This is a genomic window from Arthrobacter yangruifuii (genome assembly GCF_009192775.1).
Classification (GTDB): Bacteria; Actinomycetota; Actinomycetes; order Actinomycetales; family Micrococcaceae; genus Arthrobacter_B; species Arthrobacter_B yangruifuii.
Window position 1 is genome coordinate 1,017,695 of the sequence record NZ_VTFX01000001.1, and the last position, 55,827, is coordinate 1,073,521.

Here is a 55,827-nt window from a genome sequence, read left to right on the forward strand (position 1 = left end):
GGATACCCTCACCGGCATCCTGGCCGAGACGCCGTTCCACCCTGACCTCGCCGCCCTGCCGCTCGACGAACTCGAGAAGCAGCTCAGCCAGCTGGCCGGGGACCGGGAAACGCTGGAAACGCTGCCGGAACGGACCCTGCTGCTCGATGAAATGCGGGGACAGGGCCTGGGCGAACTGCTGGATGACCTGAGCGCACGCGAAGTCCAGCCCGGCAACGTCGGCTACGAACTGGAACTTGCCTGGTGGCAGTCCGCCCTCGAAGCCATGATCAGCGGTGATGACTACCTGGCCATGTCCGACGGCAACAGCCTGCGCCGCCTCGAAGCCGAGTACCGCCTCGCGGACAACGCCCACATTGCCTCGGGTGCCGCGCGGCTGCGCTGGAGCCTGGCCTCACGGTGGCGCTCCGGCGTCCAGACGTCACGCGGCGCTGCCGAGGATCTGCGTGAGCTGATCAAGGAAGGCGAGCTGTCCCTGGAAAGCCTGGGCCAGCAGTCCGAGGAACTCGTTTCCTCGCTGCTGCCGGTGTGGGCAGCCAGCCCCCTGGTGCTGTCGATGGTCCTGCCGGAACACCGACGCTTCGACACAGTGATCCTGCTTGACGCTGAATCCACCAGCCTGCAGTCCGCCGTTCCTGCGCTGGCCCGCGCTTCGCAGGTCATTGCCTTCGGCGACAACTGCCTGGGCGGACCGCGGCCCTTCACCATCGGCGTCGAACCCGCCGCCGCTTCCCAGCACGTGGATCTGGTCAGCGCCTTCGACGCCCTGGAACGCGTGCTGCCCTCCCGCGCCCTCTCCACCGTGTACCGGGGCACCGATAAGGCGCTGCTGCGCCAGCTCAGCGAGTCCTTCTACGGCGGCCGCCTCACCATGGTCCCGAGCGCCGATGAAGTCACCACCGGCCTCCGGTCACTGTCCGTGGAATACCTGCCCGACGGAACCGGCATGCCCAGCGCCGAGCACGAAGGCGTGGAAAGCGTCGCAGCGGAGGTCAACCGCGTGGTTGACCTGGTCTTCGAACACATCCGGCGCCGCCCGCACCAGTCACTCGGTGTCATTACCGCCAGCCCGCGCCACGCCGTGCGGGTGGCCGAGGCAATCCGGGTGCAGATGGCCAACTTCCCCTGGGCAGCCGATTTCTTCACGGCGAAATCCGAGTCCTTCCGGGTTGTTCCGGTGGACCGGGCCGTCGGCATGGTCCGGGACTGCGTGATCTTCTCCCTGGGCTTCGGCCGGACCCCGCACGGCCGCGCGCTGCACAACTTCGGGCCGCTGTCGGCGCCGGACGGACGGAAGAAGTTCGTCACCGCCATGACCCGGGCCCGCTATAAACAGCATGTGCTGACCTGCTTCCAGCCCGCGGACCTGGACCGGACACGGCTGGGCTACGGCGCCCTGGACTTCTACGAGCTCATCAAACGTGAGCTGGAACCCCAAAGCGCCCGTGAAAAGGCTGCGGCCGCCGGGGGCATCATGGACGAAGATCCGCTGGTCGCTGACCTGGTGGGCCGCCTGCGTGAGCGCGGTGCCAAGGTCTGGGACCACTACGACAATGCCATCGACATTGTTGCCGCAGCACCCCATACCGCCGGGCCCACCGGCACTCCGGCTCCGCTGGCCATTGAATCCGACGGCACCGAACGGTACCGGGCCATGTCCGTCCGCGAACGGAGCAGGCTTTGGCCCCAGCTGCTTGAACGCCGCGGCTGGCGGTACATGCCGTTGTGGACCATTGAGGTCTTCAGCGACCCCTCCGCCTGTGCGGACCTGGTGAGCCGGTACCTCGAGCTGCCGGATCCGCCCGTGGGCCAGAAGCCCGTGCCCCGCACGGCGGACGCGGCGGAAATCGGCGGAGACCACGCCGTGGACGAGACCGTCCCGGCAACGGCGGCTCCGCATGGAAGCAGCGGGATGGGTGACCGGAGGTCGGGACCTGCCCCGCGCAGCACTGCAGGAGAGTAATCGATGACAGAGGAACCGGTCACCGGAAAGGCCGCGGCGGAAAATGCCGCCGCGGCCCCGGGAGTCGGGAAGGCTGCGGGGGAGAACCCCGGGGCGGAGAACCCCGGAGCGGAGAACCCCGCGGCAGCGGGGGAGGACAGGTCCCCTGATCCCGAATCCGCGGGTAAGGCGCCGGGCCGCCGGAGGCGTGGACACCGCCGGGCGGTTTCGCCGGGGACGGGTGCTGCCGGCCTGTTGCCCGTGACCGCCAAGGAGGACGATCCCCGCGTGTGGGGTGACGCCGTCGAAGACAACGATTCCTGGCTGCGGGAGCAGCGCCCCCCGCACTGGGGATGATCTGCAGGACAGGCTGCACGGCAGCGGCGCCTCAGCCGTCCGTCAGGACAAGATAGACGACGCCGGCCCCGGAGGCAGCCGTGAGCCGGGCGGCGTTGTCCGGGTCCGCGGCTACCACTACCAGCCCCTCGCCGGCGCCTGTGTCCGGCCACCCGACCGCTGTCTCGGAGCCGGAGACCCACAGCACCGGCACCGAGACCGCCAGGACATCCGCACCGCCTCCGTCCGGCGCATTTCCGGCCTCGGTGCCGGTCCACGGTCCTTCGGTGCCCGCAACAACGCTGACCAGCTGACCCGGGCCGAGCAGGTCCAGGACGGACGGGTCCGCCGGGCGCAGCGGAACGGCCACGGAACCGGGCGGAGAACCGATCAGGAGCCCGGCGCCGGCGAGGGAGACTTCCGTTACGGGACTGCCCCGGAGCAGCGGGGTGGCGAGGCGCCGGCCCACCAGGGCTTCCGGATCATCGCGGGCGCCCGGCGGAACTGCCTCGGCGGGCAGGCGTGCCGTCTCCAGGCTTGCGGCAGTCAGCACCGTGCCGGCAGGCAGATCCCGGGCGGCGCGGACCACAACGGAGCGCTCTGCGGCCACGGGAACCAGGGCTTCGACTGCTGACCCTGCAGCAGCGCAGCAGGCCAGAGCCGCCAGCAGGCGGCGGTGGCGCACAATAAAGCGCCGGACCCTCGCAGCGGGGTCGGCGGAACCGGAAGAACGGTGGAGACGGGCGGCGGAGGACAGCCGCCGGGCGGTAAAGCGGCGAAATGGCATGCCGCCACGCTAAGTGCGGATGCTGCGCGGCAGCGGCCCGGTCTCAGGAAACGGTCTCGGCGTCAGCCGTGCGCCGGCGAAAGTGCCGATGTGGAGGCAGAGTCGCCCGCCCGTGAAGCAGCTCCGGCAGCGGACCTTAGGGCTTGGTGCTGCCCGTACCGGCAGCGGCGGCGGGAGCGGAGGTCCCGGACGCAGCGGGTGCCGCAGAGGAGGTGGAGTCGGACTTGGAAGGAGCCGCCGGGACGGTGGAGGTGGCGTCGCGGGAGTCGGTGCGGTAGAAACCGGAGCCCTTGAAGACGACTCCGACGCTGTTGAACTTCTTCCGCAGCCGGCCGCCGCATTCGGGGCAGACCGTCAGGGAATCTTCACTGAAGGACTGCTGGATATCGAACGAATGGGAGCAGTCCTTGCAGGCGTAGGCATACGTGGGCACTCTGATGATCCTCCTTGGCACTCTCAAGCCTTGAGTGCTAAGTATACATCGGCTCCGACGGCACCTGCCGCCAATGGGAGGGAGTGAGCACTGCGTCCACCGGCGCATCCAGGGGAGTGGTTTCGAAGCTTCCCGCCGGAACGAACTCGTGCTCAAAGACCACCGCGGCAGCGGGGACGGGGTTGCCGTCCGCCCGCAGGCGGGCCAGGAACCGGTCATAGTATCCGCCGCCCTTGCCCATCCGCCCGCCGTGGGAATCCGCCACCAGGGCCGGAACAAAAACGAGGCCGAGTTCCTGCAGCTCGGCTGCGGCGTAGCGTTGTCCGGCCGGTTCCAGAAGGGACCCGTGCAGTCCCGGCAGCAGCTCGGTTTCGGGGGTCCAGTCACACCAGGACAACTGGCGCTCTGGTTCGCACACCGGCACCACCACGCGGTAGCCGGCCCTGCACAGGCCCTCCAGCAGCGCACCCGTGCCCGGCTCGGTCCCCACCGAAAGGTATCCGGCCACGGTTGCGCCCGGAGCCACAAGGTCATGGACCTTCCCGAGCCCTATCCGGGCAAGGCCCTGCGCGGCCTCCGTTCTTTCGGTATCCGTCATTTCCCGGCGCAGCCGCAGGAAATCTTTTCGGGCCTGGTCCTTATTTAGTGCGCGCATAGGCCCATTGTCCCTATAACGATGCTTATTTGGTGCAATCTAAGGCCTCTTAGGTACGCTTACGACTATGACGACGTCACACCCCTCAATTACCAAAGCCGTAATCCCCGCCGCCGGTCTGGGTACGCGCTTCCTCCCCGCCACCAAAGCCATGCCGAAGGAAATGCTCCCGGTGGTGGATAAGCCCGCGATCCAGTATGTGGTCGAAGAGGCCGTTAATGCGGGTATGCCGGATATTCTCATGATCACCGGCCGGAACAAGCGCTCCCTTGAAGACCACTTCGACCGGGTTCCCTTCATCGAGAAGACTCTGGAAGACAAGGGCGACCTGGAAAAACTCGCATTGGTGCGGGCCGCTTCCGAGCTCGGCGAAATCCACTACCTCCGCCAGGGCGATCCCAAGGGCCTGGGCCACGCAGTGCTCCGCGCGAAGCTGCACATCGGCGACGAACCCTTTGCCGTCCTTCTTGGGGATGACCTCATTGATGCCCGTGACGACCTGCTGGAAAAGATGGTTGAGGTCCAGGCAAAGACCGGCGGTTCCGTGATTGCCCTGATCGAGGTCGATCCGGAGCAGATCAGCGCCTACGGCTGCGCCGACATCTCCGTCGTTGAAGGCGAAGACTACGTCAAGGTGAACAAGCTCGTGGAGAAGCCTGACGTTGACGAAGCGCCGTCCAACCTTGCTGTGATCGGCCGCTATGTCCTCCACCCGTCGGTCTTCGGCGTCCTCGAGGAAACGGGTCCGGGCCGTGGCGGGGAAATCCAGCTGACGGACGCGCTGCAGACACTGGCCGCGGGCGAGGGCGAGGGCTCCGGCGTCTACGGCGTGGTCTTCCGCGGCCGCCGCTACGACACCGGCGACAAGCTGAGCTACCTCAAGGCCGTTGTTTCGCTCGCATCCGAGCGCGAAGACCTCGGCCCGGCACTGCGGGACTGGCTGAAGGATTTCACCGGCACGCTCGAGAACTAACTGCCGATGCCTGAATCGGTGGCATGGCCGGTGGTCCTGGAAAGCGACGACGTCATCCTCCGGCCAATCCGGCACCGGGACCGGCGGGAATGGACGGAAGTCCGTTCCCGCAACGCCGGCTGGGTGGGGCCCTGGGAGGCCAGCAACCCGGTCCCCGGGGGCCTGCCGCCGACCTACGGAGACATGGTGCGCAGCCTCAACCGGCAGGCCCGGCAGGACTCGGCCCTGCCGTTCCTCATCACGGAGCGGCAGGATCCGGCCCGGCAGCCGGCGATCGTGGGACAGCTGACCGTTTCCACGATCGTCTGGGGGTCTGCCCGGATGGCGACCCTGGGCTACTGGGTGGATCGGGACCGAGCCGGCCGCGGGATTGTCCCGACGGCGGTGGCGCTGGTCACTGATCACTGCTTCCAGACCTTGGGGCTGCACCGGATGGAAATCAACATCCGGCCGGAGAACGGCCCCAGCCTCAGGGTGGTGGAGAAGCTCGGATTCCGGGATGAAGGGATGCGGGAGCGCTACCTGCACATCGACGGCGAATGGGCTGACCACCGCAGCTTTGCGCTCACGGCCGAGGAAGTCCCGGACGGCCTGCTGAACCGCTGGAAGTCCCGGCGTGAACGTTAGCCGCCGAATTTCCCACCGGACACGCCGACACACCGGGCCCAATGCGGGTACCCGCGGCCCGAAGCTTCTACCGTCGTAGATGTGGACTTCCCTCTTAACAGCTCGCTGAACAGCTCACTTGTGCTGGCACTTGCCGTTGCACTGTGGCTGGTGTGGGTAGGTCCGTTCTTCCTCCGACGCCCAACCGCTTCCGCGGCACCGACCACGGCCGCCACTACCATCCGCCCGCCCGTCTCACCGGATAAGGGGTCCCAGGGGATCATCATGAACAACATCGGCACTACACCCAGCGGGGGCGGATCCTTGCACGTCCACGGGCAGCCGGCCGCGCGCCCGGCCCAGCCCTTCCGGATCCGCACCGACCGCACGGTCCTCGCAGCTGCGGGCCTTGCCGGCGTGCTGACTGTTGTCGTCGGTACGCTCCTTGCCGCCTTCACCTCCGTGTCCTGGTTCGTTCCCGCCGTCGGCCTTGCAATCCTGGCCGGGGCGGTTGCGGCGCTCCGCGCGCTGACCGTGCGCGAGCGCAGGCGCCGGGTGGACCACGCGTTCCGCGCCGCCATGGGACCCGACTTCCGTGACGTGGAGGAGCCGTCCGTACCTCAGCTGCCGGAGGAGACCCCCGCCGCTGAAACGGAGGACGCCGAGCCGCAGCCCGAGACCGTCCTGTTTGACCTGGAGTCCGCACCCGCACCGGACGAAGCCGTCGCCGCTGCAGGTGCAGTCCCGGCTCGGCCCACCCCCGGTCCGCCGCCCACGGCCAGGAAATCCGCTCCCGCCGCCGCACACGTCCCGCTCCGGCCCGGCACGACGCCGTGGCAGCCGGTGGAACTGCCCAAGCCGGTGTACGTTGATTCGCCCAAGGCGGAGCGTCCGGCCCCCGAGCCGATCATCCTGCCCGAAACCCCGCGGTCCGTGGCCAAGACTCCGCTGCGCCCCTCTACCGCGCCGGCATCGGTACAGCGGCCGCGTCCGGAAAGCGGCAAGATCAACCTCGACGACGTCCTGCAGCGCCGGCGCGCCTAGGCGCGCAGCGCCTGCCGTGGCAGCCGGTCCCGACCGCCGCCCTGTGCCGGCCGCGGAGGCACTTTCCATCCTCGGCAGCGCCGGGATGCGCGGCCCCCTGCAGGCCCTGCTCCGGCCGCGGGGGCTGAGGCTGGAGCGCTGGGAACACCTGCGCAGCCACCACCGGCCGGGAGGGGCTGTCTCGGCCCTTTACCGGGTTCGGTGCCGCCGGACCCCGGACAGGTCCGCCCAGGCGGACCTGACCCTGTACCTCGGGGCGACCACCGACGACGGTCTTGCCTCCGCAGATCCGGGGACGGCCGCCGCACGGATCGCCGGCCTGGAACTGCAGTTATGGGTCCACCCCTTCGACCCGGCACTCCGGTCCCTGCCGTGGGCCACGGATGCCGCGGCCGTGGCCAGGGATGTCTTTGCCGCAGCCGGGCCGGTGCAGCTCTCGCTCATGGCCTACCGTCCGCTTCGCCGGGCGGTGCTCCGTGCCGGACACCCCGGGCAGGCGGTGTACCTGAAGCTTCTCCCGCCCGGACTGCTGCCCGGCCTGCGCCGCCGCCACCGGCTGCTGGCGGACAGCAGCGTGCCGGCCCCGCATCTCCTTCCGGATCCTCCCGCCGCTGCCGGCGGAGTCGCTGTCCTCAGCGCGCTTCCCGGCACCTCCCTGTTCCGGCTGCTGGCCGACGACGGCGCTTCCGCGGTGAAGCCGGAGGTCCTGCTGGCGCTGCTGGACGCGCTGCCGTCCGCTGCGCTGGAACTGCCGCTGCGCCGGTCCTGGGCGGACCGGGCTGAAGACTATGCCGCAGCGGCTGCTGCCGCCTTGCCGGGGCAGGCCCTGCGGATCGCGGACCTGGCCCGCGGGATCCGGGAGGCAGCGGAATCCGCTCCCGCCGGACCGCTGGTGCCGGTCCACGGCGACTTCCATGAGGGAAACCTGCTGCTCAGCGGCGGAACGGTCAGCGGGCTGCTGGATGTCGACGCGCTGGGTCCCGGACGGAGGGTGGATGACCTGGCCTGCCTGCTGGGACATCTGGCCGTCCTCGCCGCCGCCAACCCGGCCCGCCCCCAGCTGGGCCGTGCCTTCGCCGAATACGGCAGGGCCTTCGGAGCCGCCGTGGACCCGGCAGCGCTGAACGCCCGTGCCGCCGGCGTCGTGCTTACCCTTGTGTCCGGTGCACGCGCCGGCCATGGGGGAAGTCGAACCCGGAATGCCCTGCTCCGGCTGGAAACGGCGGAGCGGCTGCTTCGCGCCGCCGGGAACTAGCTGCGCACCCCGCAGAATCAGGCGGGCGGCGGGACCAGTTTTTCCAGCAGCGTTTCGGTGCGGTACGGGATGTGCTCATGCAGGACCAGGGCCGTCTCCGTCCGGATCACGCCCTTGATACGCAGCACAGAGCGCAGCGTCTGCTGCAGCTGCTGGGTGTCCGTGGCGGTAAGCCGGCACCAGACATCGCCGCGACCGGATATCTCGTGGACCTCAAGTACCTGGGGGAGTGTCCGCAGTCCGGAAATAACGCCGTCCAGTTCCCGGTGGTTCACCTCGATGGTGACAAAGGCCTGCACATCGTAGCCAATCCGGGCCAGGTCAACGTCACGGCCGCTGTTGCGGATGACGCCGGTGCGGATCAGATGGCGGACATGGCTCTGGGCAGTGTTGCGGGCAATGCCGAGCCGTTCGCTCAGCTCGCTGATCTGTACCCGGGGGTCCCGGACCAGTTCCAGCAGCAGCCTGCGGTCCAATGGGTCCAGATTGGCCATCTAGCGCATCTCCTGTCAGTAACCGCAGACGTTATTGAGCGAAACGATCAGAAGAACCGTTTAATGTGCCTTCACTGCTCGTCCACACTTCATCCTATAGGGGCATTAGCTACAAATAGGATGGATGTGCCCCGTGACAGTGCTTAGTGAGCTGCGTATGCAGCCCGCCGCCGCCCGCACCAGGCGGAAGGAGTGGGACGCGGCCATCCGGCCCCGGCTGATCCTGACGATTGCCGTGATGGGCACGCTGTTGATCGGTGCCAACCTCGCCACTCCGCTGTACCCGCTGCTGGGGGAGTCGCTGGGTCTGTCCTACTTCGGCGTGACGCTGGCGTTCGCCTCCTATGTGCTGGTCCTGGTCGCAGGGCTGCTGCTGGTGGGGCACTGGTCCGACTACATCGGCCGCCGGGCTGCCATGGTGGTGGCCGGCGTCGTCTCCCTCGCGGGCGGACTGATCTTCGGCACCGCCACCGGGGTGGGGGCCCTGATGCTTGGCCGCGCCCTCCAGGGTGCCTCGGTAGCCCTGGCAACCGGCGCCAGCTCGGCCGCCCTGCGCGAACTGCTGCCGCACCGGCCCGAATGGGCCACCCGGTTCACCCTGCTTGTTTCCGCCGGCGGTGTCGCGGCGGGTCCGGTGATCGGCGGGCTCCTGTCCCTGCTGCCGTTCCCCACCATGACGCCGTTCCTCATCCATTCGGCAGTCCTGGCGGCACTTCTGATTCCCCTGTGCATGCTGAAGGCCCGTCCGGCCATCTCCCTTCCCGAAGGCGGTGCGCTGGCCATGCTGCGCCCGCGCAAACCGGCCGTCTCGCACCGTGCCCGTACCCAGTTCTGGATTGCCTCCACCACGGGGTTCCTGAGCTTCGCGGCCTTCGGGTTCTGCCTCTCGCTGGCACCCACCTACTTTTCCTCGATCGCGGGCACCACGTGGCGGCCCGCCATCGGGCTGCTGGCCGCCCTCGCCCTGGGAGCCTCGGCTGTCAGCCAGCTCACCGGCATCCGCGGCCGCTACACCGCACCCGTCGGACTGGCGGCCATGGGCACGGGCATTGCCCTGATCCCGGCGGCCGGCGCCACCGGAAGCCTCCTGCTTTTGACCGTTGCCTGCCTGCTGGCCGGGTTCGGCCAGGGCATGGCCTTCCGCGTGGTGTTCAACGAGGTCGCCGCAGCGGTGGAGGCGGCCGAGCATGCCCGGATCATCAGCACGGTCTACGTCATCACCTACCTCGGCAGCGCCATCCCGGTGCTCGGTCTCGGAGCAGCCGGCGGCATCTGGGGACTGGAAATTTCCGTGGCCTGGTTCTCCGGGCTCATCACTGCCGCCTGCCTCACCCTGGCCGTCCTCAGCCTGCGGCGGAACCGGCGCCGGATCACCGCCGGCTAGGTTCGTGCCGTGCCCGCGGGAACGTAGGGTGGACAAATGCATTCAATCCCTGGATCTACCCACGACGGCGGCGCGGACGTCATCGGCCTCGACATCGGCGGAACCAAGACCCACGGCATCCGGCTGCACCGCGGCGCGGCGGTCTCCGAAACCGTTTCCGGCAGCGCGAACGTGCAGAACGTTTCGGTGGAGGCGGCACGTCAATCCCTGGCCGAGGTATTCGCCGCGCTCGGGTCGGAGGGGATCGGCCGCGTCATCGCCGGTTCCGGGGGAGTGGACACCAGGCAGGACGCGGATGCGCTGCGCGCCCTGATCGCCGAACACGTCCCCGGTGCCGCCGTCGACGTCATCCACGACACCCGGTTGATCCTCGCCGCCGGTGAAGCGTCCGAGGGCATTGCCGTCATTGCCGGCACCGGTTCCGTGGCCTGGGGCATCACCGGCTCCGGCCGGCAGGCCCGCTCCGGCGGCTGGGGCTACCTGCTCGGCGACGAGGGCAGCGGCTACTGGCTGGGACGGGAAGCCGTCCGGCACACGCTGCGCCGAAGCAACCTGGAACTCGTTCCAGATTCGCTCAGCACTGCCCTGCTGCGCGAGTGCGGCGCCGAAACCCCGGAGTCCTTGATCGGCCTGTTCCACGGGCCCACCGACCGGCGGTACTGGGCCGGCAAGGCCGGACTGGTTTTCGAGGCCGCGCAGGAAGGAAACCCGGCCGCCACGGCAATCGTCGCCGAGGCCGCCGGGCATCTGGCCGGACTCATCCTGGATGTGGCGGGCCTGCTGGAGATCCCCGGACCGGTGGTCATCGGCGGGGGACTGGGCATGCACCAGCCGATGCTGCAGGACCTGCTGCGGGACACCTTATCCGCTGCGGGGCTGAGGGACATCCGCTTCCTCGCCACGGATCCGGTGTTCGGCGTGGCATACCTGCTGGCCGCCGGGTCTGCGGGCTCCGGGTTCGCCGGCAGCGGCTCCACAGGCTCCGGCTCCGCGGGCAGCGGCAATGTCCGCTGAATTCGACGTCCGGGTGGGGGCGTATGCCGTGATCATCCAGGACGACAGGCTGCTCCTGGCGCATTGGAACCAGCACGGCAACTCCCGCTGGACCCTCCCTGGCGGCGGGCTGGAGACCGGCGAGGATGCCCCGGCCGCCGCGGTGCGGGAAGTGCAGGAGGAAACCGGGTACAACGCCCGCCTCGAGGAGCTGCTCGGAGTGGACAGCATCTTCATTCCCCCTGAGCGGCGCATGCAGGGCGAACCCCGGATGCTGCACGCCCTGCGGATCATCTACCGGGCCACCCTCACCGGCGGATCCCTGCGGCATGAGCACGGCGGAAGTACGGATGAAGCCGCCTGGGTGCCGCTGCAGGAAGTGCGCGCCCTGGAGCGGACCGAGTTGGTGGATACCGGGCTGCGCCTCCTCGAAGCCTCCGCTCAGCGCGGCACAGGTCAGCGCAGCCCGGGTCAGCCCGGCCGCGGTCAGCCCGGCTCCGCCCCGCCGGCCGCGTCCGGCCGCCCGCTGCCCTGAGACCCGCTCCCGCCCCATTTCCCTCCCTCTCCGGACCATCTTGACGCTGGACTAGCGCCGCACCCGTGAAATACCGTGAGCTTCACGGCACGTCGCGAGCTGCCCGGCACACACCGGAACCCCCACGGAAGGCATGCATCAATGACTCCGCCGCCAGAACCCGCTGAACTCTCCGACTCCACGAAGTCTCCGGCCGGCCTCGCCGCCGGCCGCCCGATGGTGCGGTTCCGGTCCGTGACCAAGACCTACGGCGATGCTGCCCCGGCGGTCCGGGACCTGAACCTGGACATCGGGGCCGGGTCCATCACCGTCTTCGTCGGTCCGTCAGGATGCGGGAAAACCACCTCGCTGCGCATGATCAACCGGATGGTGGAACCGACGTCGGGCACCATTGAAGTCGACGGCCGGGACATTTCCACCGTCAAGGCCGCACAGCTGCGGCGCTCCATGGGCTACGTGATGCAGTCCTCAGGTCTGCTGCCGCACCGCACCGTGCTGGATAACGTGGCGACGGTCCCGCGGCTGAACGGCACGCCGCGGCGCGAGGCACGGCGCCGGGCCGCGGAGCTGCTCGACGTCGTCGGCCTGGCCTCCGCCCTGGGGGAGCGGTACCCGGCGCAGCTGTCGGGGGGACAGCAGCAGCGCGTCGGGGTTGCCCGCGCACTCGCCGCGGACCCGCCGGTGCTGCTGATGGATGAACCCTTCAGCGCGGTGGATCCCGTGGTCCGGGCCGAGCTGCAGGAAGAACTGCTGCGGCTGCAGAAGGAACTGGCCAAGACCATCGTGTTCGTCACCCACGACATCGACGAAGCGACCATCCTGGGGGACAAGGTGGCCGTCTTCGCCACGGGCGGACGGCTCGCCCAGTACGCCGCCCCCGAGGAGATCCTCCGCGCCCCGGTCGATGAGTTCGTCGCCGGGTTCGTGGGGAGGGACCGCGGTTTCCGGCACCTGTCCTTCCAGGACGGCACCGCCGTCCCCCTGCATCCGGTGCAGCTCATCGCTGCGGACCGGCTGCCGGACCCGGCGGCAACGGTCGACGGCGGCTGGGCCCTGTGCGTGGATTCCGACGGCGCACCGCTGGGGTGGGTACCGGCGGACCGCCGCGCGGAGATCACCGGAACCGCTGACCTGGTTCCGGGAGGTTCCCTCTATCCGCAGGGAACCAGCCTGCGCCGCGCCCTGGATGCCGCGTTGTCCTCGCCGGCCGGGCTCGGTGTGGCCGTGGACGCGGACGGACGGGCGGCCGGCGTCGTCAAAGCCGGGGAAATCCTGGCACTGATCGAGGCTGCCCGGCTGCAGCGGGCCGGGAGCTGACATGGAATGGTTCCTGGCCCATACCGATGATGTTTTCCGCCTCAGCGGGCTGCATCTCTATCAGTCGGTACTGCCCCTTCTCATCGGCGTGCTGATTGCCCTGCCGCTCGCGCAGCTGGTGCGCGGCCGCCGGAAAATCCGGGGTTTCGTCCTGTCCGCGGGCTCCCTGCTGTACACCATTCCCTCCCTTGCCCTGTTCGTCACCCTGCCGGCCATCCTGGGAACCCGCATTCTGGACGTCGCCAACATCATCGTGGCCCTGACCATCTATGCCGTGGCGCTGATGCTGCGGGTGGGCATTGACGCGTTCGATTCGGTGGACGACAGCGTCCGCCAGGCTGCGACGGCCATGGGCTACCGGCCGCTGCGCCGGTTCCTGACGGTGGACCTGCCGCTGTCTATCCCGGTGCTGATTGCCGGGCTGCGCGTGGTCTCGGTCAGCAACATTTCCATGGTCAGTGTCGGCGCCCTGATCGGCGTCGAAAACCTGGGGTTCTTCTTCAGTGACGGGCTTCGGCGCTTTTTCCTGACGGAAATTGTGGTGGGAATCCTCGCCACCCTCGTCCTGGCCTTCCTGATGGACATGCTCCTGGTGCTGCTGCAGCGGCTGCTCACGCCCTGGACCCGGGCAGGTGCCGTGCGGCGCGGCCGCGGCAGCCGCGGCGCGGACGGAGCAGGGCCGGCAGCGGCCGTCCGCCGGGCACCGCTGGCGTCCGCTCCCGACGCCGCGTTGAAGGGGGCCTAGGCATGGTGACCATCCCGCGCACGGACTACACCAGCACCAATGCCCTCGGGCAGGGCAGGGAATGGCTGATGGATCCGGCCAACTGGAGCGGACCGGCAGGCATTCCGGTGCGGACGTTCGAGCACCTGCAGTACACCGGGCTGGCCCTGCTCATCGCCGCCGTCATCGCCGTGCCGCTGGGCCTGTTCATTGGGCACACCGGCCGCGGGCAGGTTGCGGTGGTGGCGGTCTCCGGGCTGCTGCGGGCCCTGCCCACCCTGGGCATGCTCACCCTGTTCGTCCTGCTGGCCGGGCTGGGGCTGATGCCGCCCATCTGGGCCCTGGTACTGCTGGCCGTTCCCCCGCTGCTGGCGGGCACCTATGCCGGAGTCTCGTCCGTGGACCGCAGCGTGGTGGACGCTGCCCGCAGCCTGGGCATGAGCGAGACGCAGATACTGTTCCGCGTGGAGGTCCCCAACGGCATGCGTGTCCTGCTGGGCGGGCTGCGCGGTGCGGCCCTGCAGGTAGTGGCGACGGCGGCCGTGGTGGCCACGATCAACCTGGGCGGACTGGGCCGCTACCTGATCGACGGCCTGGCGGTGGGGGACTACGGCCGGGTCTTCGGAGGAGCGGTAATCATTGCCCTCGTGGCGCTCGCCGTGGACGCCGTGATTGCGTTGGGATCACGCTTTCTGATCCCGTCAGGACTCGGCCGCCTTGACGCGGCCGGCAAATCGACCGGCAGCGGAGTGCCCGCCGCCGGCGCACAAGGAGGAAACAAATGATCCAGTACCCGCGCCCCAACGGACGGCGGAAGGCCCTGGCGGTCCTGGCCGGTTCCCTGGCCCTTGCCCTGGCCGGCTGCAGCGGAGGAGGGGATCCGCTGGAAAATGAGAGCACCCCGGCAGCTTCGGGCAGCAGCACCGGTCAGGCCCTGGTGGTGGGTTCCGCCGATTTCCCGGAAAGCAGCACCATCGCCGAAATCTACGCCGGTGCGCTCAACGCGGCCGGTATCGAGGCGGAAACCCGGCTGGGCATCGGGTCCCGTGAGGTGTACATCCCGGCACTGCAGGACGGCTCGATAGACCTGATTCCGGAGTACACCGGGGCCCTGCTGGTGCACATTGACCCGGAAACGAACCTGGTGGATCCGGGGGAGATTGTGGATTCCCTCAGCGAAAACCTGCCGGAGAACCTGGTGGTGCTCAAGCCCTCCGACGCCGAGGACAAGGACGCCATGGTGGTCACCTCCGCCACGGCCGAGAAGTACCAACTGGAGAGCATTGAGGACCTGGCGAAGGTCTGCGGTGAACTGACCCTCGGCGCCCCGGCGGAATTCGCCGAGCGCACGCAGGGCACGGACGGGCTGAAGGACAAGTACGGGTGCGAGTTCAAGGAGTTCACCGCCATTGGCGACGCCGGCGGTCCGCTGACCGTTGACGCACTGCTCAAGGACGACATCCAGGTGGCCGACATCTTCACCACTACCCCGGCGATCGAGGAAAACGGCCTCGTGGTCCTCGAGGACCCGAAGCAGAACTGGCCCGCGCAGCAGGTCATTCCGCTGATCGCGGACGACCGGGTGAATGACCAGGCCCGTGAGGTGCTGGACGAGGTATCCGCCCAGCTGACCACGGAGGACCTTATTGCCCTGAACCAGGCCGTCAGCGGCGACCAGAAGCTGGATCCGGCCGAGGCTGCCTCCGACTGGCTGAAGGAAAAGGGCCTGGCCTGATCTGAGCCTTCAGGCGGCGGCGCCCCGGCGGTGAAACATGAGCTGAGGGCGCGCCGCCCTGTGGCATCCTAAAGAAATGGCAGAATTCAAGCAGTCGCACAAACTCCACAACGTCCTGTATGACATCCGTGGACCGTTGCTCGACCACGCGCAGCGGATGGAAGCAGCCGGGCACCGGATCCTCAAGCTGAACATCGGCAATCCCGCGCCCTTCGGCTTTGAAGCGCCGGAGGCCATCCTGGTGGACATGATGCGGCATCTGCCCAAGGCCCAGGGCTACAGCGATTCCCGCGGCATTTTCTCCGCGCGGACCGCCGTGGTGCAGTACTACCAGGGCCGCGGGATAAACAACATCGACGTCGATGACGTGTACCTGGGCAACGGGGTCAGTGAACTGATCACCCTCTCCCTGCAGGCCCTGCTCAACAACGGTGACGAGATCCTCGTCCCCGCCCCGGACTATCCGCTGTGGACTGCTTCGGTTTCGCTGGCGGGCGGCACGGCGGTGCACTATCTGTGCGACGAGTCCGAGCACTGGTGGCCGGACGTGGAGGACCTCGCCTCGAAGATCACCGACCGGACCAAGGGCATTGTCCTGATCAACCCGAACAACCCCACCGGTGCGGTCTACCCGGAGCACGTGGTGAAGGCCATCGTGGACCTGGCACGCAAGCACGGCCTGATCATTTTCTCCGATGAGATTTACGAAAAAATCCTGTACGACGACGCCGTGCACGTGAACTCGGCGTCCCTCACGGGCGACGACGTCCTCTGCCTGACCTTCAGCGGCCTGTCCAAGGCCTACCGGATCGCCGGCTACCGCAGCGGGTGGATGGCGATTTCCGGGCCGAAGCGCGATGCCGCGGACTACATCGAGGGCATCAACCTGCTGGCCAACATGCGCCTGTGCGCGAATGTGCCAGCCCAGCACGCCATCCAGACCGCCCTGGGCGGCTACCAGAGCATCAATGACCTCATCCTGCCCGGCGGCCGCCTGCGGGCGCAGCGGGACAAGGCACACCAGATGCTCAACGACATTCCCGGCGTCAGCTGTGAACTGGCGCAGGGGGCCCTCTACCTGTTCCCGCGCCTGGACCCTGAGGTCTACCCGATCAAGGACGACGAACAATTTGCCCTGGACCTGCTCAAGCAGCAGAAGATCCTGATCTCGGTGGGCACGGCGTTCAATTGGGTGCGCCCGGACCACTTCCGAATGGTGACCCTGCCCAACGTGGAGGACATCGAGGACGCCATGACGCGGCTGGCCGAGTTCCTGGGCAGCTACAAGCCGTAGCGGGCGGGGCAGGGGACAGCCCGCCGCCCCCTTAGACACCTCGCTCGTTCCTCGCTCGGCGATGCGGGGCTCACGGGCTGTCCCAGCCCCGCCCCGCCTTACTCGCCGGTGGCGGAGCTGCGGGCAGCGTCCAGGCGCTGGCGGGCACCTTCCAGCCAGGATTCGCAGCGGGTGGCCAGCTGCTCGCCGCGCTCCCAGAGCGCCAGGGATTCCTCGAGGCTGGCGCCGCCGGTCTCGAGCCGGCCCACCACGGACAGGAGTTCGTCGCGGGCCTGCTCGTAGCTCATGGCCTCGATGTCTGCGGGTACAGCGGGTGTTGCGGGTGTTTCGCTCATGGTGTTGTCCTCTTCGGGTTTCCAGGTTGGTGGGTGTATGAGCCGGCGGGAGCCGGTTAGTGGATGCCTTCGGTGGCGGTGAGTTCGCCGGCGGCCACCCGGATCCGCAGCTGCGCTGCGGCCGGGACCGTGCCGGCGTCGCGCACTACGGAGCCGTCCTGCAGCTGGACGACGGCGTAGCCGCGGTCAAGGGTGTTCTGCGGCGAGAGCGCCCGGACCTGGGCACGCAGGTGCCCGATCCGGTCCGTATCCCGCCGAACCTCCGCCGTGACGGCGGACAGGGCCCGGGACCGCAGGCGGGAAATCTCTTCCCGGCGGCGGTCCACCATGGACTGCGGTGCGGCCAGGGCGGGACGGGAGCGGACGTGGTTCAGCCGGTCCGTTTCCCGTGCCAGCACCGTGCCGAGGACGCGCCGCAGCTGGGCCCGTGCCTGCCGGATTCGGGCGAGTTCCTCGCCGACGTCGGGCACCACGCGCTTTGCAGCGTCGGTGGGCGTGGAGGCACGCAGGTCCGCCACCTCGTCCAGCAGGGGCCGGTCCGCTTCGTGGCCGATGGCGCTGACCACCGGAGTCCGGGCCGCCGATACCGCGCGGACCAGGTCCTCGTGGCTGAAGGCCAGCAGGTCCTCCAGCGAACCGCCGCCGCGGGCAATGATGATCACGTCCACTGCGGGCAGGGCATCGAGTTCCGCCAGGGCCCGGGTCACCTCGGTCACGGCGTTCACGCCCTGGACCGCCACTTCCCGGACTTCGAACTCGACGGCTGGCCAGCGGAGGGCGGCATTGCGCATCACGTCCTTCATGGCGTCGGAGTTCCGGCCGGTGATCAGCCCGATCCTGCCCGGCAGCAGCGGCAGCGGCAGCTTGCGGTCTTCACGGAAGAGACCTTCGGCGGCCAGGGCATGGCGCAGCCGCTCGATCCGGGCGAGCAGATCACCCAGTCCCACCGGCCGGATGTCGCGGGTCTGCATGGACAGCCGCCCGGTCTTGACCCAGAAATCGGGTTTCACCAGGGCCACCACCCGGGCTCCGCGTTCCAGCGGCAGCTCCAGCCGGTTCATGACCGCGCTCCACGCCGTCAGCGAGAGCGAGACCTCGGCATCGACGTCGCGCAGGGTGATGTACGAGGCATTCGCGCGGCGGTTCAACTCGATCACCTGGCCTTCCACCCACGTGGCCGGCGCCCGGTCGATGTAGCTCTTCAGGTTCTTCGAAAGCAGGGCCAGCGGCCAGGGGTTTTCCGGGGACGTCTGCGCGGCCGTGGCGGGCAGGGTGGACTGCTCCGGGGTATTCTCGGGACTCAACGGTCCGCTGTCGTCTTGCATCAGGATGCTCCCGCGGTGGATTGGAACTGGCTTCCGGGCCGGTGGAGGAACCGGCCCAGGCTTAATGTCTATCAGGTGCTTCCCCCGCTCCGGGTGCGCCGCCGTCCCCGGGGGCGGCGGAACCCAAGGACAAGGAACCTTCTTTTATGCGCACCATCGCTTCATTCGTCTGCGGCCTGCTGGCCGTCCTGCTCGCCTCGGCCGCCTTCTGCGGGGCCTGGCTGACGACGAACGTGGTGTCGGAAAGCGGATTTGCCGCACTGGGGGAGCCGCTGGCTGAGGACGAGGCGTTCCAGCGCGAACTCGCGTCGGCCCTGTCCGCGCAGGTCACGGACTCGGTGGACGTACCCGCACCGCTGGCCGGTGTGGTGGGCCCGCTGATCACCTCGGCGGTGGAGCAGGTCCAGTCGCTGCCGCAGTACCCGCAGGCGTGGAATGACACGCTGCACCGTTCCTATGCGCTCACCTTCTCCGACACAGCGGACAGCAGCGGCACCCCGCTCACGCTCGACGTCGGGCCCCTGGTGGATCTGGTCACCGGGAAGGTGGGCGGCGACCTGTCCGTGGAGCTGCCGGCGGCCGGGCAGGTGCCCGTGGAAATCGGAAGCGCCGGGCACGCCGAGCTGGTGCGGAACGCCGAGCGGGCCGCCGAGGCGTGGCCCATGGCCGCGGTCGCTGCCGCCGTCGCCGCCCTGCTGGCCCTGCTTGCCGCCCGACGCCGGTCCACCACCTTCGCCCTGCTGGGTCTGGGCACGGCACTTGCCGGGGGAGTGCTGTGGCTGGCCGCCGGGATGCTGCCGGGCCAGGTGTCCGCCCAGCAGCTCGGCAGCCCGGTGGCCTCGGCGTTTGCGGAGGCGTTTGCGGGGCAGGCTGCGGCTAGCCTGCAGACCTGGACCATCGGCCTGATGCTGGGCGGGGCCGCGGCGTGCGTGGCCGGACTGCTGGCACGGGTCCTGCGCGGGTCCCGGCGGTAGGTGTGCTGTGAGCGTACGCACGGCCTTTGGGGACGGGAACGCGCACCCCACCCGATAGCATGGGTGCATGACCAGCACAGTTATCTCCGTGCCTATGCCCACCGTGCCCCGGCGGCGCCGCACCCCCGAGGAAGTGGCCGCTGCCGCTCCCGTTTTCGGCCCGCGGCGCGTGATGCTCGCGGCCCCGCGGGGCTACTGCGCCGGAGTGGACCGGGCGGTCATCGCCGTCGAAAAGGCACTGGAAGCCTACGGCCCGCCGGTCTACGTCCGGAAGCAGATTGTCCACAACCTGCATGTGGTGACCACCCTGGAGGAAAAGGGTGCCATCTTCGTGGACGAAACCGACGAGGTCCCCGAAGGCGCCCGGCTGATCTTCTCCGCCCACGGTGTCTCACCGGCCGTGGTGCAGTCCGCCAAGGACCGCAACCTGCAGACCATCGATGCCACCTGCCCGCTGGTCACCAAGGTGCACCGCGAAGCGGTCCGCTTCGCCCGTGACGATTTCGACATCCTGTTGATTGGACATGCCGGCCACGAAGAGGTCGAAGGCACCTACGGCGAAGCGCCGGAGCACATGCAGATTGTCAACGGACCCGAGGACGTGGACAAGGTCACCGTCCGGAACCCGGACAAGGTGATCTGGCTGTCCCAGACCACCCTGAGCGTGGATGAAGCCATGCACACCGTGAATCTGCTGCGTGAACGCTTCCCCTCCCTGCAGGATCCGCCCAGCGACGACATTTGCTACGCCACCTCCAACCGGCAGGCAGCCATCAAGAAGATTGCCCCGGAAGCGGACCTGGTGCTGGTGGTCGGTTCGGCCAACTCCTCCAACTCCGTCCGGCTCGTGGAGGTGGCGCTGGAATACGGCGCCAAGGCCTCCTACCGGGTGGACTTCGCCAACGAGGTGGATGAAAGCTGGTTCGAAGGTGTGGCCACGGTGGGCGTGACCTCCGGCGCCTCCGTTCCGGAGAACCTGGTCCAGGATGTGCTGCACCTGCTCGCGGAGTACGGCTACGGTGACGTCGAAGAGGTGGTGACGGCTGAAGAGGACATTATCTTCAGCCTGCCCAAGGAAATCCGGGCCACGCTGAAGGCCATGGGGGACTCCTCCCGCGGCCTCGGCGGCCGCCGCCGTGCCGACGAGTCCTAGCGCCCGGTATCATTTAGTACCGTGGCTCTTACTATTGGCATCGTCGGCCTGCCCAACGTCGGCAAATCAACCCTGTTCAATGCGCTGACCCGCAACAACGTGCTGGCGGCGAACTATCCGTTCGCCACCATCGAACCGAACGTCGGCGTCGTGTCCCTTCCGGACCCCCGCCTAGCCAAGCTGGCCGAAATCCACGGTTCGGCGCGCATCCTCCCGGCAACCGTGTCCTTCGTGGACATTGCCGGCATCGTGAAGGGTGCCTCCGAAGGCGAAGGCCTGGGCAACCAGTTCCTCGCCAACATCCGCGAAGCCGAAGCCATTGCCCAGGTTATCCGCGTGTTCGATGACCCCGACGTCATCCACGTGGACGGCAAGGTGGACCCGCGCTCGGACATGGAAACCATCAACACCGAGCTGATCCTTGCTGATCTGCAGACGCTGGAAAAGGCGATCCCGCGGGTGGAGAAGGAAGTCAAGATCAAGAAGCGCGACGCCGCGCAGCTGGCCGCCATGCAGGCCGCGCAGGCCGTGCTGGAACGCGGCGACACCATCTTCTCCTCGGTAGAGAAGGACAAGCTGGACATGGAGCACCTGCGGGAGCTCAGCCTGCTCACCGCCAAGCCGTTCATCTACGTGTTCAACGTGGACGACGCCGTGCTGGGCAACCCGGAGCGACAGGCCGAATTGCGCGAACTCGTGGCACCGGCGGACGCCATCTTCCTGGACGCCAAGCTCGAAGCCGACCTGGTGGAGCTGGACGAAGATGAAGCCCGCGAGATGCTGGAGATGAGCGGCCAGGAGGAATCCGGGCTGGACAAACTGGCACGCGTCGGCTTCCACACGCTAGGCCTGCAGACCTACCTGACCGCCGGTCCCAAGGAAACCCGCGCCTGGACCATCCGCAAGGGCGACACCGCCCCGCAGGCTGCCGGCGTCATCCACTCCGACTTCCAGCGTGGCTTCATCAAGGCTGAAGTGGTTTCCTTCGATGACCTGATGGAAGCCGGTTCCATGGCTGAAGCCAAGTCCCGCGGCAAGGTCCGGATCGAAGGCAAGGACTATGTCATGGCCGACGGCGACGTGGTCGAGTTTAGGTTTAATGTATAGATTCTTCGTCTGATTCAATAGAAATGCCGCCCTCACCGGAAACATTGAGGGCGGCATTTCTTGTTTACGGATCGAGGGTTGTATCGTCACCAGCCTTCGCGGATCTCGTGCGGTACCGCCCGCGAGCCTTTGAAGAGGAATAGCCAACACGGGTCACGACTTAGTTCGCCTCCGGAGGCCCCGATCCCAGCGGACATTTCCGATCGGGGCCTGTAGCTTTGAGCGAACCATTTACTGAAGGCAGGTCGAATGCGATGCTTGGCACCAACGGCTGTTCTCCGTCCGGCCGACAAATCAAGGAGTCACTATGTGGGGAATGGGGCTTAGACGGCGGGCTGTTTGGCCAAAGGAAATGACCATCCGGATTGATGACCACGCGCAGAACCTGAAGATGCTTCTCTTTATCCGACAGGCATGGATGATCGCCCAGGACATCGAAATTCCGGAACTCAGCCCTGTGCCTGCGACGGGTGCATCGAAGATCCCGGCGTCAGCAAGCCGTGAGGTATGGGATGAACGCTGGAAGCAGCAATGGGACCGCAGCTGGGACTGGTTCAACGTAAGCACAGTTCAAAACGAACCGATCTCACAGGAAGAGATGCAAAAACTCTCGAGCCCTGGTCAGGTACTCCACCCGATTGTGCCACCGTTCTGGCCCGTCGAATACGGCGAGGACGGGGTAGATCTGGTGGCCTTCAATACGTGGGATAAAGAGACAACGCCGAACTTTCCTTCCCGGTCCGAACAAGATAGCCTTCCGGCGCTGGTTAAGGCATGGCAAGACGGGCTCACGACGATCATCGTACTGCCCTATTTGGGGTACTTTGCGCAGCGTCTCAACGGCAGTCATCTTGCCATCTCAGCTGAAACCAGGAACGACCCGAAACTCTACACTGCGGCACTCCAAACAAGTCGCTGATACCAAGAAGCGCCCAGATGGCAAAGGACGGCGGCGCCGCTGGCAGGGGCCGGTGCCCCGCGCCGGCGGCAGGACCTCCGGCGCGGGAGCGGGGTTCCGTCAGCGGCCCATGCTGCCGCCGCCGGGGACATTCCTCAGATCAACCGGGACGTAGCGCTCGGCCTCCCCTACCTCGAAGGTAATCTGACTGCGAATGTTAGGGGTTGTTTGGCTACGGAACGTGGTGGGGTTTAGGTTTAATGTATAGGTTTTTCGTCTGAAACAATAAGAAATGCCGCCCTCGCCGGAAACGCTGAGGGCGGCATTTTTTGTAACCGGGGTCGATAGGTTTACGCTGACCTATCCGGGCAGAACTCCTTGGTCCAGAAGTGCGTTGGCCATCCGGTAGTCCCATGATCGCCCAGGCTGTGTCTTTCAGGGATTCTGTTCTCTTGTCCAAAGATCACCGAGTATGCCCCGTTGGGGCCGGCTGAGCTGCAGAAGGCCTTACTGGAAGGAATGAACAGTGCCCGCCTTTAGGACATATATGAGGATGTTTACGGCAGCTGCTGTGCTCCTAGTGGGAATGACCGGATGCGCTGAGAAGGGATCAAACACGACGATGTCGGAGAAGAACACCCCGGAAGAGGCAATCAGCGCCAGGGAAGGGCGGGACCGGGTGGTTGAACTCGTTTTCAATACCGCCGAACAGCTCGACGTCACCGGGTGGTGGCCCCGCAACGGCGCAGCGTGGGCGCAGGAGTGCACCCCCGAAAGCAGCCATGGACTGGGGGACGCCACGTCCGCTTATAGTTACGACCGCTGGGCGCCCCAGGGCACTGACCATATCGAGGACGCGAAACGCGTCTCCGAGTATTGGGAGTCCCTTGGCATGACCGTACGCACCATAAACCCGACAAAAGACCCGGTCGTGTTTGCCGAGGGTGGTCCCGTCCTCCGGGCTGAATTCGATACTGATGCACCTGAACAGTCGTACAGTATTAGCGCTATCGCCCCCTGCTCGCCGGGCGACGCTTACACACTGAATGAGGAGGACAGTGCAGAGCGGGATCAAGGCAAAGTCCTCCCGGGAGACGAAGGCCTCGTGCTTCAGGAAGAGCCCCCGCAGTAGCTCCAGGAAGGAATCCCAGCTGGCGCCCCGCCCGCAGGTTCCGGTGGGACCGGCTGGTCTTCTAGAGCCCTTAATCGAAGGAATGAATTGTCCGCCGCTAAGCCACATATAAGGATCCTCACGGCAGCGGCTTCCGCGCTCATGATGGGAATGACAATAACGGCCTGCGCCGAGAAGGAACCCAGTCCGGCAATCAGTGCCAGGGAAGGGCGGGACCGGGTGGTGGAACTCGTTTTCAATACCGCCGAACAGCTCGATATCACCGGGTGGTGGCCCCGCAACGGGTCAGCGGCAGCGCAGGAGTGCATGCACCCCCGAAAGCAGCCATGGACGGGAGGATGCCACCGCCAGTTACAGCTATGACCGTTGGGCGCCTCAGGGAACCAACCATATTGGGGATGCCAAACGCGTCGCCGAGTATTGGGAGTCCCTGGGCATGACCGTTCGCACGGTAAATCCGACAACGCACCCGACTGTTTTCGCCGAGGGTGGTCCCGTCCTCCGGGCTGAATTCGATACTTATGCATCGGACGAGTCGTACAGTATCGGGGCTACTGCTCCCTGCTCGCCGGGCGACGCGTTTACATTGAATGTGGAGGACAGCGCAGATCGGGATCAGGGCAAAGTACTCCCCGGAGACGAAGGCCTGGTCCTTCAAGACCCTCCGCAGTAACTCCACGAAGCAATCCCGGCCGAACTCCGGCACAGGGCGCCGACCGTGAGCCCGGGAGCTCTGATTGGGTGTGTTCCTTATAGGTATCTTCAGAAGCAGCGCTCCCTTCTGGACTCGGCTGCAGCCAAGCTGCACTATTTCAGGGCGTCCCGACTTCTGGTGGTGCTCGCCGTTCAGGGGGAGCTGATAGAGACATAGGGCCCCATCGGCAGGGGGCTGACCAAAGGCCTCGACTGCGAAGCCGACAAACGACGGTTAGCTCAAACGTTGCTCTGCTACGGAATGTGCCCGAATTGACATTTGATGTTTAGGTTTATTGCCTGAATCAATGAGAATAAGTGGCGTCGACAGGTCTTGCGAAGGGGCTATTCCAGCGGACTCCGTGGTCCGGAAGTGCGTTGGATGGTCGTAAGTCGTGTTTGCCTTCTGGCCACCCTGGCAAACAAGGGTCGAGGAACGGCCATAGTCGGCCCTCGCGCCGTGTCACAGGATTCTCTGGCCGGTGGAGCATTCTAAAAACGCATGGGATCGACATAGATGTAGTTGGGACCAGCGGTGAGAATTGAGGATTGCCGGGAACGCATCGCGGTTTTCGCTTTTGCGAGCGTCCCCTCCGAGACCAAATTGCCGTACAGCGGGCAGTTCGGCAGGGACGGAATTGCCCTGCCCATCGCGATGCTTGCCGTGTTCGTGGTCCTCGTGGGTCTGAGCAAGGGCGCCCGTGCGAGGGTGCTTGCCTGCAGCCTTACGAAGTGCGGCTCCACAGCAGATACGCCTGTGCCACCTGGGCCTGCACCCTGGGCGCTGCTTCACGGATCGGCGGGATCTGCGGCCGGGTGATCGTCGCTACCGCAACGATGACCTCCAGTGCGGTGAGGTCCTGCCGGACCGCCCCCTGGGTTTTCAGTGCAGCCAGCACCTGATCCAACGCCTCGACGGCCGGGCGTTGCACCTGTGCCAGGGGAGTGGCGTCCAAATCGCGGGCGGCACCTGCCTGCAGCGCGAGGCCATCGGTCAGCGCACCCAGCTCCATGGACATGAGGTGCGATAAGAGCTGCTCCCATGACGCTGCAGCGTTCGTTTCCAGCCCGGCGCGGGCCTCGTCTGCCGCTTCCAGGATGCCCTCGACAGTGTCCTGAACTACGGCTCGGACCAGTTCATCGCGGGAGGGGAAATTGCGGTACAGGGTGGCAATGCCGACTCCGCTCGCCGCGGCTACTGTCTCCAGCGCAACATCGCCGCCCCGCTGGGCGAATAGGTGCCTCGCATGGGCGATGATCGCTTCTCTCCGCCGTGCAGCGTCTGCCCTCATCCCAGTTCCTTTCAAGTTGACTCCCAGTCTAAACCGGAGGAATATCATCCGGTAGATACGGAGGAAAGTCCTCCACATAAATGTTTGAAGGATCCATGACAGTTCAAGCGCCGGTCTCCGGCTCCCATCGAAAGCACGCAGCCATCTGGGCGGGCCTGACCGTAGGACTCTCGGTCATTCTGCTTGCACTCCTGATGCTCTTCATTTCACCCTCGCTCCATTCCGGACCACGGGACCTTGGCCTGGGCGTCGTCGGATCGCAGGAGAAGGCCGAATCAGTCTCGGAAACCCTGGAGTCCCAGTCACCGGGCGCGTTTGTTGTCCAGGGCTATGAAAGTGCTGACGACCTGGAGCAGGGAATCCGGGACCGGGAAATCGTCGGCGGCTTTGACTTCTCACATCCGGAGGACATGCAGGTGTACGTAGCGAGCGCCGGTTCAACCGCGGTGTCCGGGACCGTCAGCAATGTGGGCGCCACGATGGCGGGCAGCATGGGGCAGACAGCCGAGGTTGTGGACGTGGTTCCGCTTCCCTCCGGCGACCCGACGGGCGTGGGCATCGGAGGCCTGGCGTTCCCCCTCGTCTTCGGCGGCATTGTTCCGGCTGTAGCGTTCCGCTCCATGCTGCCCGGGAAACGTTGGTGGATCCTGGCCGGCCTCACCGGATTTTCAGTGGCCGGAGGGTTCGTCGTCGCCGCAGTTCTGAAGTACGTGTTCGGCAGCATTGAGGGTCCCCTGGTCCCGGTTGCGGCAAGTGTTGCGTTGGGTATTGCGGCACTGGCCCTGCCCCTGGCAGGTCTCAACGAGTGTTTCGGTACGAAGGGCTTCACAATCGCCGCCATGTCCATGATGTTTGTGGGCAACCCCTTCGCGGGCATCTCGACCAGCGCACAGTGGCTTCCCGCCGGAGTGGCCATGATCGGCCAGCTCCTTCCTCCCGGTGCCGCCGGCACCCTCGTCCGCGCCGTGGCCTATTTCGACGGCGCCGGCGGAGGCGCTGCGGCCCTGACCCTTAGCGCTTGGGTTCTGGCGGGGATCGTGCTGTGGTTTGGCGGCCCGCGCATCGCGGCCGCCAAGGCCGGGAAAGCGGCGGCACTCCCGGCGGACTAAGTGGAAACAGTCAGCGTCCGTCTTCTGACAAGAGCGGACCAGGAGCAATGACCAGGGGTGAAACCAACTGTGATTACTTCGAGCCGGCGGCGACTCGAAGTGTGCCGGCCCGGGGCGTGTTGCTCAACGTTGCCTGTTTGCTTTTCCATAGCATGAGCCCATGGACAAGGTGGTGTGGTGGGAAGTCGAGACGAGCGATCCGGAGCTCTTTCAGCGGTTTCATGCGGCGCTGTCGGGCTGGTCTTTTGAGCCTGCCTTCGCGGACACGGAGCTGGGTGCGGACTACTGGATCATCACGGCGGGCGATCGCGGAATCGGCGGGCTTCAGCGGGCCGACCCGTCGGCATCTCCTCCGTCTGCAGGACCACGATTGTATGTGGCTGTCGATGATCTTGAGGCGGCGCTCGGCCGTGTTGTAGCGCTCGGCGGCCTGGTGGAGCGGTCCCGGGTTGCCTTGGGCGGCGACGACCGGTGGTTCGGCATTTTCCGAGATCCAACCGGGGTGTCCTTCGGCCTGTGGACCGGGCACGCAGGGCGGCCGTGAGAAGGCTGAGCACCGACACTGCATACCGGGTGCCTGGTGCTGCGGACCTTCCCGAATTCAGTCCGCAGCCCATTGCTCCCGGGACCCTGCCACTTAGAATCGTCCTATGGGCCGCCTGACTTTCGGTATCAACGTCATGCTGGATGGTTGTGTCGACCACCGGGAGGGTATTGCCGACGACGAGACACACGCCCACTTCACCCGCCTCATGGACGAGTGCGGCGCAATGCTGTGGGGCCGCACCACCTACGAAATGATGGAGAGCTACTGGCCGCTGGTTGCCCGTGGAGAGGTCGAGGCGCCGCCCGCGATGCGCGAGTGGGCTCTCAAACTGGAAACCAAACCCAAGTACGTCGTATCGACAACCCGCAGCGACTTTCCGTGGACCGGCAGCCACCACGTCGTCGGCGACCTGCGCACCGCCGTGCAGGAACTCAAGGACCGGACGCCCGACGGAGTGCTCGTCGGCAGCGGCAAACTTGCGGCTGAGCTGGACCGGCTGGATCTGGTGGACGAGTACAGATTCCTTGTCCACCCCATGATTACCGGCCACGGCCCGACGCTGTATCAGGGGATGTTGCCCAGTACGCGTCGCCTGGACCTGATCTCTGCGGAACCGCTCCAAAACGGTGCGCTCGCAGTGCACTATCAACGAGCCGACTGAGACCACGTGTAGCGGAATCCGCCGCAGCGGGGTTAGCTGCTGACTCCGAAGGCCTTACCGACGGAGGAATCGTCGGTCAGGGTGTGCAGCATGCAGGCAGCGAGATCGCGGCGGGGGATTGACCCGCCCAGCTGCCCGCCGTCGGTGGTCTCCAATGCCTTCCACGTGCCGGAAGGTTCCTTGTCCGTCAGCCCGGTGGGACGCACAATGGTCCAGTCCAGGCCGGAATCCTTCACCGCAGCCTCCTGCCCGTTGTGATCCGCCAGCGCCTTGGCCAGCACCGCCTTCATGACGAGCCGCAGCGGAGCAGGCATCTGGGAGCCCGAATCTCCGGCTCCCAGCGAGGACTGCACCACCAGCCGGCGGACCCCCTTCTCCTGCATGGCGGAGATAACGCTCCGGGTCACCGCGGTGCGCTGACGGGGCACGCCTTTGGCGCCGCCAACGGTGACGACGACGGCGTCGGCCCCGGATACTGCCCGCGCGGCCGCTGCCGGGTCGGTGGCGTCGCCCGCAACCGCCTGCACGCCGGCAGGGGCCTGCCCGCTGCGGGAGAGGACCGTGACCTCGTGGCCGGCAGCGTGTGCCAGAGCAGCCAGTTGCGCTCCCGTGCCCCGGGACCCGCCGATAATCGTGATTTTCACTAAAGCCCTCCAACTCGCCGTCGGGCGCGGGATACGCCTGAGGAGGGAATTTTACCGCGGCCGGGTACGAGCCGTCTGTGCAGGGGGTGCGGTAGATTCCGGGCCCCGCCGCCAAAGACCGGCACGTCGAGGCATCGACCCGGTGAGGCGATTGTGGTGCAGATAAAACAGCTGGACAGTGTCGCAGGAAACAGGCGCATGTGACATGTCATTGCATGTAATACGCAGGGGGTATGCCAAATTGTTACCAGCGGCGCCGATGCGCTTTAATCCCATGTACGGACGCGGCTTTAGCTGCCGGCCGCCGGCGGACGACGCGTCGATGCAAGGGCGGCACCCCTACTTTGTTACCGTCGTGAATCAACTTGGGCTTATGCTGTTGGCTTTGTGAGTCGGTTCACCATTTGGCGGAGCCGCAACGCCGGCGTGACAACGCCGGAACCGAACAGAACTTAGGAGGCGGAATGCGCGTCACACGCACTTCCAAAATGCTCAGCGTAGCGGCTGTTGCCGCACTCGCGCTGAGCGCCTGCGGTGGAGGATCCGACGAGTCGGCCGAAGGTACCGGTGAAAGCGGCGACAACACCGCAATCATTACTGCCAACGGCACCGAGCCGCAGAACCCGCTGATGCCGGTCAACACCAACGAAGTTGGTGGCGGACGCATCATGGACCTGCTCTTCGAGGGCCTGGTCAGCTACGACGCTGACGGCAACACAGTCAACGAGCTTGCCGAGTCCATTGAGACCGAGGACTCCCAGACCTACACCATCAAGGTGAAGGCAGACCAGAAGTTCACCAACGGCGAGGCAGTCACGGCCAAGTCCTTCGTGGATGCCTGGAACTTCGGCGCGGCAGCCAAGAACGCCCAGCTGAACTCGTACTTCTTCGAGAGCATCGAAGGCTATGACGAGGTCAGCGCCGAAGGCGCCACGGCCGACACCATGAGCGGCCTCACCGTCGTTGATGACAACACCTTCACCGTTAAGCTGAGCCAGCCGGAGTCCGACTTCCCGCAGCGCCTCGGCTACACGGCCTTCTTCCCGCTCCCGGCTGAAGCTCTTGCGGATCCGGCTGCCTTCGGCGAAAAGCCGGTCGGCAACGGTCCGTACATGCTCGACGGCGACGACGCCTGGCAGCACGAGGTCCAGATCGACCTCGTCGCCAACCCGGATTACACCGGAACCCGTGTCCCGCAGAACGGCGGAGTGACCTTCAAGTTCTACTCCTCCTTCGACGCTGCCTACGCAGACCTGCAGTCGGACAACCTGGACATCCTGGACACCATGCCCAACTCGGCATTGAAGACGTTCAAGACCGATCTGGGCGAGGGCCGCTTCTCCGAGAAGGCATACGCAGGCAACCAGACCATCACCATCCCGGGCTACCTGCCCGAGTTCTCCGGTGAGGCCGGCCAGCTGCGCCGCCAGGCCATCTCCATGGCCATCGACCGGGAAGAGATCACCGACGTGGTGTTCTCCGGTTCCCGCGAACCGGCCAAGGAATTCACCGCTCCGGTGATTGAGGGCTACAGTGACAGCATCCCCGGTGAGGAAGTGCTGGAGTTCAACCCCGAGAAGGCCAAGGATCTGTGGGAGCAGGCCGAGAAGATCGAGCCCTGGCCCGCAGATAAGCCCTTCACCATTGGTTACAACGCTGACGCCAACCACAAGGAGTGGGTGGACGCAGTAGCCAACGGCCTGAAGAACAACCTGGGTATCCAGGCTGAAGGCAAGCCCTACGCAACGTTCAAGGAACTGCGCGCAGATGCCACAGCCAAGACGCTCGCCGGCGCCATCCGTACCGGCTGGCAGGCCGACTACCCGTCGCTGAACAACTTCCTCGGCCCGCTGTACGGCACCGGGGCAGGGTCCAACGACGGCGACTACTCGAGCGAAGAGTTCGACAGCCTCCTGAGCGAAGGCCTTGCGGCCTCCACTCCTGAAGAGGGTGCCGAGATCTTCAACCAGGCCCAGGAAGTCCTGCTGAAGGACCTTCCGGTTATCCCGCTGTGGTACCAGGTGGCACAGTCCGGCTGGAGCAACAACGTGGAAAACGTTGAAACCGGCTGGAACGGCGTCCCGGTCTACTACAACGTCACCGCCAAGTAGCATCATCTAGACCGACCGATCCGGGGCCCGGCCAGAAGGCCGGGCCCCGGCTTGTATTCGGGTTCTTACCAAGAACAGGTATACAAAACATGCGAGACCAAAATCCCCCCCAGCTGGCAGGAGGCCATCCCTAATGGCCGGCTACGTCCTTCGACGCGTTCTACAAATGATCCCCGTCTTTTTCGGGGCAACGTTCCTCGTTTATTTCCTGGTCTTCTCGCTGCCCGGTGATCCGATTGCCGCACTGTTCGGCGACAAGCCGGTAAATGAAGCAGTGGCTGCCCAGCTGCGCAGCCAGTACAACCTGGACCAGCCTTTCATCGTGCAGTATCTGCTGTACCTGAAGAACCTGGTCACCTTTGACCTCGGCGTGGACTTCTCCGGACGGGAGGTCTCCGCCGTTCTGGCCCAGGCCTTCCCTGTCACCATCCGCCTCGCCTTCCTGGCACTGATGTTCGAAGCCGTCTTCGGTATTGTCTTCGGCCTGATCGCCGGTCTGAAGAAGGGCAAGATCTTCGACAGCACGATCCTGGTTGTTTCCCTGATCGTCATCGCCATTCCGGTGTTCGTACTCGGTTTCCTGCTGCAGTTTATTGTGGGTGTTAAGCTCCAATGGACTTCGCCCACCGTGGGCGGCGACGCCGGGTTTACGGACCTGATACTGCCGGCTCTGGTACTGGGCCTGGCATCCTTCGCGTATGTACTGCGCCTCACGCGCACATCGGTAATCGAAAACATGAATGCCGACTATGTCCGCACCGCCACAGCCAAGGGCCTGTCACGGCCCCGCGTGGTCACCGTGCACATCCTGCGCAACTCACTGATCCCCGTAGTGACCTTCCTCGGGGCAGACCTGGGTGCACTGATGGGCGGCGCCATTGTCACCGAAGGCATCTTCAACGTCCCCGGCGTGGGGCAGCGACTTTACCAGTCCGTCATCAGGGGAGAGGGGCCCACCATCGTGTCGATCGTGAGTGTCCTCGTCTTCGTCTACGTCATCGCCAACCTTCTCGTAGACCTCCTGTACGCCTGGCTTGATCCGAGGATCCGTTATGAATAAAGACACCGCAAACACCGAGCACTATGTGGCACCGCTGGAGGAAACCCCTCTGGCCGAAACGGACAGTGTCAAGGAAGAAACCAAGGCGCTGAGCCTGTGGGGCGAAGCCTGGCGGAACCTGCGCACACAGCCGCTGTTCATCATTTCCGCCCTGCTGATCCTGCTGATCCTCACTGTGGCTGCCTTCCCCGGCCTGTTCACCAGTGCCTCTCCGGACGAAGGCTGCCTGCTGGCCAACTCCGACGGCGGTCCCGCCCCCGGGCATCCGCTGGGCTACACCTTCCAGGGCTGCGACGTTTACGCCCGGGTGATCTACGGAACACGTGCCTCCGTCCTTGTCGGTCTGCTGACCACCATCGCCGTGGTCATCATCGGCGGTATTTTGGGCGCGCTGGCCGGCTACTACGGCGGCTGGCTGGATGCGATCCTGGCCCGCCTCGGCGACATCTTCTTCGCACTGCCGCTGATTCTCGGCGCGATCATCATCATGCAGCTGCCTGCTTTCCGGGAGAACCGGACCACCGTCACTGTGGTCTTCACCCTCCTGATCTTCGGCTGGCCGCAGGTGGCGCGAATTACCCGCGGCGCAGTGATTTCAGTCCGCAACGCGGACTTCGTGGTGGCCTCGCGCTCCCTCGGAGTGTCCAAGTTCTCGGCACTGATGAAGCACGTCATCCCCAACTCACTGGCTCCGGTGATTGTCATCGCCACCATTTCACTGGGTACCTTCATCGTTGCCGAGGCAACGTTGTCCTTCCTGGGCATCGGACTGCCGCCCAGCATCATGTCGTGGGGCAATGACATCTCGGCTGCACAGACCTCGTTGCGGTCAAACCCGTCAACGCTGCTGTGGCCCGCCGCCGCACTATCCATTACCGTGCTGAGCTTCATCATGCTCGGCGACGCGGTCCGTGATGCTCTCGATCCGAAGGCGCGCAAACGATGACCATCAACACCGAAAACACGGCTGCCCTGCAGCCCCTGCTGGAAATCCGCGACCTCGCGATCAGCTTCTCCACCTCCAACGGCGAGGTTCAGGCGGTGCGGAACGCACACCTGACGGTGATGCCGGGCGAAACCGTGGCCATCGTCGGCGAATCCGGTTCGGGCAAGTCCACCACCGCACTGGCGGCGATCGGCCTGCTGGACGGCAACGGACGGGTCAGCGGCGGACAGATCATTTTTGACGGCGAGGACATTTCCCACGCCAGCGAAAAACGGCTCCAGGAACTGCGCGGCAACTCCATCGGCATGGTGCCCCAGGATCCGATGTCCAACCTGAACCCGGTCTGGAAGATCGGTTTCCAGGTCAAGGAAACGCTGCGGGCCAACGGCCTCCCGCACACCCCTGCGGACGTCGCCAAGGTGCTGGAGCAGGCGGGCCTTCCCGACGCCGAACGCCGGGCCAAGCAGTACCCGCACGAGTTCTCGGGCGGCATGCGCCAGCGCGCACTGATCGCCATCGGCCTGTCCTGCCGGCCCCGGCTGCTGATCGCCGACGAACCGACGTCGGCTCTGGACGTCACCGTCCAGCGGCAGATCCTGGACCACCTGGGCACGCTCACCGATGAACTGGGCACCGCGGTACTGCTGATCACCCACGATCTGGGCCTCGCCGCGGAACGGGCACAGAAGGTCGTGGTGATGTACAAGGGACGCGTGGTGGAATCCGGGCCGGCCCTGGAGATCCTCACCAATCCGCGCCACCCGTACACCCGCAAGCTCGTGGAATCGGCACCGTCCCTGGCCTCCAAGCGGATTGACTCGGCCAAGAGCCTGGGCGTGCAGAGCGCTGACCTGCTGACGTCGGAAGACAGCGCCAAGCTGAAGGCCGCGGACAACGTCATTGAGGTCAAGGACCTGACCAAGGTCTTCAAGCTGCGCAGCGGCCTGGGGAAGTCCACGGACTTCACCGCCGTGGACAACGTGTCCTTCGACATCAAGCGCGGCACCACCACCGCCGTCGTGGGGGAGTCCGGTTCGGGCAAGTCCACGGTGGCACGCATGGTGCTGAACCTGGAGACGCCCACCAGCGGCTCCATCATGTACAACGGGGTGGACATGACCACGTTGAACACCAAGCGCCTGTTTGAGTTCCGCCGCCGCGTGCAGCCCATCTTCCAGGACCCCTACGGTTCCCTGGACCCGATGTACAACATCTTCCGCACCATCGAAGAACCGCTGCGGGTGCACAAGATCGGCACGGCCAAGAGCCGCGAGGCCAAGGTCCGCGAACTGCTGGACCAGGTGGCACTGCCGTCTTCGGTGATGCGCCGCTTCCCGAACGAACTCTCCGGCGGCCAGCGCCAGCGTGTTGCCATCGCCCGCGCCCTGGCGCTGGACCCCGAAGTGGTCATCTGCGACGAAGCGGTATCCGCACTGGACGTGCTGGTGCAGGCCCAGATCCTGAACCTGCTCGCGGACCTGCAGTCCGAACTGGGGCTGAGCTACCTGTTCATCACGCATGACCTGGCAGTGGTCCGGCAGATCGCGGACTTCGTATGCGTGATGGAAAAGGGCAAGCTGGTGGAGACCGGCACCACCGACGAAGTCTTCGACGCGCCGCAGCAGGACTACACCCGTGCCCTGCTGGCAGCCATCCCCGGCTCCCGGCTGGAACTGCCGCCGGAAGTCGCATAGCGGCGGAGCCGGGCAGGCACTGAAGGCGGGGAACCGGAAGGGTTCCCCGCCTTCAGCGCGTCCGGTGTCGGACCCCTGCTCCGGACGCGTCGGTACTCGCCCCGGAGGGCCGCATTAGGGATCATATGGTCTTGCGACTAGAATGTTAGCGTGCCCGCTGACGGCGGGGCCTTCGGTGGATTCTGACTGGTGATTGAGCAAGCGCTTGAAGCAGCAAACGCATCAGCATTCGTACAGAACAGCCGGATACGCCGGAACCAATCCGGCCTATAAGATTCACCCCGAACTGATCTCCTATGAATTGAGTCCTCACGCATGTCAGAAACCAACACGGCTGTAAACACCGCAGTACGAAGCGATCTCCGCAACGTTGCGATTGTGGCCCACGTTGACCACGGTAAGACGACCCTCGTCGACGCCATGCTGAAGCAGACGAACTCGTTTGCCGCCCACGGTGACGTGGAAGACCGCGTGATGGACTCCGGTGACCTGGAGCGCGAAAAGGGCATCACCATCCTGGCCAAGAACACCACCGTGTTCTACAACGGCCCGGCTGCCAAGGGCGAAACCATCACCATCAACGTCATTGACACCCCCGGCCACGCCGACTTCGGCGGCGAGGTCGAGCGCGGCCTGTCCATGGTCGACGGTGTTGTCCTCCTCGTTGACGCGTCCGAGGGTCCGCTGCCGCAGACCCGCTTCGTGCTGCGCAAGGCACTGGCCGCCAAGCTGCCGGTAGTCCTGCTGGTCAACAAGACCGACCGTCCCGATGCCCGGATCGACGAAGTTGTCAGCGAGTCCATGGACCTGCTGCTCGGCCTCGCCTCCGACCTGGCGGACGAGGTGCCGGACCTGGATCTGGACCTCATCCTCAACGTTCCCGTTGTCTACGCCGCAGCCCGCGTCGGTGCCGCTTCCCTGGAGCAGCCGGCCGACGGCGATGCCCCCGCGAATGACAACCTGGAACCGCTGTTCCAGACCATCCTGGAGCACATCCCCGCCCCCACGTATGATCCGGAAGGTGTCCTGCAGGCGCACGTCACCAACCTGGACGCTTCGCCGTTCCTGGGCCGCCTTGCCCTGCTGCGTATCTTCAACGGCACCCTGCGTAAGGGCCAGACCGTTGCCTGGGCCCGCCACGACGGCACCATGAAGACGGTCAAGATCACCGAACTGCTGGCCACGAAGGCACTGGACCGCGTTCCGACCGAGTCCGCCGGCCCCGGCGAGATTGTGGCCGTCGCCGGTATCGAGGACATCACCATCGGTGAAACCCTGACCGACGTCGACAACCCCAAGCCGCTGCCGCTGATCACCGTTGATGATCCCGCAATCTCCATGACCATCGGTATCAACACCTCGCCGCTGGCCGGCCGGGTCAAGGGTGCCAAGGTTACGGCCCGCCAGGTCAAGGACCGCCTCGACAAGGAACTGATCGGCAACGTGTCCCTGAAGGTCCTTCCGACCGAGCGTCCGGATGCCTGGGAAGTCCAGGGCCGCGGCGAGCTCGCCCTGGCCATCCTCGTGGAGCAGATGCGCCGCGAAGGCTTCGAGCTGACGGTCGGCAAGCCGCAGGTTGTCACCAAGATCATTGACGGCAAGGTCAATGAGCCGATGGAGCACATGACCATCGACGTACCCGAGGAATACCTCGGTGCCGTCACGCAGCTGATGGCCGTCCGCAAGGGCCGCATGGTCAACATGGCCAACCACGGCACCGGCTGGGTCCGGATGGAATTCATCGTTCCCGCCCGTGGCCTGATCGGCTTCCGCACCAAGTTCCTGACGGAAACCCACGGCGCCGGCATCTCCTCGTCCATCGCCGAGGGCTACGAGCCCTGGGCCGGTCCGATCGAATACCGCACCAACGGTTCGCTGATCTCCGACCGCTCCGGTGTTGTCACCCCGTTCGCCATGATCAAGCTGCAGGAACGCGGTTCCTTCTTCGTGGAGCCCACCTCAGAGGTCTACGAAGGCATGATCGTCGGCGAGAACTCCCGCGCCGATGACATGGACGTCAACATCACGAAGGAAAAGCAGCTCACCAACATGCGTGCCGCGTCCTCGGACACCTTCGAGAACCTGACCCCGCCGCGGAAGCTCACCCTGGAAGAGTCCCTTGAATTCGCCCGCGAGGACGAATGCGTCGAGGTCACTCCGGAATCCATCCGCATCCGCAAGCTGGTCCTGAACGCCAATGACCGTGCCAAGGCCAACCGCGCACGCGCCAAGGCCTAGCCATCACCGCCGCGGCTGACACCGGCAAGAGGTCCCCGCGCTGGCGGGGGGCTCTTGCCGCCGTGGCCGGAGGAATCCTCGCGGCTGTGCTGGGCACGTCCCTGCACAGCCACGTGGTGTACGCCGGTGAGAACGGGCTGCCGGTCGGTTCGCTGCTCGCCGTGGTGTTCAGCTGCGCCGTCGCCCTGCTGATAGGCCTACGGCAGCGCAGCGCCCTGCTGAGTGCCGTCACCGGCGTGGTCACGTACCTGGTGCTGGGATTGTTTTCCCTGGACCTGGTCAGTGAAGTGCCGCTGATAGTGACCGGTTCATCCGCCGCGGAACAACCGCCGGTGGTAGCGGCCGGACTCGTCTGGCTGTTCGGGCAGGCAGTGGCCACCGTTGTAGCCGTCCTGATCTGCACGCGTGTGCTGGGCCGGGACCGCGCCGCGGGAACCGCCGCCTAGGCGGAGCGAAAAACCTCAAAGCACCCAAAAGGCCGCCGGAACACTATGTTCCGGCGGCCTTTTGCGTACGTTCTAGAGCGGCCGTGCCCGTGCCTGCCGGCGCGGGGGAGGCGGGGGCACTGTCTTCGCGGCAGTGACCAGGGGATAGGCGATAACGACGTCGCCGCGCCGGGTGGACACCGTGCACCTGTCTGCGCCGATGGCGCTGAGAGTGCCCAGCGCGTCCGTGAAACCGCCGTCAATCCGGTAGCGGACCACCACCCGCACTCCGGGCTGCAGCCCTCGGAGCAGATTGGCGGGGTCAGGGGTCATGACTCCATCCTACGGTGGGACCGTAGTCACCGGGACGCTCCGGCTGGGAGATAATGGACAAGGCTACTAACGTGGAACCAACACCCAGCGACCCGCCGTCCTACCGGCCGTCGGTCCGCAGATCAGGAAGGCAAGGGACGTGACGTACGTAATTGCGCAGCCGTGCGTAGATGTGAAAGACAAGGCATGTATCGAAGAATGCCCCGTGGACTGCATCTACGAAGGTGAACGCTCCCTCTACATCCACCCGGACGAGTGCGTGGACTGCGGCGCCTGCGAACCGGTCTGCCCGGTCGAGGCCATCTATTACGAGGACGACACTCCCGAGGAATGGGCCGACTACTACAAGGCCAACGTCGAGTTCTTCGATGACCTGGGTTCCCCGGGCGGAGCAGCCAAGGTGGGCAATACGCATAAGGACCACCCGATCATCGCTGTCCTCCCGCCGCAGAACCAGGCATGAGCGGGGCAGCACCCCGGGGCTTCGGCCTTGACCTGCCCGAGTACCCCTGGGACGCCATGGCGCCGTACCAGCGCCGGGCCTCCGAGCACCCTGACGGGGCCGTGAACCTGTCCATCGGTACCCCCGTGGACCCCACGCCCGCCGTCGTCCGCGAGGCGCTGGCAGCAGCAGCGGACGCCCCCGGATATCCCACCACCCACGGCACCTGTGACCTGCGGGCCGCCGTCGCCGAGTGGTTTGCCCGCCGCCGGAATGTTCCCGGACTGGATCCGGAAGCCGTCCTGCCGACCATCGGTTCCAAGGAACTGGTCGCCTGGCTGCCGCTGCTGCTCGGGCTGGGTGAGGGCGACGTCGTTGTCCGCCCGGTGGTGGCCTACCCCACCTACGACATGGGTGCGGTCTTCGCCGGGGCGACGGCGGTTGCTGCGGATCACCTCTCGGACCTGGATGAACAGACACGTGCGCGTGTACGGCTGGTCTGGGTGAACTCGCCGGGCAACCCCACCGGCATTGTGCGCTCGGCGCAGTCCCTGCGCACCCTGGTGGAAGAGGCACGCGCCCTGGGCGCCGTGGTCGCCTCCGACGAGTGTTACGCCGAACTCGGCTGGGGACAGTGGGATCCCGCCGAGGGCGGCGAACCCGTGCCGAGCATCCTTGATCCGCGGGTCAGCGGCGGAAGCACCGAAAACCTGCTTGCGGTGTACTCGCTGAGCAAGCAGTCCAACATGGCCGGCTACCGGGCCGCATTCACGGCCGGTGACCCGGCGCTGATCGCGAACCTGGTCAACAGCCGCAAGCACGCCGGCATGATCGTTCCTGCACCGGTGCAGGCCGCCATGGCCGCAGCCCTGCGTGACGACGCGCATGTGGCTGCCCAGAAGGATCTCTACCGGTCCCGCCGCAACCTCCTGGTCCCTGCCCTCAGGGCCTTCGGCCTCAAGATCGAGCACTCCGAGGCGGGGCTGTACCTGTGGGCGACCGCCGGGGAGGATACATGGACCACTGTGGCCCGCTTTGCCGAGCTGGGCCTGGTCGTCGGGCCCGGGGTCTTCTACGGAGACGCCGGGGCAGGCTTTGTCCGGATTGCCCTCACCGGAACCGATGAGGGCATTGCCGCCGCCGCCGCCCGCCTGCAGGCAGCGTCCGCAGCCGGCACGGTCCCGAGCGGGTAAGCGCCGGACGGGAATAGTATGGGGCATTGCACCGTAATGCCGTGCCCTGCCATGTTGCGCTTGTACAACAGTGCCCGCCCCGATTAGTGCTCAGGGCACTGAAACCGGTAGCGTTTTAGCGAAATAGTTTAGTGGAATGCACTATGTCCCTCGGAAGCGGATGTACATAGCGGCGGTTTCAAAAACTCCTAAAGGAGAATTAATGACTGAGCAACCAAGTGCCAAGCTCCAGTACGGGCCAAACCCGGAAGACGAGCTTGTACTGCCCCGCGTTGCCGCAGCAGAAGGAAACAACGGTTTCGACGTTTCCAAGCTGCTGAAGCAGACCGGCACCGTCACGTTTGACCCCGGCTTCATGAACACGGCGGCCACCACGTCCGCAATCACGTACATCGACGGCGATCAGGGCATCCTGCGTTACCGCGGTTACCCGATTGAACAGCTGGCGAAGCACTCGAGCTTCCTGGAGACCTCGTACCTGTTGATCTACGGGGAACTGCCGACGCCTACCGAGCTGGAGAATTTCGACCAGCGGATCCGCCGCCACACCCTGCTCCACGAAGACCTCAAGGGCTTCTTCGGCGGCTTCCCGCGTGACGCGCACCCGATGCCGGTGCTGTCCTCGGCAGTCAGTGCCTTGTCCACCTTCTACCAGGATTCCCTGGACCCGTTCGATGAAGAACAGGTTGAGCTCTCCACGGTCCGCCTCATGGCGAAGCTGCCCGTGATTGCGGCCTACGCGCACAAGAAGAGCATCGGCCAGCCGATGCTTTACCCGGACAACTCCATGAACCTGGTGGAGAACTTCATGCGGCTGTCCTTTGGCCTGCCGGCCGAGCCGTACGAAATGGATCCGGATCTGGTCAAGGCCCTGGACCTGCTGCTGATCCTGCATGCAGACCACGAGCAGAACTGCTCCACCTCCACCGTCCGCCTGGTCGGAAGCTCCAACGCGAACATGTTCGCCTCCGTTTCCGCCGGCATCAGCGCTCTCTTCGGCCCGCTGCACGGCGGCGCAAACGAAGCGGTCCTGAACATGCTCCGCGACATCCAGTCCACCGGCATGGCCCCGGAAACCTTCATGGAGAAGGTCAAGAACAAGGAAGACGGCGTGAAGCTCATGGGCTTCGGGCACCGCGTCTACAAGAACTACGACCCGCGCGCCAAGATCGTCAAGGCCACCGCCCACGACATTCTCGCCAAGCTCGGCGGCAATGACGAGCTGCTGGATATTGCCATGCGCCTCGAAGAAAAGGCCCTGGCCGATGATTACTTCATCGAGCGCAAGCTGTACCCGAACGTGGACTTCTACACCGGCCTGATCTACAAGGCCATGGGCTTCCCGGAGAAGATGTTCACGGTCCTGTTCGCCATTGGCCGCCTGCCGGGCTGGATTGCCCAGTGGCGCGAAATGATGCAGGATCCGCAGACGAAGATCGGCCGCCCGCGCCAGCTGTACACGGGCGCCCCGGAACGGGATTACCCGCAGCGTTAATTCGTGTGCTGAAACGGCAAAAGGGAAGGTCCCCGGAGAATTCTCCGGGGACCTTCCCTTTTGCCGTTTAACCGTCCCGGTTATCCGGCGGCATAGCCTTCGGGATTGTTCTTCTGCCAGCGCCAGTGATCCTCGCACATGGTGGCCAGGGAGCGTTCTGCCCGCCAGCCCAGATCCGCATGCGCGGCGGAGGGATCGGCGTAGCTGACCGCGGCGTCGCCGGGCCGCCGGTCCGTGAACTCGTAGGCAATGTCCTTGCCGGCGGCGGCGGAGAACGCCGTCAGGACCTCCAGGACGGAGGAGCCGTTTCCGGTGCCCAGGTTCCAGCGGCGGACACCGGGGCCTTCGCCCAGGTAGTTCAGGGCGGCCAGGTGGCCGGCGGCAAGGTCCACCACGTGGATGTAGTCGCGGACACCGGTGCCGTCAGGGGTGGGGTAGTCGTTTCCGAAGACCATCACCTTGTCCCGCCGCCCCACGGCAACCTGCGCCACGAAGGGCAGCAGGTTGTTCGGGATGCCGGTGGGGTCCTCGCCGATCCGGCCGGACTCGTGTGCTCCGGCGGGGTTGAAGTAGCGCAGCAGGGCGATGCTCCAGCGCGGATCCGCCGAGCCCAGGTCACTGAGGATGTCCTCGATGTGCTCCTTGGTGCGCCCGTAGGGGTTCACCGCATTCATGGGGGTGTCTTCGGTCAGGGGAACCTCTTCGGAGGCGCCGTACACGGTGGCCGACGAACTGAAGACAATAGTCCGGACGTCGTGCCGTTCCATGGCATGGAGCAGGTTGATGGTGCCCACCACGTTGTTGGAGTAGTAATACAGCGGCTTGGCCACGGATTCGCCCACGGCTTTCAACCCGGCGAAGTGGATGACGGCCTCGATTGACCGCCCGTCGAAGGCCGCGTCGAGCGCCGCCGTGTCCAGCAGGTCCGCCTGGATGAATTCCGCCTTACGGCCGGCCAGCTCCTGGACCCGACGGAGGGATTCCTGGCTTGAATTCAGGAGGTTGTCCACAACCACCACGTCATGGCCCGCTTCGAGCAGGGCGAGGGTGGTGTGGGATCCGATATAACCGGTGCCACCGGTGACAAGAATGCGCATGGTCCTAAGCCTAAACGGTTTCGCCGCCGGATCCACCGCATAAATGGCCGGGGGAGCGCGTAGTTATTCTGCCGGGACGCTGAATGCCGTGACGGCAACCTGCCCGGCGGCGGCATCCGATTCTTCCCAGACGGCCGTGCCCCGGTGCCAGGTCCGGCCCTCGTAGGCCACCGACTCGATGCCGAGCGCCTTGGCGTTGGCGACAAACCACTGCGCCACTGACCAGCCGTAGGCTCCCTCGACGTCGGCAAGGTAAAGGGGGGCCAGTACGGAGCCGTTGAGCGGCCCGTAGACGGCCTCAACGGCCTCACTGCCCTGCACGGGGTCAGCGCCGGCTGTCGGGGCGCGCAGGGTGCAGGACAGGGCTGCCGGGGTCTGCCCGGTCAGGGCAGAGGCGAAGGCGCGGGCCGGGCCTTCATGCTTGGCGTAGGCCTCCGGGAAGGCACTGCGCTGGACAGCCTGCGCCGCCTCCGTGATCGGGAGGTCCAGATACCCGGGCACCTTCTCCAGCCCGTTGTAGAAGGCATTCGCGGCGAAGACCGGGTCCATGACCTGCTCTTCGCTGCCCCATCCCTGGGACGGACGCTGCTGGAACAGGCCGCGGGAATCGGGCCCGGCGTCGTCACCGTAATCCAGGTTGCGCAGGCCCGATTCCTGCAGGGCGGTGGCCAGAGCGATCGACACGGCGCGCGGCGGCAGCCCCCGCGCGACGGCCACCGCCGAAATAGTGGAGGCGTTTTCGGCCTGCTCAAGGGTCAGGAAGTATTCGGCTCCGCCCACGGCGGCCACGCAGCGTTCGGTAATCACAGGTGCCTGCTTCTTTCCTGAGAGGGCGGCCACCGCGAACACTGCGGCGAACGCGGCCACGCACAGCGCCAGCAGCAGGACCAGCACCCGGAAGCTGCGGGTCTCATGCTGCCGGTGCAGTAGCATCGGTGTCCCGGCCGCTAGTTCGCGTGCAGCGCGGAATTCAGCTCCACGGTGCGCCCGTTGCGGGGCAGTGCCTCCACCGCGCCGGTGACGGAATTGCGGCGGAACAGCAGGTTCGGCACGCCGGAGAGCTCGGCGGCCTTCACCAGCCGGGATGCGCCGTCCTCCACTACGCTGACCCGGGTTCCGGCGGTCACATACAGCCCCGCCTCCACCACGCTGTCATCACCGATGCTGATGCCGACGCCGGAATTGGCGCCCAGGAGGACGCGTTCGCCGAGCGTGATCTTTTCCTTGCCGCCGCCGGACAGGGTGCCCATGATGGAGGCCCCGCCGCCGACGTCGGTGCCGTCACCGACAACTACTCCCGCAGAGATGCGGCCTTCGACCATGGAGGTTCCGAGGGTCCCGGCATTGAAGTTGACGAACCCTTCGTGCATCACCGTGGTGCCTTCGGCCAGATGGGCGCCCAGCCGGACCCGTCCGGCGTCGGCAATCCGGACACCGAAGGGCAGCACGTAATCCGTCATGCGGGGGAACTTGTCCACGCCGTAGACGGTCACGGGGCCGCGGCTGCGCAGCCGCAGCCGGACGGCCTCGAAGTCTGCCACGGCGCAGGGGCCGTGGTTGGTCCAGACGACGTTCGGCAGGGCGGCAAAGATACCGTCCAGGTTGATGCTGTTGGGCAGCACCTGGCGGGTGGAAAGCAGGTGCAGGCGCAGGTACGCATCGGCAGTGCCGGCGGGGGCGGCGTCGAGGTCGATCCGGAGGTCCACTACTTCGCCGTGGGTGCTGCGGATACCGTCGGCCATGGCCTCGGCCGAGGCAGCAAGATCGCTTTGCAGCGCCGCATCCGGTTCGGAAACGCCCAGCAGGGGACGCGGGAACCAGACATCGAGCACTTCGCCGGTGGACGTCACAGTGGCCAGTCCAAGTCCGGAGGCCATGCGGATGTCGGTGGTTTCGGCAGGGGCGGAGGCAGCGCGTGAAGTCATGGGCCCCAGTCTACCGAGCGGTACTGTGGGATGGTGACTGATGCAGCTGTGCCTTCCCTGGACCTTACCGATGACGTAGCCAACCTCACCGCAGCCCTGATGGATGTCGAGAGTGTCTCCGGCAATGAAAAGCTGCTCGCCGACGCCGTGGAAACGGCGCTTCGCGCCTACCCGCACCTGGAGGTTTCCCGGGACGGGGACTCCGTGGCGGCGAGGACCAACCTTGGCCGGGCCGAGCGGGTCATCCTTGCCGGGCATCTGGACACCGTGCCGCTGCCGACCGTGCCGGGGTCCCGCGGAACCGTGCCCTCCACGTGGGACGGCGAGGTCCTCTACGGCCGCGGCGCCACCGATATGAAGGGCGGGGTGGCAGTCCAGCTGGCGCTGGCCGCCTCGCTCACCGACCCGGCCCGGGACGTCACCTACATTTTCTACGACCATGAAGAAGTGGAGGCGTCCCTCAGCGGACTCGGACGGCTGGCGGAAAGCCATGCCGACTGGCTGAAGGCGGACTTCGCCGTGCTCCTGGAACCCACCAACGGAACGGTGGAGGGCGGCTGCAACGGCACCATGCGCTTCCACGCCACCACCACCGGCCGGGCCGCGCACTCGGCCCGCGCCTGGATGGGGGAGAACGCCATCCACGGAGCGGCGGAGATCCTGGTGCGGCTGCGTGACCACGTCCCGGCCACGGTGTCCGTGGAAGGACTGGATTTCCGTGAATCCCTGAACGCGGTCCGGATCTGGGGCGGAACCGCCGGCAACGTGATCCCCGATGCTGTGACGGTGGAAATCAATTACCGCTTTGCCCCGGACAAGGGAATCGAGGAAGCCGAAGCGTACGTCCGGGACCTGCTGGAGGGCTTCGACGTAGTCCGCACCGACGCGGCCGCCGGGGCCAGGCCGGGATTGACCCTGCCCGCTGCCGCGTCCTTTGTTGCCGCCGTAGGGGCCGAACCCAAGCCGAAGTACGGATGGACCGACGTCGCCCGGTTCAGCGCGTTGGGCATCCCGGCGGTGAACTTCGGACCCGGGGACGCCCTGCTGGCCCATACCGACAATGAACACGTGCAGGCCTCTGCCGTCAGGGACTGCCTCGCCGCGCTGCGGGCCTGGCTCGGCTAGGGCGGGCACGCCTTTCCAGGCAGCGAAAAAGGAGGGGACCGGTGCTTCCGGTCCCCTCCTGTTTGTTGCCCGTTGCCGGGAGTCCGCAGCCGGGGAAGGCTATCGGGCTGCGCCCTTTGCCGGTGCCGGCGCCGGCGCTTCAATGCCTTCAGGCTCGATCGTGTCCTCGATCTGCAACACCTTGCCCGCACGTGCCCCCAGACGCCGGGAGAGGCGCTGGGCGGCGAAGGTGAGCAGCATGTTCAGGATAATGAAGATCGCGGCGGTGACCAGCAGGGCCGGCAGGATGTTGCCTTCACCGCTCGCCAGGCGGCGGGCGTACTCGAGCAGCTCGGTGTAACCGATGAAGGTACCCAGCGCGGAGTCCTTCAGGATGACCACGAACTGGCTCAGCAGCGCCGGCAGCATGGCCACCAGTGCCTGCGGCATTTCAATGCTGCGCAGCGACTGGCCCGGGGTCAGGCCGATGGCCAGGCCGGCTTCACGCTGGCCCTTGGGCAGGCCGAAGACACCGGAGCGGACCAGCTCGGCGATGACCGAACCGTTGTAGAGGGTCAGGGCAATTACCACGGCCCAAAACGGAACCTGTGACGGATCCACCGAGGTGGACTTGGACAGGAACTGGTAAAAGAACACCATCATCAGCAGCACGGGAACGGCGCGGAAGAATTCGACCACGATCCCGCTGGCCCAGCTGATCGGCTTGAAGGCAGACAACCGGCCGATGCCGAAGAGCAGGCCGAAGGCGATGGAAGTCACCACCGCAACCGCGGCGGCCTTCAGGGTGGAGAGCAGACCCGGGAGCAGGTAATACTGCCAGGTGCTCCATTCCAGGAACGGCGTCCATTTGGCAGCCTCAAACTGGCCTTTGTCGGCCAGGCCGGACGCAGCGAACCAGAGCAGGGCCAGGACCAGCAGGACACCCAGGATGTTGACGATCCTGATGTTCCGGCGGGCCTTGGGACCCGGGGCGTCAAACAGGACATTCTGTGCGCTCATCGTGCGACCGCCAGTTTCTTCGAGGCCCAGGTGGTGAGCAGACCGATGGGGATAACGATGATGACGTAGCCAATGGCGAAGGTCAGGAAGATCTGTGTCATCAGGTTCGGATAGAACTCGATCATGGTCTTCATGGTGCTGGAGGTTTCCACGGCAACGCCCGCCGTGGCGGCCACGGTGGTGTTCTTGACCAGGGCGATCAGCACGTTGCCCATCGGGGCAATGGCACCGCGGAAGGCCTGCGGCATGATGATGATCCGTGCGGCCGGAAGGAAGCCCAGGCCGATGGCGCGTGCGGCTTCGGCCTGTCCCAGGGGAACGGTGTTGACGCCGCTGCGGATGGCTTCACAGAAGAAGGCCGCGTGGTAGACCGTCAGGGACAGCACCGCCAGGCGGAAGAAGTTGGTGGTGAAGTCCGAGGACAGGCTGACGTTCAGCTGCGACCAGAGGGCGAGTGAACCGAACACCATGATGATGGTCAGCGGGGTGTTCCGGAAGATATTTACGTAGGCAGTACCGAACCACTGCAGGCTGGGGATCGGGGAGATCCGCATCAGCGCCAGGACGGTACCCAGTATCAGCGACCAGAGAGCCGCCCAGAACGCCAGCTGGATGTTGACCCAGAAAGCGCCGACGACGTCGTACTGCTCGAAGAGGGCAGTAAAACCCTCCATGTTTCACCTCTTTATGGTGGACGAAGCCCGGGCCGGGAAAGCATGAATGCCCTCCCGGCCGCGGGGTGTAACGGAAGGTGCCGAAGCACCGGTGGAACTGTTAGGCGCAGGCGTCCATCTTCGGCGGGTTCATTTCTGCGTTGAAGGTGTAGTCGGCGCCCTCGGTGTTCTTCTTGATGGCTTCTTCCCAGGCACCATCATCGATCATCTTGGTGATCGCGGTGTTGATGTCCTCGCACGTGACGACTCCGCCTTCCTTCGGCAGGCCCACGCCGTACTTCTCCTCGGAGAAGGGGTTGCCGACAACCTTGAACTTGCCCTTGTTGGCGTCCGTGGACGCCAGGCCGGCGAGGATGATGTCATCGGTGGTCACGGCGTCGATCTGGCCGCCCTGCATAGCGGTCACGCACTCGGCGTAGCTCGGCTGCTCCAGGAGGTTCACGCCGGCGGCCTTCTCGTCCTTGATCTTCTGGGCGGAGGTGGAGCCGGTGACGGAGCACAGGTTCTTGCCTTCCAGGTCCTCCGGGCCGGCGATGTCGCTGTCGGCAGGAACCAGCAGGTCCTGGCCGGCGACGAAGTACGGGCCGGCGAAGGCGACCTTTTCCTTGCGGGTGTCCGTGATGGAGTAGGTCGCGAAGATCATGTCCAGCTGGTCATTCTCGAGCATGTTCTCGCGCTGTGCGGAGGGGCTCGCCATGAACTCGATCTGGTCCTCGGGGTAGCCCAGCTCGTTGGCCACGTACTTGGCAACATCGACGTCGAAGCCGGTGAACTCGCTGCCATCCTTGAAGCCCAGGCCCGGCTGGTCAAACTTGATGCCGATGCGGATCTTCTCGCCGGAGCCTTCGGTGCTGCCGGACTCTGAGCCGGAATCGGAACCGCCGCCGCAGGCGGACAGGGTGAGGGCAGCCACCGCAGCGATGGCTGCTGCTGCGTAACGGGTCTTGCGCATGATTTCTCCTTGCATTGCGGTGCTCCCGGAGACGGGGCACCTAGCCTCATAAGGATTTCCCCCAACTGGTGAAACCCGGTACTGCGGTACTGCCGGTAACGCTGTGGACGGTCTAGTGCGAGAGGATCTTGCCCAGGAAGTCCTTGGCGCGATCGCTCTTGGGATGCGTGAAGAACTCCTCGGGAGTGGCTTCTTCGATAATCTGCCCGTCGGCCATGAAGATGACGCGGTCAGCGGCCTTGCGGGCGAAGCCCATTTCGTGGGTGACAACCACCATGGTCATGCCCTCTTTGGCCAGCCCGACCATGGTGTCCAGGACCTCGTTGATCATTTCCGGGTCCAGCGCCGAAGTGGGCTCGTCAAAGAGCATGACCTTCGGCTTCATGGCGAGCGCACGGGCGATGGCCACGCGCTGCTGCTGGCCGCCGGACAGCTGCGCCGGAAGCTTGTTGGCCTGGTTGGCCACCCCCACGCGCTCCAGCAGTTCCATGGCCAGCTTCTTCGCCTCGGCCGGCTTGGACCTGCGGACCTTGACCGGTCCCAGCGCCACGTTGTCCACGATGGACTTGTGCGCGAAGAGGTTGAAGGACTGGAAAACCATCCCGACGTCGGCGCGGAGCTTGGCAAGCGCCTTGCCCTCGGCCGGCAGGACAGCACCGTCAACGGTGATCTCGCCGTCGTCGATGGTTTCGAGCCGGTTGATGGCACGGCACAGGGTCGACTTGCCGGACCCTGAGGGCCCGATCACCACGACGACCTCGCCGCGGGCAATGTCGAGGTTGATGTTCTGCAGGACATGGAGGTCCCCGAAGTGCTTGTTTACGTTCTTCAGCGAAACAAGCGGTGCAGCGGATTCAGGCACGGATGTCCCTGGGGTTGTGTCACTGGTCATAAGGAAAATCTAACCATTGATTATTGCCGGCATGTGTCAGGGACCACCGGGGGAGGTAATTTGTGACTCAAGCGCAACCTGTCCGGAGCGATTCCGTGCAGTCCGCAGTCTGCGTTGCCACCGGCGCCATGGCGGATAGCCTAGAGGCATGTCTATCAGCGATGATCCCCGTCACCTGCCCGCCGACCAGCCGCGCAAGCGTGGCCCGGTAGAGCTTCGCCGGGGAGCGGCCCTGACCCCGCAGTCGGACCGCTTCCTGCTGGACACGGCGGGTTCCACCCATTTCACGCATACCGACCCCTGGCGCGTGCTGCGGATCCAGAGCGAGTTCGTCGAAGGCTTCGGGACCCTTTCCGAACTGGGCCCGGCGGTGAGCGTGTTCGGGTCCGCCCGGAGCGTGCCCGGATCGCGCTATTACAAGCTCGGGGAAGAGGTGGGCCGGCTGCTGGCCGTAGCGGGACTGGCGGTGATTACCGGCGGCGGCCCCGGCTCCATGGAAGCGGCCAACAAGGGGGCCGTCGGAGCAGACGGCCTGTCCGTAGGCCTGGGCATTGAACTTCCGTTCGAGACCGGTTTGAACGAATGGGTGGACCTGGGCGTCAACTTCCGGTACTTCTTCGTCCGCAAGACCATGTTCGTCAAGTACGCCCAGGGGTTCATTGTCCTGCCCGGCGGGTTCGGAACCCTGGATGAGCTTTTCGAGGCCATGACCCTCGTACAGACGCAGAAGGTCACGTCGTTCCCGATTGTGCTGATCGGCACCGAATTCTGGAACCCGCTGCTGGGATGGATCCGTGAGACCCTGCTGGCCGAGGGCATGGTGGGGGAAGCAGACCTCGAGCTGCTGCACGTGGTGGATGACCCGGCGGAGGCCGTGCGGCTGATGATTGCCGACAGCGCTGGACACGTTTCCCCCTAGCGGACAGCGGCCCGGCGGGGAAGCCGCAGCGTCTGGCACCATTGTCCTGTGACACTCCTCCTGGTCTTCCTTGCCATCGCCGTGCTCGGCCTCGCCACCGCTTTCGGCATCGGCCGGCTGCGCCCGCCGTCGGCCGGAACCGCTGTCCTGACGGCTGTGCAGGGCCTGGCAGAGCCGGACCCCCGGCTGCCGCCCGTGCTGCTGCCCGAACATCCCGCCGCGGCAGATGTTGCCCGGGTGCGGTTTCCCGTGGCACTGCGCGGCTACCGGATGGGCCAGGTGGACGAGGTGCTGGACCGGCTGGCCGCCGCTCTTGGGGAACGCGATGCACGGATCCGGGACCTCGAAGCCGCAGCAGGGGATTCCCTCTCCGGCGGGAGCGGAAAGTGAGCGCTGTGCCGGGTGCCGACGGCCGGCTGCGCTGCGGCTGGGCGCTGGCCAGCGAGGACTATCAGCACTACCACGACACCGAGTGGGGGCGGGCGGTTCAGGGGGAGGCTGCACTGTTTGAACGCCTGAGCCTGGAGGCCTTCCAGTCGGGCCTCAGCTGGATCACCATCCTGCGCAAACGTGAGGCGTTCCGGACGGCCTTCGCCGGGTTCGATCCGCAGGCCGTGGCGGCCTTCGGCGATGCAGACCGGGCGAGGCTGCTGGCTGACCCGGGCATCGTGCGCAACGGCGCGAAGATCGATGCCGTGATCAACAATGCCCGGGCGCTGCTGGCCCTGCCTGATACCGAGAGCCTTGGCGGGCTGCTGGCCCGGTACCGTGCCCCGGAGGGCCGGCCCGCGCCGCAGACCCTTGAGGACGTTCCGGCGGCCACTGCCGACTCCGCCGCCCTGGCGAAGGAGCTCAAGAAGCGGGGTTTCCGTTTTGTCGGGCCGATTACCGCCTATGCCATGCTGCAGGCGACGGGCTACGTCAATGACCACCTCGCCGGATGCTGGGTCCGCCATGGAAACTGACGTACCCCGGCGTCCGTCCGCGAACCGCCGGATCCGGGCCGCGGCGCTGAGCGCCCGCACCGCGGTCCAGCGGTGGCCCTGGTACCTCCAGGTCCTCGCCCTGTGGCTGGCCGCCAGGCTCTTTTCCTACGCCGTCCTGGCGGCCACCGCCCGGTTCCAGCCGGCCGGCCCGTGGTTTGACGCGTCGCCGTCCTACTGGAGCTTCATCAACATCTGGGATGCCGAGTGGTATTCGCGGATCTTTGCCGACGGTTATCCCTCCAGCGTGCCGCGGGACGCCGCCGGCAGCGCCATCGAGAACGAATGGGCGTTCTACGCCCTGTTCCCGCTGCTGGTGCGGGGGCTCGACGCCGTGACGGGCCTCGGCTGGGACGTCCTGGCGCCCCTGGCAGCCACGGCTGCCGGGTTTGCCGCGTCCCTGGTCATCTACCGGCTGTTCCGGCTGCGGACCGGACACGGCACAGCGCTGTGGGCCGTGCTCTTCGTCGCGGTCTTCCCCGTGTCACCGATCCTGCAGATCCCCTATGCGGAGTCGCTGAACCTGCTTCTGCTCGCAGCAGCACTGTATCTGTTCGTATCCGGCCGCTATCTGGCAGCCATCCCGGTGGTAGCACTGATGTGCCTTTCCCGGCCCGTGGGGGTTCCCTTTGCGCTCGCCGCCGGCGCAGTGCTGGCCGTGCGCTTCCTGCGCCGGCACCGGGTGGATTTCCCGGCCGGTGAGGCGTGGCGGCTCACCGCGCTGACAGCGGCGTCCGGGTTCTCCGCGCTGGCGTGGCCGGTCATCGCGTGGGTCTGGACGGGAGACCTGCGCGCCTACACGGATACCGAGAGTGCCTGGCGATTCGGGGACCTGGTTCCGTTCAAGCCCTGGCTGACCATGTCCCAGCACCTCTTCGATCCGCTGTTCGGCCCCGTGGCCCTGGTGCTGCTGGTCGGAGCCGCCGTGCTCTACCTGACGTCGGCCCCGGTCCGGCGGCTGGGACTGGAACTGCAGCTGTGGTGCGCTGCGTATCTGCTGTACCTGCTGGTGTTCCTGAACCCGCAGACCAGCACGTTCCGGCTCCTGCTGCCGATGTTTCCGCTGGCACTGTCCACCGCGTGGCTTAGCCCGTCCCGGGCCTACCGGGGTGCCGTTGCGGCAGGGTTCGCGGTACTGCAGATTGTGTGGGTGGTGTGGCTGTGGCGTTGGACCCAATTGCCCGGCGGAGGGGATTACCCGCCCTAGTTTGTGGCACGCGACACAGGAAATTTCGTTTGCCCGGTACTTGTGCGGAATAATGACAGCAATTGCCGGGCGGATATTGTTCTTTCGCAGGCAGCGGATTACAGGTGCTCCGGATAAACCGGACGCTGTGAAAGGGGAATCTGGAAATGGCTGCGATGAAACCGCGGACGGGCGACGGTCCAATGGAGGTCACGAAGGAAGGGCGCAGCCTCATTTTGCGGGTGCCGATAGACGGCGGCGGCAGGCTGGTGGTTGAGCTGAATGTGGAAGAAGCAGGCAAGCTTAAGGACTGTCTTCTGGGCGTAACGGGCTAGCCTATATTCCATGCAGCTGCCTCCAAAGACTTCAGTTAGGACCGGATCCGCTCCGGCGTCGCCCTTCACCACCGCCTCGCTGCCGGAAGTCACTGCCCTGCCGGCTTTGAACCCGCGGACCGGAAAGGCGGAGTCCGGCAGCGGACTGCAGCCGGTCCCGGCCGAAGGGGTGGACATCCTCGCCGTGGCAATGACGCCGGCGCCGGACGGTTCCGGCCGGGAGGACGAGGACGAGGCAGCAAACCCGGTGCCGCAGCCGCGGCGCGGCGCCGGCGAAGCCGCAGTACGCTACGGCGCCGACGTCGCTGCACGCGCCCGCAGCGCCAAGGTGACCGGCAGGGCCGGCGAGATCCTGGTGATCGAACCGCCCCGTGACGCGGCGGACCTGCCCGGCAGGCTCATTTATGTGGGCGCAGGCGACGAGTCGCCGGCTGCGCTGCGGAGCGCCGGCGCCGCCCTGGCCCGTGCAACCATGGGAGCCCGCCGGATCCGGGGCAGCGTTGTGGACGGGCTGGAGCCGGCCCGGCAGGAGGCCTTCCTCGAGGGTTTCCTGCTGGGCGGTTACCGTCCGCCGCGGGCCGGCGTCACCGACGCACCGGCACCGATCGCCGCGCACCTTGAATTGACGGGGCTGGACGAAGGCGCGGCCGCCCGCGCCGCGGTGACCGCCCGGGCCGTATGGACCGCCCGGGACCTGACCAACATCCCGGCAGATACGGCCACGCCGGAGTGGATTGCCGAGCAGGCCCGGAGCCTTGCCGGCAGCAGCGCACTGACGGTGCGGGTCCGCGCCGAAGATGAGCTCAGGGCCGGGGGATTCGGCGGGCTGCTTGCCGTCGGCTCCGGATCGGAGCATCCGCCGCGGCTGGTCGAGGTGACCTACCAGCCGGACGGCGCGGACCTGCCGCACGTTGTCCTGGTGGGCAAGGGCATCACCTTCGATTCCGGCGGAATCTCACTCAAGCCGCGGGATGCCATGATGACCATGAAGACTGACATGGCCGGTGCCGCCGCGGTCCTGGCAGTGGCTGAGGCGGCGGCGGCCCTGAAACTGCCCGTAAAGGTCACTGCGGTGCTGGCCCTGGCGGAGAACGCCATCGGCGCAGCCTCGTACCGGCCCGCCGACGTCGTGACCACCTACAACGGGACCACAGTGGAAGTGGGGAACACGGATGCCGAAGGCCGGATGGTCCTCGCCGATGCGCTGGCGTACGCCGCTGCCGAGCTTGCGCCGGATGTGCTGGTGGATGTCGCCACCCTGACCGGTGCCGCAGCCCTGGGACTGGGAATGCACCACGCCGCCCTCTTCGGCAACGCCCCGGGGCTGCTGGCCCGGCTGGAAGAGGCGGGACGCACCTCCGGCGACGCCGTGTGGCAGCTGCCGCTGGTGGCTGAGTACGCGGATGTGCTGGACTCCGACATCGCCGATGTGTCCCACATTGCGCCGGTCAAGGCGAAGTTCGGGGCAGGCGCGATTGTTGCCGCCCTGTTCCTGGAGAGGTTCACCGGAGGGGTTCCCTGGGCCCATGTGGATATTGCCGGGCCTTCGCGTGCCACCAAGGACAGCCGTGAGGTGACCAAGGGCGCCACCGGGTTCGGGGTGCGGCTGCTGCTGTCCTACCTTGCCGGGTTGGGCCGGACTGCCGACAAGGGGTAGGGCCGGGCGGACCCGCCCGGGCCGAGGGAAGCCTATCCGCGGCCCGGTGCAGCCGGCGGCAGCGTGAGGATTTCCGCTCCGCCGGACGTGACGGCAATGGTGTGTTCGCTGTGCGCCGTCCGGCAGCCCGTTGCACTGCGGAGGGTCCACCCGTCCGCGTCGGTGACCAGTTCGGCGGTATCTGCCATGACCCACGGCTCAAGGGCAAGCAGCAGCCCGGGACGCAGCTTGTAACCGCGCCCGGGCCGTCCGTTGTTCGCAATGTGGGGGTCCTGGTGCATGGTCGAGCCCACACCGTGCCCGCCGAATTCGGTATTGACCGGATATCCGGCCTCCGTGAGGACCGAGCCGATGGTGTGCGAGATGTCCCCGATGCGGGCGCCGGGGCGGGCTACGGCTATTCCCGCGGCCAGGGCCCGTTCCGTCGCGTCGACCATGGCGGCATCCGCTGGGGAGGGGCTGCCGCCCACGGTAAAAGTAATGGCCGAATCGGCTACGATCCCGGCCAGGGAAACGGCCAGGTCCAGGGTCAGCAGGTCGCCGTCGGCGAGCACCCGGTCATGCGGGAGGCCGTGCAGCACGGCGTCATTCACGGACGTGCAGATGTAGTGGGCAAACGGTCCGCGTCCGAACGACGGCGCGTAGTCCACATAGCAGGATTTGGCGCCGGCCTCGGTGATCATGGTCCGGGCCCACTGATCGATGTCCAGCAGATTCGTCCCTGCCGTGGTGCGGGCCTTGATGGTCTGCAGGATATCGGCGACGAGTGCGCCGGTGTTCCTCGCCCGGGACAGCTCGGAGGGGTTGAGGATCTCAATCATGCGGCGCCTTTCCTGGGGCCCTGCACGCGGGCAGGTTTGATGGAGCGGGCTAGGCCGTTTTCACGGCCAGCAGAAGGCCGTCACCGGTGGGCAGCAGGGCCGAGACCAGGTCTTCATTGTCGCGGATGGCTTTGCCCACCTTGCGCATGGTGTTGGTGGTGGCTTCCCGGACGGCCGGATCCGCTACCTTGCCGTGGTCCAAAGCGTCATTGACCACCAGCATCCCCCCGCGCTTGAGCAGGCGCACCGCCTGAGTGACGTAGAGCGGGAAGGACGGCTTGTCGGCGTCGATGAACACCATGTCGTACGCCGCATCGGTCAGGCGGGGGAGTACCTCGGCCGCGCGGCCCGAGATGGTGCGCGTCCGGTTTCCCGGTATGCCGGCCTCGGCGTAGGCCTCACGGGCGGCACGGAGGTGGTCGACGTCGGAATCAATGGTGGTCAGCACCGCGTTGCGGCCCAGGCCGCGCAGCAGGCAGACGCCGGAAACCCCCGCACCGGTACCTACCTCCACCACCGTGTTGGCCTTGCTGGCTGCGGCCAGGACGGTCAGCGCCGCGCCTACTCCGCTGGAGACGGCGTTGACTCCCAGTTCGTAGGAGCGTTCACGCGCGCGGATCAGCACCTCATCCTCGGTGGGCAGGGCCTCCGTGTAGGACCAACTGGTCTGCTTGTCGGCGCGCATGATTTATCACTTTCGGTCCGGAGGAATTCCTGCTGGAACCAGCTTAAGGCCCAGCGGGAGTTAACCGGGTACGCAGCGCCGCCGGGCGGGCTGTTCCGGCGCCACTGTCCCCGTACGGAAGGGGGTGCTAACAGAGAACTCCCAGATTGATGGGTCAACATTGGAAAGAGTAAATGCACGCCCCGCCGCGGCATCGCGTAAGCAGGGCGGCCACACCTCCTGCCCGAATCCCCGGTCCGCCGTCGAAGGACCAATGAACCGGAGCTGGACATGCAGGACTGGCGCGCAGGTTGGAAGGGAGGAGGAAGACAATGGCAACGATGCCGGATACACCAGCGGACACGGCCGCGGAATGGGTTCGACCCACGTGGGAGGAAGTGGTCCAGGCACACTCGGCGAAGGTTTACCGGCTCGCCTATCGGCTCACCGGTAACAAGCACGATGCCGAGGACCTGACCCAGGAAGTCTTCGTCCGGGTCTTCCGATCACTTGCCGGCTTCCAGCCGGGCACCCTCGACGGCTGGCTGCACCGCATCACCACCAACCTCTTCCTGGACCAGGCCCGCCGCAAAAGCAGGATCCGTTTTGACGGCATGACGGAGGAAACCTCCAGCAAGCTGCCCAGCAACGGTCCGGGCCCGGAGCGCAGCTTCGAATTCAACAACCTTGACGTGGACATTGCCCGCGCCCTGGAGGAACTTCCGCCGGATTTCCGCGCCGCCGTTGTCCTGTGTGATCTGGAGGGCCTGTCCTACGACGAAGTTGCCCGTGTTCTGGACGTCAAGCTGGGGACAGTCAGGTCCCGGATTCACCGCGGACGGGCAATGCTGAAGGAAAAGCTCTCCCACCGTGACCCGCAGCTGAGTCCGGCAGCGCGCCCGCGGCTGAAACTGCCCCGAGTTGCGGGAGCCAACTGAAGAGTGCGACACCCCACGCGGCAGTTAGCAAGCTATATCGACGGCGAAATGGCCCTGTCACGTCAGCAGGCCATCGAGGCACATCTTTCGCGGTGCGACTCCTGCCGTGCCGCAGCGGCCGAAGAACGCCGGCTGCGCAGCCGGCTGCGCTCACTGAAGGTGCCGCAGCCCGGGCCCGATCTTTCGGCCCGGATCACGGGGAGACTGGCCGCAGCACAGTCCAGCTGCCTGGAATCCTCCTCCGGACCGGGGGCGGTACGGGACGCCTCCACCCTGGACCGCCGCAGCCATGCCCTGGCTGCCGCCGGGGCGCTGGCCGCGGCGGGGGCCGTGCTGCTTGGCGGCG

Annotated in this window: 58 protein-coding genes (2 of these 58 only partly in view); 40 read left to right on the forward strand and 18 right to left on the reverse strand. The window is 66.2% G+C overall.

The features are described 5' to 3' along the window. Positions 1-1,963, forward strand: partial view of a DUF4011 domain-containing protein gene (locus GD627_RS04940; RefSeq protein WP_246165313.1) — the 3' portion only. It extends 1,880 nt beyond the left edge of the window; only the last 1,963 of its 3,843 coding nucleotides appear in the window; the start codon falls outside the window, past its left edge; it ends in the stop codon at positions 1,961-1,963. A gap of 3 nt (positions 1,964-1,966) precedes the next feature. Beyond that, entirely contained in the window at positions 1,967-2,299 is a 333-nt protein-coding gene (locus GD627_RS16755; protein ID WP_246165314.1) for a hypothetical protein, read from the forward strand. Positions 2,300-2,330: 31 nt separating this feature from the next. Here GD627_RS16755 and cpaB read toward each other — a convergent pair whose 3' ends face one another. The 3 genes from cpaB to GD627_RS04955 form a co-directional block, all read right to left on the reverse strand. Further along, complete coding sequence (gene cpaB, locus GD627_RS04945; RefSeq protein WP_152271543.1) at positions 2,331-3,065, reverse strand: Flp pilus assembly protein CpaB; 735 nt, start codon at positions 3,063-3,065, stop codon at positions 2,331-2,333. Positions 3,066-3,201: 136 nt separating this feature from the next. Beyond that, positions 3,202-3,498, reverse strand: a complete 297-nt coding sequence (locus GD627_RS04950; RefSeq protein WP_152271544.1) for an FmdB family zinc ribbon protein — start codon at positions 3,496-3,498, stop codon at positions 3,202-3,204. A 37-nt stretch (positions 3,499-3,535) separates the two neighbouring features. Then, positions 3,536-4,153: a 5-formyltetrahydrofolate cyclo-ligase gene (locus tag GD627_RS04955; protein ID WP_152271545.1), complete on the reverse strand. Its 618-nt coding sequence runs from the start codon at positions 4,151-4,153 to the stop codon at positions 3,536-3,538. Positions 4,154-4,220: 67 nt separating this feature from the next. Here GD627_RS04955 and galU point away from each other — a divergent pair, with 67 nt between their 5' ends. The 4 genes from galU to GD627_RS04975 all read left to right on the forward strand — a co-directional run bounded on the left by galU (position 4,221) and on the right by GD627_RS04975 (position 8,031). Then, positions 4,221-5,126: a UTP--glucose-1-phosphate uridylyltransferase GalU gene (gene galU / locus GD627_RS04960; protein ID WP_146361201.1), complete on the forward strand. Its 906-nt coding sequence runs from the start codon at positions 4,221-4,223 to the stop codon at positions 5,124-5,126. A gap of 6 nt (positions 5,127-5,132) precedes the next feature. Continuing rightward, positions 5,133-5,753 (forward strand): GNAT family N-acetyltransferase, encoded by a 621-nt coding sequence (locus GD627_RS04965; protein WP_146361204.1) that lies wholly within the window; start codon positions 5,133-5,135, stop codon positions 5,751-5,753. An 81-nt stretch (positions 5,754-5,834) separates the two neighbouring features. After that, a complete protein-coding gene (locus GD627_RS04970; protein WP_152271546.1) occupies positions 5,835-6,776 on the forward strand; it encodes a sensor domain-containing protein in 942 nt (313 codons plus the stop codon). A 16-nt stretch (positions 6,777-6,792) separates the two neighbouring features. Further along, positions 6,793-8,031: a phosphotransferase gene (locus GD627_RS04975; protein ID WP_152271547.1), complete on the forward strand. Its 1,239-nt coding sequence runs from the start codon at positions 6,793-6,795 to the stop codon at positions 8,029-8,031. Between the two features lie 17 nt (positions 8,032-8,048). On the opposite strand, the gene GD627_RS04980 is transcribed toward GD627_RS04975, so the two are convergent. Continuing rightward, positions 8,049-8,525 carry an Lrp/AsnC family transcriptional regulator gene (locus GD627_RS04980; RefSeq protein WP_146361211.1) on the reverse strand — a complete coding sequence of 159 codons (477 nt, stop codon included), beginning with the start codon at positions 8,523-8,525 and terminating at the stop codon, positions 8,049-8,051. Between the two features lie 133 nt (positions 8,526-8,658). Between GD627_RS04980 and GD627_RS04985 the strand changes: the two genes are divergently transcribed. The 8 genes from GD627_RS04985 (at position 8,659) to GD627_RS05020 (ending at position 16,507) form a co-directional block, all read left to right on the forward strand. Next, positions 8,659-9,909 carry an MFS transporter gene (locus GD627_RS04985; protein WP_146361213.1) on the forward strand — a complete coding sequence of 417 codons (1,251 nt, stop codon included), beginning with the start codon at positions 8,659-8,661 and terminating at the stop codon, positions 9,907-9,909. Positions 9,910-9,945: 36 nt separating this feature from the next. Further along, positions 9,946-10,923 carry an N-acetylglucosamine kinase gene (locus GD627_RS04990; protein ID WP_152271548.1) on the forward strand — a complete coding sequence of 326 codons (978 nt, stop codon included), beginning with the start codon at positions 9,946-9,948 and terminating at the stop codon, positions 10,921-10,923. After that, positions 10,913-11,437: an NUDIX hydrolase gene (locus GD627_RS04995; protein ID WP_152271549.1), complete on the forward strand. Its 525-nt coding sequence runs from the start codon at positions 10,913-10,915 to the stop codon at positions 11,435-11,437. Before GD627_RS04990 ends, GD627_RS04995 begins: the two co-directional genes overlap by 11 nt. 216 nt (positions 11,438-11,653) lie before the next feature. Continuing rightward, positions 11,654-12,754 carry an ABC transporter ATP-binding protein gene (locus GD627_RS05000; RefSeq protein WP_152271777.1) on the forward strand — a complete coding sequence of 367 codons (1,101 nt, stop codon included), beginning with the start codon at positions 11,654-11,656 and terminating at the stop codon, positions 12,752-12,754. 1 nt (position 12,755) lies between these two features. Next, a complete protein-coding gene (locus tag GD627_RS05005; RefSeq protein ID WP_152271550.1) occupies positions 12,756-13,499 on the forward strand; it encodes an ABC transporter permease in 744 nt (247 codons plus the stop codon). Positions 13,500-13,501: 2 nt separating this feature from the next. Beyond that, complete coding sequence (locus tag GD627_RS05010; RefSeq protein WP_152271551.1) at positions 13,502-14,263, forward strand: ABC transporter permease; 762 nt, start codon at positions 13,502-13,504, stop codon at positions 14,261-14,263. Further along, positions 14,260-15,213, forward strand: a complete 954-nt coding sequence (locus GD627_RS05015; protein WP_152271552.1) for an ABC transporter substrate-binding protein — start codon at positions 14,260-14,262, stop codon at positions 15,211-15,213. Before GD627_RS05010 ends, GD627_RS05015 begins: the two co-directional genes overlap by 4 nt. A gap of 76 nt (positions 15,214-15,289) precedes the next feature. Beyond that, the gene (locus GD627_RS05020; RefSeq protein WP_146361226.1) at positions 15,290-16,507 is read left to right on the forward strand and encodes a pyridoxal phosphate-dependent aminotransferase; all 1,218 of its coding nucleotides are present in this window, start codon (positions 15,290-15,292) and stop codon (positions 16,505-16,507) included. 98 nt (positions 16,508-16,605) lie between these two features. On the opposite strand, the gene GD627_RS05025 is transcribed toward GD627_RS05020, so the two are convergent. Further along, entirely contained in the window at positions 16,606-16,842 is a 237-nt protein-coding gene (locus GD627_RS05025; protein WP_146361228.1) for an exodeoxyribonuclease VII small subunit, read from the reverse strand. A 56-nt stretch (positions 16,843-16,898) separates the two neighbouring features. Next, a complete protein-coding gene (gene xseA / locus GD627_RS05030; protein WP_186764199.1) occupies positions 16,899-18,167 on the reverse strand; it encodes an exodeoxyribonuclease VII large subunit in 1,269 nt (422 codons plus the stop codon). Between the two features lie 146 nt (positions 18,168-18,313). Between xseA and GD627_RS05035 the strand changes: the two genes are divergently transcribed. The 5 genes from GD627_RS05035 to GD627_RS05055 all read left to right on the forward strand — a co-directional run bounded on the left by GD627_RS05035 (position 18,314) and on the right by GD627_RS05055 (position 23,431). Next, positions 18,314-19,141, forward strand: a complete 828-nt coding sequence (locus GD627_RS05035) for a hypothetical protein (RefSeq protein WP_152271553.1) — start codon at positions 18,314-18,316, stop codon at positions 19,139-19,141. 67 nt (positions 19,142-19,208) lie between these two features. After that, entirely contained in the window at positions 19,209-20,294 is a 1,086-nt protein-coding gene (locus GD627_RS05040; RefSeq protein ID WP_146361232.1) for a 4-hydroxy-3-methylbut-2-enyl diphosphate reductase, read from the forward strand. Positions 20,295-20,315: 21 nt separating this feature from the next. Beyond that, positions 20,316-21,401, forward strand: coding sequence for a redox-regulated ATPase YchF (gene ychF / locus GD627_RS05045; RefSeq protein ID WP_146361234.1), 1,086 nt, complete (start codon positions 20,316-20,318; stop codon positions 21,399-21,401). A 352-nt stretch (positions 21,402-21,753) separates the two neighbouring features. Beyond that, positions 21,754-22,320 (forward strand): hypothetical protein, encoded by a 567-nt coding sequence (locus GD627_RS05050; RefSeq protein WP_152271554.1) that lies wholly within the window; start codon positions 21,754-21,756, stop codon positions 22,318-22,320. Positions 22,321-22,846: 526 nt separating this feature from the next. Further along, positions 22,847-23,431, forward strand: coding sequence for a hypothetical protein (locus tag GD627_RS05055; RefSeq protein ID WP_194265959.1), 585 nt, complete (start codon positions 22,847-22,849; stop codon positions 23,429-23,431). A gap of 1,418 nt (positions 23,432-24,849) precedes the next feature. Here GD627_RS05055 and GD627_RS05060 read toward each other — a convergent pair. Continuing rightward, positions 24,850-25,416, reverse strand: a complete 567-nt coding sequence (locus GD627_RS05060) for a TetR/AcrR family transcriptional regulator (RefSeq protein WP_186764201.1) — start codon at positions 25,414-25,416, stop codon at positions 24,850-24,852. A 95-nt stretch (positions 25,417-25,511) separates the two neighbouring features. Here GD627_RS05060 and GD627_RS05065 point away from each other — a divergent pair, with 95 nt between their 5' ends. The 3 genes from GD627_RS05065 to GD627_RS05075 all read left to right on the forward strand — a co-directional run bounded on the left by GD627_RS05065 (position 25,512) and on the right by GD627_RS05075 (position 27,733). Further along, the gene (locus tag GD627_RS05065; protein WP_152271556.1) at positions 25,512-26,525 is read left to right on the forward strand and encodes an ABC transporter permease; all 1,014 of its coding nucleotides are present in this window, start codon (positions 25,512-25,514) and stop codon (positions 26,523-26,525) included. Positions 26,526-26,685: 160 nt separating this feature from the next. Then, positions 26,686-27,069, forward strand: a complete 384-nt coding sequence (locus GD627_RS05070) for a VOC family protein (protein ID WP_152271557.1) — start codon at positions 26,686-26,688, stop codon at positions 27,067-27,069. 106 nt (positions 27,070-27,175) lie between these two features. Beyond that, on the forward strand, positions 27,176-27,733 hold the full coding sequence (locus GD627_RS05075) for a dihydrofolate reductase family protein (RefSeq protein WP_146361265.1): 558 nt from the start codon (positions 27,176-27,178) through the stop codon (positions 27,731-27,733). Positions 27,734-27,765: 32 nt separating this feature from the next. Here the strand turns inward: GD627_RS05075 and GD627_RS05080 are convergent, their stop codons facing one another. Beyond that, positions 27,766-28,377: an NAD(P)-dependent oxidoreductase gene (locus GD627_RS05080; protein WP_194265960.1), complete on the reverse strand. Its 612-nt coding sequence runs from the start codon at positions 28,375-28,377 to the stop codon at positions 27,766-27,768. 464 nt (positions 28,378-28,841) lie between these two features. Here GD627_RS05080 and GD627_RS05085 point away from each other — a divergent pair, with 464 nt between their 5' ends. The 6 genes from GD627_RS05085 (at position 28,842) to GD627_RS05110 (ending at position 36,872) form a co-directional block, all read left to right on the forward strand. After that, positions 28,842-30,488: a peptide ABC transporter substrate-binding protein gene (locus GD627_RS05085; protein WP_146361269.1), complete on the forward strand. Its 1,647-nt coding sequence runs from the start codon at positions 28,842-28,844 to the stop codon at positions 30,486-30,488. Between the two features lie 133 nt (positions 30,489-30,621). Then, positions 30,622-31,548, forward strand: coding sequence for an ABC transporter permease (locus GD627_RS05090; protein WP_146361271.1), 927 nt, complete (start codon positions 30,622-30,624; stop codon positions 31,546-31,548). Beyond that, positions 31,541-32,494: an ABC transporter permease gene (locus GD627_RS05095; protein WP_146361273.1), complete on the forward strand. Its 954-nt coding sequence runs from the start codon at positions 31,541-31,543 to the stop codon at positions 32,492-32,494. The genes GD627_RS05090 and GD627_RS05095 overlap by 8 nt, the downstream gene beginning before the upstream one ends. Then, positions 32,491-34,188 (forward strand): ABC transporter ATP-binding protein, encoded by a 1,698-nt coding sequence (locus tag GD627_RS05100; protein WP_152271559.1) that lies wholly within the window; start codon positions 32,491-32,493, stop codon positions 34,186-34,188. The genes GD627_RS05095 and GD627_RS05100 overlap by 4 nt, the downstream gene beginning before the upstream one ends. Positions 34,189-34,503: 315 nt before the next feature. Then, positions 34,504-36,426, forward strand: coding sequence for a translational GTPase TypA (gene typA, locus GD627_RS05105; protein ID WP_152271560.1), 1,923 nt, complete (start codon positions 34,504-34,506; stop codon positions 36,424-36,426). Between the two features lie 86 nt (positions 36,427-36,512). Next, complete coding sequence (locus GD627_RS05110) at positions 36,513-36,872, forward strand: hypothetical protein (protein WP_194265961.1); 360 nt, start codon at positions 36,513-36,515, stop codon at positions 36,870-36,872. Positions 36,873-36,944: 72 nt separating this feature from the next. Here GD627_RS05110 and GD627_RS05115 read toward each other — a convergent pair whose 3' ends face one another. Next, positions 36,945-37,184: a putative acetyltransferase gene (locus GD627_RS05115; RefSeq protein ID WP_152271562.1), complete on the reverse strand. Its 240-nt coding sequence runs from the start codon at positions 37,182-37,184 to the stop codon at positions 36,945-36,947. Between the two features lie 139 nt (positions 37,185-37,323). Between GD627_RS05115 and fdxA the strand changes: the two genes are divergently transcribed. The 3 genes from fdxA to GD627_RS05130 all read left to right on the forward strand — a co-directional run bounded on the left by fdxA (position 37,324) and on the right by GD627_RS05130 (position 40,314). After that, a complete protein-coding gene (gene fdxA / locus GD627_RS05120; RefSeq protein ID WP_146361283.1) occupies positions 37,324-37,647 on the forward strand; it encodes a ferredoxin in 324 nt (107 codons plus the stop codon). Next, a complete protein-coding gene (dapC, locus tag GD627_RS05125; RefSeq protein WP_152271563.1) occupies positions 37,644-38,819 on the forward strand; it encodes a succinyldiaminopimelate transaminase in 1,176 nt (391 codons plus the stop codon). The genes fdxA and dapC overlap by 4 nt, the downstream gene beginning before the upstream one ends. A gap of 202 nt (positions 38,820-39,021) precedes the next feature. Next, a complete protein-coding gene (locus GD627_RS05130) occupies positions 39,022-40,314 on the forward strand; it encodes a citrate synthase (protein ID WP_146361287.1) in 1,293 nt (430 codons plus the stop codon). A gap of 80 nt (positions 40,315-40,394) precedes the next feature. Here GD627_RS05130 and galE read toward each other — a convergent pair whose 3' ends face one another. The 3 genes from galE to dapD form a co-directional block, all read right to left on the reverse strand. Continuing rightward, a complete protein-coding gene (gene galE, locus GD627_RS05135; RefSeq protein ID WP_146361289.1) occupies positions 40,395-41,411 on the reverse strand; it encodes a UDP-glucose 4-epimerase GalE in 1,017 nt (338 codons plus the stop codon). A 63-nt stretch (positions 41,412-41,474) separates the two neighbouring features. Continuing rightward, positions 41,475-42,344 carry a VldE C-terminal domain-containing protein gene (locus GD627_RS05140; RefSeq protein ID WP_152271564.1) on the reverse strand — a complete coding sequence of 290 codons (870 nt, stop codon included), beginning with the start codon at positions 42,342-42,344 and terminating at the stop codon, positions 41,475-41,477. Positions 42,345-42,358: 14 nt separating this feature from the next. Continuing rightward, positions 42,359-43,336: a 2,3,4,5-tetrahydropyridine-2,6-dicarboxylate N-succinyltransferase gene (dapD, locus tag GD627_RS05145; RefSeq protein WP_152271565.1), complete on the reverse strand. Its 978-nt coding sequence runs from the start codon at positions 43,334-43,336 to the stop codon at positions 42,359-42,361. A gap of 33 nt (positions 43,337-43,369) precedes the next feature. On the opposite strand from dapD, the gene dapE reads away from it, so the two are divergent. Further along, the gene (gene dapE / locus GD627_RS05150) at positions 43,370-44,461 is read left to right on the forward strand and encodes a succinyl-diaminopimelate desuccinylase (RefSeq protein WP_425481880.1); all 1,092 of its coding nucleotides are present in this window, start codon (positions 43,370-43,372) and stop codon (positions 44,459-44,461) included. A gap of 99 nt (positions 44,462-44,560) precedes the next feature. Here the strand turns inward: dapE and GD627_RS05155 are convergent, their stop codons facing one another. The 4 genes from GD627_RS05155 to GD627_RS05170 all read right to left on the reverse strand — a co-directional run bounded on the left by GD627_RS05155 (position 44,561) and on the right by GD627_RS05170 (position 47,978). Then, positions 44,561-45,460 carry an amino acid ABC transporter permease gene (locus GD627_RS05155; RefSeq protein ID WP_152271567.1) on the reverse strand — a complete coding sequence of 300 codons (900 nt, stop codon included), beginning with the start codon at positions 45,458-45,460 and terminating at the stop codon, positions 44,561-44,563. Then, complete coding sequence (locus GD627_RS05160; RefSeq protein ID WP_146361299.1) at positions 45,457-46,134, reverse strand: amino acid ABC transporter permease; 678 nt, start codon at positions 46,132-46,134, stop codon at positions 45,457-45,459. The genes GD627_RS05155 and GD627_RS05160 overlap by 4 nt, the downstream gene beginning before the upstream one ends. A gap of 100 nt (positions 46,135-46,234) precedes the next feature. After that, complete coding sequence (locus GD627_RS05165; RefSeq protein ID WP_146361301.1) at positions 46,235-47,086, reverse strand: glutamate ABC transporter substrate-binding protein; 852 nt, start codon at positions 47,084-47,086, stop codon at positions 46,235-46,237. Between the two features lie 112 nt (positions 47,087-47,198). Further along, complete coding sequence (locus tag GD627_RS05170) at positions 47,199-47,978, reverse strand: amino acid ABC transporter ATP-binding protein (RefSeq protein WP_152271568.1); 780 nt, start codon at positions 47,976-47,978, stop codon at positions 47,199-47,201. A gap of 148 nt (positions 47,979-48,126) precedes the next feature. Here GD627_RS05170 and GD627_RS05175 point away from each other — a divergent pair, with 148 nt between their 5' ends. The 6 genes from GD627_RS05175 to GD627_RS05200 all read left to right on the forward strand — a co-directional run bounded on the left by GD627_RS05175 (position 48,127) and on the right by GD627_RS05200 (position 53,058). Continuing rightward, positions 48,127-48,897 carry an LOG family protein gene (locus tag GD627_RS05175; protein WP_152271569.1) on the forward strand — a complete coding sequence of 257 codons (771 nt, stop codon included), beginning with the start codon at positions 48,127-48,129 and terminating at the stop codon, positions 48,895-48,897. Positions 48,898-48,945: 48 nt separating this feature from the next. After that, entirely contained in the window at positions 48,946-49,287 is a 342-nt protein-coding gene (locus GD627_RS05180; protein WP_152271570.1) for a DivIVA domain-containing protein, read from the forward strand. 5 nt (positions 49,288-49,292) lie between these two features. Continuing rightward, positions 49,293-49,862, forward strand: a complete 570-nt coding sequence (locus GD627_RS05185) for a DNA-3-methyladenine glycosylase I (protein ID WP_194265983.1) — start codon at positions 49,293-49,295, stop codon at positions 49,860-49,862. Then, positions 49,852-51,087, forward strand: coding sequence for a hypothetical protein (locus GD627_RS05190; protein ID WP_152271572.1), 1,236 nt, complete (start codon positions 49,852-49,854; stop codon positions 51,085-51,087). Before GD627_RS05185 ends, GD627_RS05190 begins: the two co-directional genes overlap by 11 nt. Before the next feature lie 146 nt (positions 51,088-51,233). After that, the gene (locus tag GD627_RS05195) at positions 51,234-51,401 is read left to right on the forward strand and encodes a DUF3117 domain-containing protein (protein ID WP_146361313.1); all 168 of its coding nucleotides are present in this window, start codon (positions 51,234-51,236) and stop codon (positions 51,399-51,401) included. A gap of 10 nt (positions 51,402-51,411) precedes the next feature. Further along, entirely contained in the window at positions 51,412-53,058 is a 1,647-nt protein-coding gene (locus GD627_RS05200) for a leucyl aminopeptidase family protein (RefSeq protein ID WP_246165315.1), read from the forward strand. A 32-nt stretch (positions 53,059-53,090) separates the two neighbouring features. On the opposite strand, the gene map is transcribed toward GD627_RS05200, so the two are convergent. Both map and GD627_RS05210 read right to left on the reverse strand, forming a co-directional pair. After that, a complete protein-coding gene (gene map / locus GD627_RS05205) occupies positions 53,091-53,879 on the reverse strand; it encodes a type I methionyl aminopeptidase (RefSeq protein ID WP_152271573.1) in 789 nt (262 codons plus the stop codon). 49 nt (positions 53,880-53,928) lie between these two features. Then, positions 53,929-54,564 carry an O-methyltransferase gene (locus tag GD627_RS05210; RefSeq protein WP_146361317.1) on the reverse strand — a complete coding sequence of 212 codons (636 nt, stop codon included), beginning with the start codon at positions 54,562-54,564 and terminating at the stop codon, positions 53,929-53,931. Positions 54,565-54,884: 320 nt separating this feature from the next. Here GD627_RS05210 and sigE point away from each other — a divergent pair, with 320 nt between their 5' ends. Then, positions 54,885-55,481, forward strand: a complete 597-nt coding sequence (sigE, locus tag GD627_RS05215; protein ID WP_425481881.1) for an RNA polymerase sigma factor SigE — start codon at positions 54,885-54,887, stop codon at positions 55,479-55,481. A 3-nt stretch (positions 55,482-55,484) separates the two neighbouring features. Next, a protein-coding gene (locus GD627_RS05220; RefSeq protein WP_152271575.1) for a zf-HC2 domain-containing protein crosses the window boundary here: on the forward strand, positions 55,485-55,827 show its 5' end (the start). It continues 590 nt past the right edge of the window; the window shows 343 of its 933 coding nt (coding positions 1-343); its start codon is at positions 55,485-55,487; its stop codon lies beyond the right edge, outside the window.

Bases quoted from the DNA above. Each gene is read 5' to 3' on its own strand.
- GD627_RS16755 (WP_246165314.1), top strand. From the start codon at position 1,967: ATGACAGAGGAACCGGTCACCGGAAAGGCCGCGGCGGAAAATGCCGCC.
- cpaB (WP_152271543.1), bottom strand. From the start codon at position 3,065: ATGCCATTTCGCCGCTTTACCGCCCGGCGGCTGTCCTCCGCCGCCCGT.
- GD627_RS04955 (WP_152271545.1), bottom strand. From the start codon at position 4,153: ATGCGCGCACTAAATAAGGACCAGGCCCGAAAAGATTTCCTGCGGCTG.
- galU (WP_146361201.1), top strand. From the start codon at position 4,221: ATGACGACGTCACACCCCTCAATTACCAAAGCCGTAATCCCCGCCGCC.
- GD627_RS04965 (WP_146361204.1), top strand. From the start codon at position 5,133: ATGCCTGAATCGGTGGCATGGCCGGTGGTCCTGGAAAGCGACGACGTC.
- GD627_RS04980 (WP_146361211.1), bottom strand. From the start codon at position 8,525: ATGGCCAATCTGGACCCATTGGACCGCAGGCTGCTGCTGGAACTGGTC.
- GD627_RS04990 (WP_152271548.1), top strand. From the start codon at position 9,946: ATGCATTCAATCCCTGGATCTACCCACGACGGCGGCGCGGACGTCATC.
- GD627_RS04995 (WP_152271549.1), top strand. From the start codon at position 10,913: ATGTCCGCTGAATTCGACGTCCGGGTGGGGGCGTATGCCGTGATCATC.
- GD627_RS05000 (WP_152271777.1), top strand. From the start codon at position 11,654: ATGGTGCGGTTCCGGTCCGTGACCAAGACCTACGGCGATGCTGCCCCG.
- GD627_RS05005 (WP_152271550.1), top strand. From the start codon at position 12,756: ATGGAATGGTTCCTGGCCCATACCGATGATGTTTTCCGCCTCAGCGGG.
- GD627_RS05010 (WP_152271551.1), top strand. From the start codon at position 13,502: ATGGTGACCATCCCGCGCACGGACTACACCAGCACCAATGCCCTCGGG.
- GD627_RS05015 (WP_152271552.1), top strand. From the start codon at position 14,260: ATGATCCAGTACCCGCGCCCCAACGGACGGCGGAAGGCCCTGGCGGTC.
- GD627_RS05020 (WP_146361226.1), top strand. From the start codon at position 15,290: ATGGCAGAATTCAAGCAGTCGCACAAACTCCACAACGTCCTGTATGAC.
- GD627_RS05025 (WP_146361228.1), bottom strand. From the start codon at position 16,842: ATGAGCGAAACACCCGCAACACCCGCTGTACCCGCAGACATCGAGGCC.
- xseA (WP_186764199.1), bottom strand. From the start codon at position 18,167: ATGCAAGACGACAGCGGACCGTTGAGTCCCGAGAATACCCCGGAGCAG.
- GD627_RS05035 (WP_152271553.1), top strand. From the start codon at position 18,314: ATGCGCACCATCGCTTCATTCGTCTGCGGCCTGCTGGCCGTCCTGCTC.
- GD627_RS05040 (WP_146361232.1), top strand. From the start codon at position 19,209: ATGACCAGCACAGTTATCTCCGTGCCTATGCCCACCGTGCCCCGGCGG.
- GD627_RS05050 (WP_152271554.1), top strand. From the start codon at position 21,754: ATGACCATCCGGATTGATGACCACGCGCAGAACCTGAAGATGCTTCTC.
- GD627_RS05055 (WP_194265959.1), top strand. From the start codon at position 22,847: ATGAGGATGTTTACGGCAGCTGCTGTGCTCCTAGTGGGAATGACCGGA.
- GD627_RS05060 (WP_186764201.1), bottom strand. From the start codon at position 25,416: ATGAGGGCAGACGCTGCACGGCGGAGAGAAGCGATCATCGCCCATGCG.
- GD627_RS05065 (WP_152271556.1), top strand. From the start codon at position 25,512: ATGACAGTTCAAGCGCCGGTCTCCGGCTCCCATCGAAAGCACGCAGCC.
- GD627_RS05070 (WP_152271557.1), top strand. From the start codon at position 26,686: ATGGACAAGGTGGTGTGGTGGGAAGTCGAGACGAGCGATCCGGAGCTC.
- GD627_RS05075 (WP_146361265.1), top strand. From the start codon at position 27,176: ATGGGCCGCCTGACTTTCGGTATCAACGTCATGCTGGATGGTTGTGTC.
- GD627_RS05085 (WP_146361269.1), top strand. From the start codon at position 28,842: ATGCGCGTCACACGCACTTCCAAAATGCTCAGCGTAGCGGCTGTTGCC.
- GD627_RS05090 (WP_146361271.1), top strand. From the start codon at position 30,622: ATGGCCGGCTACGTCCTTCGACGCGTTCTACAAATGATCCCCGTCTTT.
- GD627_RS05095 (WP_146361273.1), top strand. From the start codon at position 31,541: ATGAATAAAGACACCGCAAACACCGAGCACTATGTGGCACCGCTGGAG.
- GD627_RS05100 (WP_152271559.1), top strand. From the start codon at position 32,491: ATGACCATCAACACCGAAAACACGGCTGCCCTGCAGCCCCTGCTGGAA.
- typA (WP_152271560.1), top strand. From the start codon at position 34,504: ATGTCAGAAACCAACACGGCTGTAAACACCGCAGTACGAAGCGATCTC.
- GD627_RS05115 (WP_152271562.1), bottom strand. From the start codon at position 37,184: ATGACCCCTGACCCCGCCAATCTGCTCCGAGGGCTGCAGCCCGGAGTG.
- dapC (WP_152271563.1), top strand. From the start codon at position 37,644: ATGAGCGGGGCAGCACCCCGGGGCTTCGGCCTTGACCTGCCCGAGTAC.
- GD627_RS05130 (WP_146361287.1), top strand. From the start codon at position 39,022: ATGACTGAGCAACCAAGTGCCAAGCTCCAGTACGGGCCAAACCCGGAA.
- galE (WP_146361289.1), bottom strand. From the start codon at position 41,411: ATGCGCATTCTTGTCACCGGTGGCACCGGTTATATCGGATCCCACACC.
- GD627_RS05140 (WP_152271564.1), bottom strand. From the start codon at position 42,344: ATGCTACTGCACCGGCAGCATGAGACCCGCAGCTTCCGGGTGCTGGTC.
- dapD (WP_152271565.1), bottom strand. From the start codon at position 43,336: ATGACTTCACGCGCTGCCTCCGCCCCTGCCGAAACCACCGACATCCGC.
- GD627_RS05155 (WP_152271567.1), bottom strand. From the start codon at position 45,460: ATGAGCGCACAGAATGTCCTGTTTGACGCCCCGGGTCCCAAGGCCCGC.
- GD627_RS05160 (WP_146361299.1), bottom strand. From the start codon at position 46,134: ATGGAGGGTTTTACTGCCCTCTTCGAGCAGTACGACGTCGTCGGCGCT.
- GD627_RS05165 (WP_146361301.1), bottom strand. From the start codon at position 47,086: ATGCGCAAGACCCGTTACGCAGCAGCAGCCATCGCTGCGGTGGCTGCC.
- GD627_RS05170 (WP_152271568.1), bottom strand. From the start codon at position 47,978: ATGACCAGTGACACAACCCCAGGGACATCCGTGCCTGAATCCGCTGCA.
- GD627_RS05175 (WP_152271569.1), top strand. From the start codon at position 48,127: ATGTCTATCAGCGATGATCCCCGTCACCTGCCCGCCGACCAGCCGCGC.
- GD627_RS05190 (WP_152271572.1), top strand. From the start codon at position 49,852: ATGGAAACTGACGTACCCCGGCGTCCGTCCGCGAACCGCCGGATCCGG.
- GD627_RS05195 (WP_146361313.1), top strand. From the start codon at position 51,234: ATGGCTGCGATGAAACCGCGGACGGGCGACGGTCCAATGGAGGTCACG.
- GD627_RS05200 (WP_246165315.1), top strand. From the start codon at position 51,412: ATGCAGCTGCCTCCAAAGACTTCAGTTAGGACCGGATCCGCTCCGGCG.
- map (WP_152271573.1), bottom strand. From the start codon at position 53,879: ATGATTGAGATCCTCAACCCCTCCGAGCTGTCCCGGGCGAGGAACACC.
- GD627_RS05210 (WP_146361317.1), bottom strand. From the start codon at position 54,564: ATGCGCGCCGACAAGCAGACCAGTTGGTCCTACACGGAGGCCCTGCCC.
- sigE (WP_425481881.1), top strand. From the start codon at position 54,885: ATGCCGGATACACCAGCGGACACGGCCGCGGAATGGGTTCGACCCACG.